Annotated in this window: 52 protein-coding genes (1 of these 52 only partly in view); 31 read left to right on the top strand and 21 right to left on the bottom strand. The window is 64.4% G+C overall.

The annotated features are described in order from the left end of the window. A protein-coding gene (gene dnaE, locus AX724_RS17580; protein WP_066768878.1) for a DNA polymerase III subunit alpha crosses the window boundary here: on the top strand, positions 1 to 124 show its final stretch. Its footprint begins 3,422 nt before the window's first position; 124 of the gene's 3,546 nt are visible here — the last part of the coding sequence; its start codon lies off the left edge, out of view; it ends in the stop codon at positions 122 to 124. Positions 125 to 133: 9 nt separating this feature from the next. On the opposite strand, the gene AX724_RS17575 is transcribed toward dnaE, so the two are convergent. From AX724_RS17575 to AX724_RS17560, 4 genes are all read right to left on the bottom strand, one after another. Next, positions 134 to 1,201 carry a PA0069 family radical SAM protein gene (locus AX724_RS17575; RefSeq protein WP_066768993.1) on the bottom strand — a complete coding sequence of 356 codons (1,068 nt, stop codon included), beginning with the start codon at positions 1,199 to 1,201 and terminating at the stop codon, positions 134 to 136. Between the two features lie 44 nt (positions 1,202 to 1,245). Next, positions 1,246 to 1,773, bottom strand: coding sequence for a molybdenum cofactor biosynthesis protein B (moaB, locus tag AX724_RS17570; protein WP_066768876.1), 528 nt, complete (start codon positions 1,771 to 1,773; stop codon positions 1,246 to 1,248). Then, positions 1,773 to 3,485 carry a lytic transglycosylase domain-containing protein gene (locus AX724_RS17565; protein ID WP_443018769.1) on the bottom strand — a complete coding sequence of 571 codons (1,713 nt, stop codon included), beginning with the start codon at positions 3,483 to 3,485 and terminating at the stop codon, positions 1,773 to 1,775. The genes moaB and AX724_RS17565 overlap by 1 nt, the downstream gene beginning before the upstream one ends. Before the next feature lie 68 nt (positions 3,486 to 3,553). Continuing rightward, positions 3,554 to 4,282, bottom strand: coding sequence for a uracil-DNA glycosylase family protein (locus AX724_RS17560; RefSeq protein ID WP_066768871.1), 729 nt, complete (start codon positions 4,280 to 4,282; stop codon positions 3,554 to 3,556). A gap of 129 nt (positions 4,283 to 4,411) precedes the next feature. Between AX724_RS17560 and AX724_RS17555 the strand changes: the two genes are divergently transcribed. The 7 genes from AX724_RS17555 (at position 4,412) to AX724_RS17525 (ending at position 12,233) form a co-directional block, all read left to right on the top strand. Next, entirely contained in the window at positions 4,412 to 6,064 is a 1,653-nt protein-coding gene (locus AX724_RS17555) for an electron transfer flavoprotein-ubiquinone oxidoreductase (RefSeq protein WP_066768867.1), read from the top strand. A 22-nt stretch (positions 6,065 to 6,086) separates the two neighbouring features. Further along, the gene (locus AX724_RS17550) at positions 6,087 to 7,709 is read left to right on the top strand and encodes a tetratricopeptide repeat protein (RefSeq protein WP_443018768.1); all 1,623 of its coding nucleotides are present in this window, start codon (positions 6,087 to 6,089) and stop codon (positions 7,707 to 7,709) included. Then, positions 7,696 to 8,568 carry a 4-(cytidine 5'-diphospho)-2-C-methyl-D-erythritol kinase gene (locus tag AX724_RS17545; protein ID WP_066768863.1) on the top strand — a complete coding sequence of 291 codons (873 nt, stop codon included), beginning with the start codon at positions 7,696 to 7,698 and terminating at the stop codon, positions 8,566 to 8,568. The genes AX724_RS17550 and AX724_RS17545 overlap by 14 nt, the downstream gene beginning before the upstream one ends. Continuing rightward, the gene (locus tag AX724_RS17540) at positions 8,565 to 9,281 is read left to right on the top strand and encodes an N-formylglutamate amidohydrolase (RefSeq protein WP_066768862.1); all 717 of its coding nucleotides are present in this window, start codon (positions 8,565 to 8,567) and stop codon (positions 9,279 to 9,281) included. Before AX724_RS17545 ends, AX724_RS17540 begins: the two co-directional genes overlap by 4 nt. Positions 9,282 to 9,460: 179 nt before the next feature. Further along, positions 9,461 to 9,646 carry a hypothetical protein gene (locus tag AX724_RS24865; RefSeq protein ID WP_331711457.1) on the top strand — a complete coding sequence of 62 codons (186 nt, stop codon included), beginning with the start codon at positions 9,461 to 9,463 and terminating at the stop codon, positions 9,644 to 9,646. Continuing rightward, complete coding sequence (locus AX724_RS17530; RefSeq protein ID WP_066768857.1) at positions 9,643 to 11,031, top strand: bifunctional ADP-dependent NAD(P)H-hydrate dehydratase/NAD(P)H-hydrate epimerase; 1,389 nt, start codon at positions 9,643 to 9,645, stop codon at positions 11,029 to 11,031. The genes AX724_RS24865 and AX724_RS17530 overlap by 4 nt, the downstream gene beginning before the upstream one ends. Further along, positions 11,028 to 12,233, top strand: a complete 1,206-nt coding sequence (locus AX724_RS17525; RefSeq protein ID WP_066768855.1) for a class I SAM-dependent RNA methyltransferase — start codon at positions 11,028 to 11,030, stop codon at positions 12,231 to 12,233. Before AX724_RS17530 ends, AX724_RS17525 begins: the two co-directional genes overlap by 4 nt. A 69-nt stretch (positions 12,234 to 12,302) precedes the next feature. Here AX724_RS17525 and AX724_RS17520 read toward each other — a convergent pair whose 3' ends face one another. The 3 genes from AX724_RS17520 to AX724_RS17510 form a co-directional block, all read right to left on the bottom strand. Next, positions 12,303 to 13,508: a type III PLP-dependent enzyme gene (locus AX724_RS17520; RefSeq protein WP_066768853.1), complete on the bottom strand. Its 1,206-nt coding sequence runs from the start codon at positions 13,506 to 13,508 to the stop codon at positions 12,303 to 12,305. A 148-nt stretch (positions 13,509 to 13,656) separates the two neighbouring features. Next, positions 13,657 to 14,829 (bottom strand): carboxynorspermidine decarboxylase, encoded by a 1,173-nt coding sequence (locus AX724_RS17515; protein ID WP_066768851.1) that lies wholly within the window; start codon positions 14,827 to 14,829, stop codon positions 13,657 to 13,659. 106 nt (positions 14,830 to 14,935) lie between these two features. Then, complete coding sequence (locus AX724_RS17510) at positions 14,936 to 16,141, bottom strand: saccharopine dehydrogenase family protein (RefSeq protein WP_066768848.1); 1,206 nt, start codon at positions 16,139 to 16,141, stop codon at positions 14,936 to 14,938. 194 nt (positions 16,142 to 16,335) lie between these two features. Between AX724_RS17510 and AX724_RS17505 the strand changes: the two genes are divergently transcribed. Next, positions 16,336 to 16,914 (top strand): fasciclin domain-containing protein, encoded by a 579-nt coding sequence (locus tag AX724_RS17505; protein ID WP_066768846.1) that lies wholly within the window; start codon positions 16,336 to 16,338, stop codon positions 16,912 to 16,914. Positions 16,915 to 16,984: 70 nt separating this feature from the next. Here the strand turns inward: AX724_RS17505 and AX724_RS17500 are convergent, their stop codons facing one another. Beyond that, positions 16,985 to 18,583: a cisplatin damage response ATP-dependent DNA ligase gene (locus tag AX724_RS17500; RefSeq protein WP_066768835.1), complete on the bottom strand. Its 1,599-nt coding sequence runs from the start codon at positions 18,581 to 18,583 to the stop codon at positions 16,985 to 16,987. A gap of 37 nt (positions 18,584 to 18,620) precedes the next feature. Then, on the bottom strand, positions 18,621 to 19,613 hold the full coding sequence (locus tag AX724_RS17495) for a ligase-associated DNA damage response exonuclease (protein ID WP_066768832.1): 993 nt from the start codon (positions 19,611 to 19,613) through the stop codon (positions 18,621 to 18,623). A gap of 146 nt (positions 19,614 to 19,759) precedes the next feature. Here AX724_RS17495 and AX724_RS17490 point away from each other — a divergent pair, with 146 nt between their 5' ends. From AX724_RS17490 to AX724_RS17480, 3 genes are all read left to right on the top strand, one after another. Further along, positions 19,760 to 21,004 carry a DUF3419 family protein gene (locus tag AX724_RS17490; protein ID WP_066768830.1) on the top strand — a complete coding sequence of 415 codons (1,245 nt, stop codon included), beginning with the start codon at positions 19,760 to 19,762 and terminating at the stop codon, positions 21,002 to 21,004. Continuing rightward, the gene (locus tag AX724_RS17485) at positions 21,001 to 21,660 is read left to right on the top strand and encodes a class I SAM-dependent methyltransferase (RefSeq protein ID WP_066768828.1); all 660 of its coding nucleotides are present in this window, start codon (positions 21,001 to 21,003) and stop codon (positions 21,658 to 21,660) included. The genes AX724_RS17490 and AX724_RS17485 overlap by 4 nt, the downstream gene beginning before the upstream one ends. A gap of 210 nt (positions 21,661 to 21,870) precedes the next feature. After that, a complete protein-coding gene (locus AX724_RS17480) occupies positions 21,871 to 22,722 on the top strand; it encodes a glucokinase (RefSeq protein WP_197421623.1) in 852 nt (283 codons plus the stop codon). Between the two features lie 8 nt (positions 22,723 to 22,730). On the opposite strand, the gene hemA is transcribed toward AX724_RS17480, so the two are convergent. The 3 genes from hemA to AX724_RS17465 form a co-directional block, all read right to left on the bottom strand. Then, on the bottom strand, positions 22,731 to 23,957 hold the full coding sequence (gene hemA, locus AX724_RS17475) for a 5-aminolevulinate synthase (RefSeq protein ID WP_066768822.1): 1,227 nt from the start codon (positions 23,955 to 23,957) through the stop codon (positions 22,731 to 22,733). A 266-nt stretch (positions 23,958 to 24,223) separates the two neighbouring features. Next, positions 24,224 to 25,027, bottom strand: coding sequence for a glutamate racemase (gene murI, locus AX724_RS17470; RefSeq protein WP_066768818.1), 804 nt, complete (start codon positions 25,025 to 25,027; stop codon positions 24,224 to 24,226). Between the two features lie 31 nt (positions 25,028 to 25,058). Beyond that, the gene (locus AX724_RS17465; RefSeq protein WP_066768816.1) at positions 25,059 to 25,517 is read right to left on the bottom strand and encodes a hypothetical protein; all 459 of its coding nucleotides are present in this window, start codon (positions 25,515 to 25,517) and stop codon (positions 25,059 to 25,061) included. A gap of 207 nt (positions 25,518 to 25,724) precedes the next feature. Here AX724_RS17465 and plsY point away from each other — a divergent pair, with 207 nt between their 5' ends. The 5 genes from plsY (at position 25,725) to AX724_RS24760 (ending at position 30,789) form a co-directional block, all read left to right on the top strand. Continuing rightward, positions 25,725 to 26,324 carry a glycerol-3-phosphate 1-O-acyltransferase PlsY gene (plsY, locus tag AX724_RS17460; RefSeq protein WP_066768991.1) on the top strand — a complete coding sequence of 200 codons (600 nt, stop codon included), beginning with the start codon at positions 25,725 to 25,727 and terminating at the stop codon, positions 26,322 to 26,324. Next, positions 26,321 to 27,211, top strand: a complete 891-nt coding sequence (locus tag AX724_RS17455; RefSeq protein ID WP_066768814.1) for a DNA-processing protein DprA — start codon at positions 26,321 to 26,323, stop codon at positions 27,209 to 27,211. The genes plsY and AX724_RS17455 overlap by 4 nt, the downstream gene beginning before the upstream one ends. 123 nt (positions 27,212 to 27,334) lie before the next feature. Continuing rightward, positions 27,335 to 27,976, top strand: a complete 642-nt coding sequence (locus AX724_RS17450) for a YoaK family protein (protein WP_066768811.1) — start codon at positions 27,335 to 27,337, stop codon at positions 27,974 to 27,976. A gap of 72 nt (positions 27,977 to 28,048) precedes the next feature. After that, positions 28,049 to 30,616, top strand: a complete 2,568-nt coding sequence (gene topA, locus AX724_RS17445; RefSeq protein WP_066768808.1) for a type I DNA topoisomerase — start codon at positions 28,049 to 28,051, stop codon at positions 30,614 to 30,616. 47 nt (positions 30,617 to 30,663) lie between these two features. Further along, complete coding sequence (locus AX724_RS24760; protein WP_269454167.1) at positions 30,664 to 30,789, top strand: hypothetical protein; 126 nt, start codon at positions 30,664 to 30,666, stop codon at positions 30,787 to 30,789. Positions 30,790 to 30,795: 6 nt separating this feature from the next. Here AX724_RS24760 and era read toward each other — a convergent pair whose 3' ends face one another. The 3 genes from era to lepB form a co-directional block, all read right to left on the bottom strand. Continuing rightward, positions 30,796 to 31,704, bottom strand: a complete 909-nt coding sequence (era, locus tag AX724_RS17440; protein ID WP_066768806.1) for a GTPase Era — start codon at positions 31,702 to 31,704, stop codon at positions 30,796 to 30,798. 68 nt (positions 31,705 to 31,772) lie between these two features. Further along, positions 31,773 to 32,444 carry a ribonuclease III gene (rnc, locus tag AX724_RS17435; RefSeq protein ID WP_082733587.1) on the bottom strand — a complete coding sequence of 224 codons (672 nt, stop codon included), beginning with the start codon at positions 32,442 to 32,444 and terminating at the stop codon, positions 31,773 to 31,775. Beyond that, the gene (lepB, locus tag AX724_RS17430; RefSeq protein ID WP_066768801.1) at positions 32,441 to 33,265 is read right to left on the bottom strand and encodes a signal peptidase I; all 825 of its coding nucleotides are present in this window, start codon (positions 33,263 to 33,265) and stop codon (positions 32,441 to 32,443) included. The genes rnc and lepB overlap by 4 nt, the downstream gene beginning before the upstream one ends. Before the next feature lie 179 nt (positions 33,266 to 33,444). Here lepB and pgi point away from each other — a divergent pair, with 179 nt between their 5' ends. Then, entirely contained in the window at positions 33,445 to 34,947 is a 1,503-nt protein-coding gene (gene pgi / locus AX724_RS17425) for a glucose-6-phosphate isomerase (protein ID WP_066768799.1), read from the top strand. 94 nt (positions 34,948 to 35,041) lie between these two features. Further along, on the top strand, positions 35,042 to 36,388 hold the full coding sequence (gor, locus tag AX724_RS17420; RefSeq protein WP_066768797.1) for a glutathione-disulfide reductase: 1,347 nt from the start codon (positions 35,042 to 35,044) through the stop codon (positions 36,386 to 36,388). Between the two features lie 3 nt (positions 36,389 to 36,391). Here gor and AX724_RS17415 read toward each other — a convergent pair whose 3' ends face one another. The 3 genes from AX724_RS17415 to AX724_RS17405 form a co-directional block, all read right to left on the bottom strand. Then, positions 36,392 to 36,862: a response regulator gene (locus AX724_RS17415; protein ID WP_066768795.1), complete on the bottom strand. Its 471-nt coding sequence runs from the start codon at positions 36,860 to 36,862 to the stop codon at positions 36,392 to 36,394. Between the two features lie 57 nt (positions 36,863 to 36,919). Beyond that, positions 36,920 to 37,633, bottom strand: a complete 714-nt coding sequence (locus AX724_RS17410; RefSeq protein ID WP_066768793.1) for a 2OG-Fe dioxygenase family protein — start codon at positions 37,631 to 37,633, stop codon at positions 36,920 to 36,922. 64 nt (positions 37,634 to 37,697) lie between these two features. Beyond that, entirely contained in the window at positions 37,698 to 39,113 is a 1,416-nt protein-coding gene (locus tag AX724_RS17405) for a helix-turn-helix domain-containing protein (RefSeq protein ID WP_066768787.1), read from the bottom strand. 170 nt (positions 39,114 to 39,283) lie between these two features. On the opposite strand from AX724_RS17405, the gene AX724_RS17400 reads away from it, so the two are divergent. The 10 genes from AX724_RS17400 to AX724_RS23105 all read left to right on the top strand — a co-directional run bounded on the left by AX724_RS17400 (position 39,284) and on the right by AX724_RS23105 (position 51,317). Further along, on the top strand, positions 39,284 to 40,816 hold the full coding sequence (locus tag AX724_RS17400) for an acyl-CoA carboxylase subunit beta (RefSeq protein ID WP_066768981.1): 1,533 nt from the start codon (positions 39,284 to 39,286) through the stop codon (positions 40,814 to 40,816). A gap of 29 nt (positions 40,817 to 40,845) precedes the next feature. Further along, positions 40,846 to 42,030, top strand: coding sequence for an acetyl-CoA C-acyltransferase family protein (locus AX724_RS17395; protein ID WP_066768778.1), 1,185 nt, complete (start codon positions 40,846 to 40,848; stop codon positions 42,028 to 42,030). Next, positions 42,027 to 42,464 (top strand): methylmalonyl-CoA epimerase, encoded by a 438-nt coding sequence (mce, locus tag AX724_RS17390; RefSeq protein WP_066768775.1) that lies wholly within the window; start codon positions 42,027 to 42,029, stop codon positions 42,462 to 42,464. The genes AX724_RS17395 and mce overlap by 4 nt, the downstream gene beginning before the upstream one ends. 51 nt (positions 42,465 to 42,515) lie before the next feature. Next, the gene (gene scpA, locus AX724_RS17385) at positions 42,516 to 44,669 is read left to right on the top strand and encodes a methylmalonyl-CoA mutase (RefSeq protein ID WP_066768773.1); all 2,154 of its coding nucleotides are present in this window, start codon (positions 42,516 to 42,518) and stop codon (positions 44,667 to 44,669) included. Then, positions 44,669 to 45,664: a biotin synthase BioB gene (gene bioB / locus AX724_RS17380; protein ID WP_066768771.1), complete on the top strand. Its 996-nt coding sequence runs from the start codon at positions 44,669 to 44,671 to the stop codon at positions 45,662 to 45,664. Before scpA ends, bioB begins: the two co-directional genes overlap by 1 nt. A 247-nt stretch (positions 45,665 to 45,911) precedes the next feature. Beyond that, positions 45,912 to 47,912, top strand: a complete 2,001-nt coding sequence (locus tag AX724_RS17375) for an acetyl-CoA carboxylase biotin carboxylase subunit (RefSeq protein WP_066768768.1) — start codon at positions 45,912 to 45,914, stop codon at positions 47,910 to 47,912. A 91-nt stretch (positions 47,913 to 48,003) separates the two neighbouring features. Continuing rightward, positions 48,004 to 48,375 (top strand): tRNA-binding protein, encoded by a 372-nt coding sequence (locus tag AX724_RS17370; protein ID WP_066768765.1) that lies wholly within the window; start codon positions 48,004 to 48,006, stop codon positions 48,373 to 48,375. A 140-nt stretch (positions 48,376 to 48,515) separates the two neighbouring features. Next, positions 48,516 to 50,105, top strand: coding sequence for an MFS transporter (locus AX724_RS17365; RefSeq protein ID WP_066768763.1), 1,590 nt, complete (start codon positions 48,516 to 48,518; stop codon positions 50,103 to 50,105). 25 nt (positions 50,106 to 50,130) lie between these two features. Beyond that, entirely contained in the window at positions 50,131 to 51,177 is a 1,047-nt protein-coding gene (gene alr, locus AX724_RS17360) for an alanine racemase (protein WP_066768972.1), read from the top strand. After that, complete coding sequence (locus AX724_RS23105; RefSeq protein ID WP_082733586.1) at positions 51,177 to 51,317, top strand: DUF2256 domain-containing protein; 141 nt, start codon at positions 51,177 to 51,179, stop codon at positions 51,315 to 51,317. Before alr ends, AX724_RS23105 begins: the two co-directional genes overlap by 1 nt. A gap of 60 nt (positions 51,318 to 51,377) precedes the next feature. On the opposite strand, the gene AX724_RS17355 is transcribed toward AX724_RS23105, so the two are convergent. Beyond that, entirely contained in the window at positions 51,378 to 52,550 is a 1,173-nt protein-coding gene (locus AX724_RS17355; protein ID WP_066768762.1) for an acetyl-CoA C-acetyltransferase, read from the bottom strand. Positions 52,551 to 52,599: 49 nt separating this feature from the next. Beyond that, positions 52,600 to 53,688, bottom strand: coding sequence for an alpha/beta fold hydrolase (locus tag AX724_RS17350; protein WP_156448147.1), 1,089 nt, complete (start codon positions 53,686 to 53,688; stop codon positions 52,600 to 52,602). Between AX724_RS17350 and phaR the strand changes: the two genes are divergently transcribed. Continuing rightward, complete coding sequence (phaR, locus tag AX724_RS17345; protein WP_066768757.1) at positions 53,687 to 54,259, top strand: polyhydroxyalkanoate synthesis repressor PhaR; 573 nt, start codon at positions 53,687 to 53,689, stop codon at positions 54,257 to 54,259. The two genes, AX724_RS17350 and phaR, sit on opposite strands and share 2 nt — an antisense overlap. Positions 54,260 to 54,348: 89 nt before the next feature. Beyond that, positions 54,349 to 55,860 (top strand): proline--tRNA ligase, encoded by a 1,512-nt coding sequence (gene proS, locus AX724_RS17340; RefSeq protein ID WP_066768966.1) that lies wholly within the window; start codon positions 54,349 to 54,351, stop codon positions 55,858 to 55,860. An 80-nt stretch (positions 55,861 to 55,940) separates the two neighbouring features. Here the strand turns inward: proS and hslU are convergent, their stop codons facing one another. Then, positions 55,941 to 57,242 carry an ATP-dependent protease ATPase subunit HslU gene (gene hslU / locus AX724_RS17335; RefSeq protein ID WP_066768960.1) on the bottom strand — a complete coding sequence of 434 codons (1,302 nt, stop codon included), beginning with the start codon at positions 57,240 to 57,242 and terminating at the stop codon, positions 55,941 to 55,943. Between the last annotated feature and the right edge of the window lie 58 nt (positions 57,243 to 57,300).

The raw sequence follows: 57,300 nt of genomic DNA, 5'->3' as shown, positions 1-57,300 counted from the left end.
GGATCAGGTGGACGCTATCGCCACGATCAAGGGCCTCACCATCCATCGGTTCGAGCGGATGGACGTGAAGGCGGATGGGTACAAGACCCGAACCCGCCGCACGGCGATGCGGCTGGTGGGCTAGAGCCGATCGTCACAACAGCCGCATCTGCGCACCTTCTGGTGGGCGGAAGAGGTCGGTTCGCAGGATCAGTTTCTCTCCGCCCAGACCCGCGCGTTTCCGGGCCTTGAGGAAGCGGGTGCGGATCAGGTCGGCCCACACGCCTTGTCCCTTCATCCGGGTGCCGAAATCCGGGTCATTGTCCCGGCCGCCGCGCAGATCGTTGATGATGGCCATGACCTTGGACGCTCGGTCGGGATAATGGGCGTGGAGCCACGCCCGGAACAGCGGCGCAACCTCATGGGGAAGGCGAACGGGAATATAGGTGACTTCGCGCGCGCCCGCCTCAGCCGCGCGGGCTATCAACGCTTCCATTTCATGATCGGTGATGGCCGGGATGACTGGCGATATGCTGCACGTCACGGGAACCCCACTGTCGGCCAGCCGGGCAATGGCATCGAGTCGGCGCCGGGGATGGGGCGCGCGGGGTTCAAGCGTCCGCGCCACAACCGGGTCGAGGCTGGTGACCGACAGCATCACCGCGGCCAGGCCATCGCGCGCCAGATCGGCGATCAGGTCTATGTCACGAAGAATTCTGTCTGACTTGGTAGTGATGAAGGTAGGATGCCGCGTCTCCACCAGCAGTTCCAGGATGGACCGGGTGATCCGCCAGTCCTTTTCGATCGGCTGGTAAGGGTCGGTGTTCGTCCCCATTGCAATCGTCGCGACCTGATAGTTGCGGCGGGACAGTTCCGCCCGCAGCAGCTTCGCCGCATCCGGCTTGGCGAACAGCTTGGTCTCGAAATCCAGGCCCGGCGACAAGTCGTGATAGGCATGGCTCGGCCGCGCGAAGCAATAGATGCAGCCATGCTCGCAGCCGCGATAGGCGTTGATCGACTGGTCGAAGCCGATATCCGGGCTAGTGTTGCGGGTTAGGATCGTGCGGGGATGTTCGACCGTCACTTCCGTCCGGCGACGAGGCACGGGACCGTCGAGCGTTTCAACCGCGTCCAGCCAGTCGCCGTCCGCCTCTCGCTCAGGCAGGTTGAAGCGACGGCTCTCGCCGTTGACTGTCGCACCCCTGCCTTTCTCGATCGCCATGACGAACAAGAACATACAGGGAACGATATGTCAATTCCTGCCTGTCATCTCTCGGTCAGGCGCGGCATCAACTCGACGAAGTTGCAAGGCCGGAAGCGACTGTCGAGCTGGGTGACCAGGATGCCGTCCCAAGCGTCCTTGACCGCCCCGGTCGACCCCGGCAGCGCGAAGATGTAGGTGCCCCGCGCGACGCAGGCGGTCGCGCGGGACTGGATGGTGGATGTGCCGATGTTCTGATAGCTGAGCCAGCGAAACAGTTCGCCGAAGCCCGGTATCTCCTTGTCCTGCACTTGGCGCAGCGCCTCGGGCGTCACGTCGCGTCCTGTAACACCGGTGCCGCCGGTGGTCAGGATGACGTCGATTTCCGGGTCGTCGATCCAGGCATGCAATCGCGCGACGATGGTGGCGCGGTCGTCCTTCTCGATATGGCGCGCAGCCAGTATATGCCCGGCGCTTTCCAGCCGCCCTACCAAAGTGTCGCCCGACCGATCCTCGGCCATCCCCCTCGTGTCCGACACCGTCAGGACTGCGATACGGACGGGGATGAAGGTCCGGCTGTCGTCGATGGGCATCAGTCCGTGCCGCCGCCCATCGCGCCGCGTCCGTCCGCCTTGCTCAGGCGCACCAGCTTCACGCCCTTCGCATTGGGGAAAGTGGGCCACATGCCCTGCGCCATGCCCGTCAGGCAATCAGCGCTGCCCTTCGCCTGGATCTGGTACATCCAGTAGTTGCGCATGACGATGTTCACATAGGCGCGGGTTTCATAATAGGGCAGCGATTCCATGAAGAGCAGCGGGTCGCCCTTGTCATGGACCTGGCTGTTCCACCGTTCCACGGGCAGGGGGCCGGCATTATAAGCGGCCATCACCTTGGGCAGCAGGCCTCCGGTGGCGCTCATGTCGCGGAGCGATTCCAGATAGCGCTGGCCATATTCCATATTGGTGGAGGGGACGAACAGTTGCGCTGCGTTCGCAAGTCCTACGTCGCCCGCCGTTCCCGGGCGCACCTGCATCAGGCCGCGTGCCCCGGCACTGCTGACCACGTCGGCCCGGAATCCGGATTCCTGAAGCGTATGGGCATAGATGAGCGCGGGATCGACGCGCCAGCCGCCGTCGGGCCGCCAATCGGGCGCAGGGAAACGGGCGAAGCTGGCGGGCTGCATCCCGGCCGGGCCGTTATGGGCGAGGTAGAGCTGCGTCGCCGGCAGGTTGAGCGCGCTCGCCAGGCGCAGCAGCGCGTCATATTGGTCCGTCCCGCCGATCTTCGCTTGATAGCGCAGAAGTTCGTCGGCACGGCCCGTTTCGCCGATGGCTGACAATGCAATGGCCGCCTGGGCGCCGGGGGTGGCCTTCAGCTTTTCCCATTCGACCGCGCCGAAGCGACTGCCCACGGGCGCAGCGCCAAGCGGCATTCCAAGCGATTCCCGCGCGAGCAGGCCGTAGAAAGTTTCGTCGGCGCGCGCCGCCTGCTTCAGATAATTCTCGACCTTTTCCGCTTCGCCACACACCATATAGGCGCGCGAAGCCCAATAGGCGCCGGCCGCACGCATGTCCGCGTCTCCCGCCAGCGCGGCGACGTTGGCAAAGGCCGGGGCGGCGGCGCGGCAGTCATTCTGCCGCCAGCTTGCCAGGCCCGTCGTCCAGTACGCCTGCACCGCCCAGTCGCCGCCCGTGCGGGTTTCGAGGGCCCGGGCCGCCACGCGCCGGGCGTTCGCATCGTCATTCTCGATATAATAGGCCCAGGCGACCCGCTGCCGCACCTCGGTCAATCCCTCCGGCGTTAGGCCGATCTCGCCGGCGGCGAGCAATGCTTCCGCCCCGGCCGGATCGTCATTCTTGACGAAGGTCTGGATCTGGCCGGCCAGCGCCTGCGCAGCGACATCCGTTTTCGTGGCAGCGACATATTGGCGGCGCGGCGCGGAGCCCAGCCATACCAGTTTCTGAACTTGCGGCAGAGCCGGCAGGATCGTCGCGCCGCGCTTCTGCGCCAGGCGGGACAGTTGGTCGGCCTTGGGCAGCCAGGGCGCCTTGTTGATAAGGTCGAGCAGGTCGAACAGCTCGACCTTGGGCGATCCCTTGGCAAGATACAGCTCCGAAAGCGCGACGGGCCGCACCGCGTCCTGCGCCGGCAGCGCGTCGATCATCGTCTTGGCGTCTGCCCATTGCTGCGCGCCGAGCGCTGCGTAAATCGCGCGGTAGCGTGCCTTGTCGCCGTCGGCCACCTCCAGCGGAGATGTGGAGGAGGGCGCGACCATGCCCGGCAGTTCGGGCGTGGAGTCGGCCATGGCCGGGGCGCAGACGGCAAGACCGCTGGCGATCAGGGCAAGGCGGGAAAAGCGGGGAGCAACGCGGATCACAAACGAACTTCCTCGATCAGGCTTTGCAGGGCGCGCCAGCACTCCGCCTTGGCCGCAGGCTGCCCGATCAGCAGGCGCGGGTGGAATGTGGAAACAGCAGGCACGATGCCGCCGTCATGCTTAAATTCCTGTAAACTATTGCCGGTCTGGGCTCCGTCCGTCGACATCAGGGCACGGATTGTCCTGTCGCCAAGCAGCAGCAGGCGATGAGGGCGGGCGAGATGGATGTGGGTCCGCATCCGCGCCGCCGCGATCGACAGGTCGGCTGCCTCCACCATGCCGCCGGGTGGCCGGGCAAAGAAGAGGGAGGCAAGATAGGTGTCGGATCGCTGGAGGCCGATGGCCCGCAACATCGCATCGAACAATGCCCCGGCCCGATCGGCGAGCAATGCGCCCGCTTCCACATCGGCTGGATCGGGCATGTCCGTCACAACCATCAGTCGGCTCTCGGGTTCGCCGCCGGGGTAGATCGGGCGAGACGGCCACCGTCGTTCGGGATGCGAAGATTCGTTTTCCAGCCAGCGGCGGAACGCCGTCAGGTCGCGAGGAGCGGCAGCCTGGACGGCAGCACCGGCATCCTTGCCCAGGCCCGAAGGCAGCGGGGCAGCCGGCCGCAACCAGTCCACCGGCGCTTCCGTCACGGCGTCTTCCACGCCGGCCAGTTGCCACCAAGCCAAATAGGCATGGGCGGCAAGCGCCGCATTGTCCTGTATTGAACCCCGCATCGTCTTTCCTTGGGCCAGAGGTTGACGAGGGGGTCAAGCTGCTTCATCGCCTGAGGTGGTAAATCGTTGGACTGGTGCGGCGATTGGATGGGCGGGGTGTAACCCGTTGTCGCCGCTATGGAGGGATGAATGAGCGAACGGGAATCAATGCCCTATGACATCGTCATCGTCGGCGGGGGACCGGCGGGCCTGTCGGCGGCGATCCGGCTGAAGCAGCTGGCGAACGATGCGGGGACGGAACTGGCGGTCTGCGTGCTGGAAAAGGGGTCGGAAATCGGCGCCCACATCCTGTCGGGCGCGGTGATTGATCCCAAGGCGCTTGACGAATTGCTGCCCGACTGGCGCGATATGGGCTGCTCTCTTGCGGAGGTTCCGGTGACGGACAACCGCCACTGGTTTCTCACCAAGGGCGGCAAGATGAGCATGCCGCACATCGCGACACCCGGCTGGATGCACAATAAGGGCACCTATACCGGATCGCTCGGCAACCTGTGCCGCTGGCTCGCCGAACAGGCCGAAGGGCTGGGCGTTGAAATCTTCCCGGGCTTCGCAGCCGCCGAAATCCTTTACAATGAGGATGGCAGCGTGAAGGGCGTCGCCACCGGCGACATGGGCATCGATCGCGAAGGCAACCGCAAGTCCGATTATCAGCCGGGGCTGGAACTGCATGCGCGCTACACCTTCTTCGCGGAAGGTGCGCGTGGGCACCTCACCAAGATATTGAAGCGCCAGTTCGCCCTGGATGCTGACAGCGAGCCGCAGGTCTATGGCCTGGGCATGAAGGAATTGTGGGACATCGATCCCGCAAAGCATCAGCCGGGGCTGGTCATCCACACGCAGGGCTGGCCTTTGACCGACGCCTATGGTGGCGGCTTCCTCTATCATCAGGCCAATGGGCAGGTGGCGCTGGGCTTTGTCGTAGGGTTGGGCTACCGCAACCCGCATCTCTACCCGTTCGAGGAATTCCAGCGCTGGAAGCAGCATCCGGCGATCCGCGACTATCTGGAGGGCGGCAGGCGCGTGTCCTACGGCGCGCGCGCGATCAACGAGGGCGGCTGGCAGTCGATCCCCAAGCTCGCCTTCCCCGGCGGCGCGCTGATCGGCTGTTCGGCAGGCTTCGTGAACGTTCCCCGGATCAAGGGCACGCATACGGCGATGAAGTCGGGGATGCTGGCGGCGGAGGCGGCTTTCGCGGCTGTGCAGGCGGATCGGACGGGCGATGTTCTGGACGATTATGAACCCACGCTGCGGTCGAGCTGGATCGCAAACGAACTCCAGCTGGTAAAGAATGCCGAGCCCTTGCTGTCGAAGTTCGGCAACACGCTGGGCACCGTGCTGGCGGGCATCGACATGTGGATGCGCACGCTGAAAATCGGCCTGCCCTTCACGATGAAGCACAAGCCCGACAATGAGAAAATATGGCGCAAGGAATCCTGCGCGAAGATCGCCTATCCCAAACCTGACGGCGTCGTCAGCTTCGATCGGCTGTCGTCCGTTTTCCTCAGCAACACCAATCATGAGGAGGATCAGCCGGTCCACCTTCAGCTGAAGGACCCGTCGATCCCGATCAGTTATAACCTTCCCCTTTATGATGAGCCGGCGCAGCGTTATTGTCCCGCGGGCGTCTATGAAGTGGTGGGCGAGGAAGAAGGCAATCCGCGCTTCCAGATCAATGCGCAGAATTGCGTCCATTGCAAGACGTGCGACATCAAGGACCCGACCCAGAACATCAACTGGGTCGTTCCCGAAGGCGGTGGAGGACCGAACTATCCCAATATGTAGGCGCCTTCCCCTATATTGCCTGCTGGCTGCGGTGGCGCCGTCGCTACCGGCCGCCGCGTCCATCGATCGCGGCGGCACCGGATTGCAAGCCTATGCGCGGGCGCGCCTCGCAGAGGGCGACAATGCCCTGGGCTTGGCCGTAGCGGGGTATCGGGCGGCCTTGAAGCAGGATCCCGACCGGGTGGAGATCGCTCGACGGTCCTATGTTCAGGCGTTGGAGAGCGGGGACGGGGCGTTGGCGCTGCAGTCAGCTGCGCTGCTCGACGGCTCCGGCATGCTGCCGCGCGACGGCACGCTGCTGCGCGTCGGCGATGCTCTAGCGAGGAAGGATTGGCAGGAAGCGGCCGGCTTGACCGACAGGATGACGCAGGAAGGCAATTTTTCCTTCCTGACGCCAATCGTCCGCAGCTGGATCGCCATCGGTCAGGGCCAATATGCGCTGCCCGCAATCGACGCGAAGGACCGCTTCGCATCGCTCGGGCAGCGCTATCTGGACGAACATATTGCCTATCAGGCGTTGAACCGTCGCGATGTCGCGGCGGCCGTTCCCGCGATCCGGCGCGCTTTGGTGGCGCGGGGGCGCGATGGCGCCGCGCTGCGCCTGACTTTCGCTGCGCAACTCGCGGGCATCGGCGCGAAGGACGAGGCGCTGATGCTGCTGCCCGCCGATCATGCCAATTTCGCCGTAGGCCGCGCGGCCATCCTGCGGGGCAGGGTGAAGGAACAACCCTTCACGCCGGCGCAGGGCTATGCCCGGCTGCTGGCGCGCCTGGCGTTCGACATATCGAGCGATCCGGCAGGACGTGCGCTCGGCCTGCGGCTGGCCCGCATGGCAACCTTCGCTGATCCCTTGGGCGCGGAGCCGCATATCGTGGCCGCCCGGCTGCTGGTGGAACAGAACCATGCCGGCGCAGCCGTGCAAGAGGCGGCGAAAGTGCCCGCGAAGAACTGGTTTGCCCCGCTGGCGCAGGCCGAGTTGATCGACGCGCTGGCTGCTTCCGGTGACCAGGACAGCGCGCTGGCTCTGGCGCGGCAACAAGCGTCCGTTCCCGATGCGGAACCGGAGCGGCAGGTCAGGCTCGGTCGCCTGCTGGCGGAGAGCGGCGACTTCGACGGCGCGGCAGCCGCTTTCCGCGCGGCGCAGGCGCGCTACGAGCCCGACAAGCTGCCCTGGACCCTCTTGCTGTTCGAGGGCAGCGCGCTGGAGCAGGGCAAGCGCTGGACGGAAGCGCGAGAGGTGCTCGAACGCGCCGCCAGGATCGCGCCTGACGAGCCGGCGATCCTCAACTATCTTGGCTACGCGCAGATCGAGCGACGCCAGAATGTCGAAGCCGCGCTGCAACTCATCAAGAAGGCGAGCGCCTTGAAACCGGACGACGCCGCCATCGCGGATTCCCTGGGCTGGGCGCAGTTCGTGACCGGCAACGTCGCGGCGGCCGTCCCCGCGCTCGAACGCGCGGCGCTGGGCGCGCCGACCGACGCGACCATCAACGAACATCTGGGGGACGCGCTCTGGACCGCCGGGCGGCGCTATGAGGCGCGCTATGCGTGGAGCGCGGCGGCGATCCATGCGCAGGGCGACGTCGCGGCGCGGCTCGCCGCCAAGACCGAAGAAGGACTAAAGCCTGAATATGCCGCTCCCTGACGCCGTGGTGGAGCCGCTGGCCGAAACCGCCCATGCCAAGATCAATGTCGCGCTGCATGTTCGGGGGCGACGCGACGACGGATATCATGCGTTGGAAAGCCTGTTCGCCTTTGCCGAGGATGGCGATCGGATCACGGGCGAGGTGACGGACGATGGTGCGATCGATCTGCTTGTCGACGGGCCTTTCGGCTCTGGCCTGGAGGCGGGGCCGGGCAATCTGGTCGTGAGGGCAGCGCGCGGCTTGCAGGCCTATCTTGGCGAGCAGCGCGGCGCCGCGATCAGATTGACGAAAAACCTGCCGGTTGCGTCGGGCATCGGCGGAGGATCAGCCGACGCAGCGGCGACGCTCCGTCTGTTGACGCGCCTGTGGGACGTCAGGATTGAGTCTGAAGAGCTTGCCGCACTGGCGCTCGATCTTGGATCGGACGTGCCGGCCTGCCTTGGAAGCGTGACCCAGTTCGTATCGGGCAGGGGCGAGCGTCTCGCGCGCCATGTCCTGGCCGATTTGGACGGCCGGCCGATACTGCTCGTCAATCCCGGCATTGCCGTATCGACTGCGCAGGTGTTCGCCGGATGGGACCGGGTGGATCGCGGTCCTCTCGACGCCGGCAGTCTTGAAGGATTGATAGCGGGCCGCAACGACCTGGAGCAGCCGGCCATCGCCGTCGCTCCCGCGATCGCCGATGTGCTGGCCGCGCTGGGGCAGCGGCGCGGCGTGTGTTTGCGCCGGATGTCTGGTTCGGGCGCGACTTGCTTTGCGCTGTTCGATACGCAGGGCGACTGCAGCGACGCCGCCAATGCCATTACGGCCGCCTATCCCGGCTGGTGGACGATGGAAACGCGGATCAGGAGCGCGTGAGCGAAGCCTACACCGAAATCGACGGTAGCGACCTCGACCTGCTGATCGTGGCGGATCATGCGTCCGCCCATGTTCCCGACGATATCGATCTCGGCATCGATGCGGCCTTGTTGAACGATCATATCGCCATCGACATCGGGGTGGCGGAAGTCGCCGGCGCACTGGCGGCGCAGCTGGGGTGCAAGGCCATTCTGGGCGGCGTGTCCCGGCTCGTCATCGACCTCAACCGGGAAGAGGATGCACCGGGACTGCTGCCGGTGACGAGTGACGGCCATGCGATAGCGGGCAACCGGGACGCGGACCTGAACGCGCGGCTCATGCGCTTCTATCATCCCTATCACCGGCGGGTGGCGGCCATTCTGGCGGAAATGACGTCGCCCTTCATCCTGTCGCTGCACAGTTTCACGCCCAGCCTGGCGAGCGACCCGGCGCAGGACCGTCCGTGGGAAGTGGGCGTACTCTACAATCGGGATGATCGCGCGGCCAGGATCGCCATTCCCCTTCTGCATGCCGCCGGGCTGGTCGTGGGTGACCAGCAGCCCTATTCCGGCGCGCTGCTCAACGCGACGATGAACCGTCATGCGGAGGCGGAGGGTCTCCCCTATCTCGGGATCGAGATGCGGCAGGACATTGCCGGCAGCCAGGAGGGGCAGGCGCGGTTCGCCAGGATATTGGGTCCGATCCTCCTCGAGTGCAAGGAGCGCCTGGCATGAGAGGGAGCGTCGGCGCAGTCCTGCTGTTAGCCCTCGCGGGTTGTGGCGGAGGAGGCAGCAAGGCCTCCGATGGCGCACAAGCGGCAGGAGGCCAAGCTGGCGACGCAAGCGGCATCGAATGCTTCACCGCGGGGATGGCGCAATGGGCACGCGACTGCACGGCCGAGCGAGATGGCGACATGTTGACCATCCGTCATCCCGACGGCGGTTTTCGGCGCTTCCGAATTCTGGGGGACGGCCACGGATTCGAAGCAGCGGACGGCGCGGAGCCGGCGAAGCTCACGATCATCGGCCAGGATCGCATTGAAGCCGTGGCGGGCAGCGACCGCTACCGCCTGCCGGTGCAGGTCGCTGCGGCGCAATGACCGGCGAGCCCATCCTGACGGCGACACAGATGCGTGAGGCCGAGCAGGCAACCTTCCGAGCCGGCACGGATGAATATGGGTTGATGGAGACCGCAGGCAGGGCGGCGGCGGAGATCATCTGGCGCGCCGGGCATCGGCGCGACGCGCTGGTCCTGTGCGGCCCCGGCAACAATGGCGGCGACGGGTTCGTGATCGCCCGCTCGCTGAAGGAGCGCGGCGTGCCGGTTCGGGTGGCGGCGCTGGGCGACAGTCGCACCGCGTCGGCGCAGCGCGCGCGGGCGATCTGGCGCGGGCCTGTCGAAGACATGATGGCCGCTGCGCCGGCATCCCAACTTGTGGATGCGCTGTTCGGCACGGGCTTGAGCCGGGGGCTGGACGACGCCGTCGCGGCGCGGCTTTGCGGGTTGGCGCAGGACGCCGCACTGACTCATGCGGTCGATCTGCCCAGTGGCGTGGAAACGGACAGTGGCGCGATCCTGTCCGCCGTGCCGCGTTACGACATATGCATCGCGCTGGGAGCCTATAAGCCCGCTCACCTGCTCCATCCGGCGGCCGGGCGGGTCGATCGGCTGGTGCTGGTCGATCTTGGCATCGAACTGCCAAGCCATATGCACCGACTTGCCCCGCCCGCGCTGAAGACGCCGGGTGCCGACGCGCATAAATATACGCGCGGCCTGGTGGCGGTGGTGGGCGGCGCAATGCCCGGCGCAAGCCTGCTGGGCAGCATCGCCGCAGCCCGTTCCGGCGCGGGATCGGTACGGCGCTTTGCCCACGACCTTCCGCCCTGCGAGCCACACGCCATCGTTCATCGGCAGGTCGAGCAGCCAGACGCTGTCGCGCGGCAACTTGGCGACGAACGGATCGGCGCTGTGCTTGTCGGGCCGGGACTGGGACTTGATGCAACGGCAGGCATGCTGTTGGAGGCTGCGCTGGCGTCGGGTCATCCCTTGGTGCTGGATGCCGATGCACTGACGCTGCTGGCGCGAGCGGAGCGACCCATACCGTCGCGCGCCGTCCTGACCCCGCATGAAGGCGAGTTTCGGCGGATGTTCGGCGACCTTCCGGGCAGCAAGATCGATCGGGCGCGTTCGGCGGCGCGCGCGTCCGGCGCAGTCGTCCTGTATAAGGGCGCGGACAGTGTAATTGCCGCGCCTGACGGCACGGTGACGGTTGCGAGCGGTGCGTCGCCATGGCTCTCCACCGCCGGGACGGGCGATGTGCTGGCCGGGCTGGTGGCGGGTCGTCTGGCGGTCTCGGGCGATCCCTTTCGCGCGGCTTGCGAGGCCGTGTGGCTGCACGGTGATGCGGCGCGGCGGTGCGGAGCGGCATTCGTGGCGGATGATTTGCTTGAAGCGTTGCTAGCCGCTATCGCCGCGCGATTGTGAGCGACAACGAAGTAGACAGCATCATCCGTGTTGCGGCCAGGGGCGACGGCGTCACCGCCGATGGCCGCCACTTTCCCCTGACCGCGCCGGGCGACCGGATCGGGGCCGATGGGACTGTCTACTTCGGTGTCCATCATGCCGTTCCGCCTTGCGCCCATTTTCCCGCCTGTGGCGGATGCCAGCTCCAGCATCTGGATGACGAAAGCTATGCCGAATTCGTGACGGCGCGGGTCACGGGTGCGCTGACGGGGCAGGGGGTGGTCCCCGCCGCCGTGCTGCCGCCCCATATCTCGCCGCCCATGACGCGCAGGCGAGCGGCGCTGCGGGCGGCGCGGGCGGGCAAGCGCATCACCATAGGTTTTGCAGAGGAAGGCAGCCATCGCCTCATCGATCTTCAGATGTGCGCAATCCTCGACCCGCGCCTGTTCGCTCTGGTGCAGCCGTTGCGTGCGTTGCTGGCATTGATCCTGCCGGACAAACGGGCGGCGCATGTGAAGATGTCGCTGATCGACCAGGGCGTGGATCTTTTGCTGGAAGGGGTGCGGGTCGAGGGGCTTGCGGCTGACGAGGCGCTGGGCGATTTTGCGCGGGCGCACGGTCTGGCGCGGCTGACGATCGACGAAGGAGAGGGGGCCCAGACGCGATGGGAGCCCGAGCCGGCCACAATCAGCTTTGGCGGTGTTCCGGTCGGCTTTCCGTCCTTCGCTTTCCTTCAGGCGACGCCGGATGGTGAGGCTGCACTGGTCGGAGCCGTTCGGCAGGCATTGCCGCCGGGTGGAGCGGTAGCGGATTTGTTCTGCGGTCTCGGGACTTTCGCGCTTGCGTTGGGCGACAATCGGCCCGTCTATGCGGCTGAAGGTGCTCGTGACGTTGTCCTGTCGCTGAAGATGGCGGCGGCGCGGGCGCAAAGGCGGCTGGCGGCGGACCATCGCGACCTGTTCCGTAGGCCGCTCGTGCCGGAGGAACTCAATCGCTTCGCCACGATCGTGCTGGACCCGCCCCGCGCAGGCGCGCGGGAACAGGTCATGCAACTGGCGCAGTCGAGCGTTCCGTTGATCGCCTATGTCTCCTGCAATCCGGCCAGCTTCGCGCGCGACGCTGCGCACCTGACCGCCGCAGGATACCAGCTGGATAGCGTGAAGCCGGTCGGACAATTCCGCTGGTCCACCCATGTCGAGCTGGTCGGCATTTTCCGGCGGTAAGGCGGACAAAGAAAAACCCCCGCCGCAAGCGGCGGGGGCAGGCACCCTCTCCAAAGGGGAGCTTGGGCCTTATTTGCCCAGCTTGATGACGTTCGCGCGCCGGCGGACCGGCAGCATCTCGGTGTAGAGGCTCGCCATCGGCTCGTCCTCCACCTCGATCGTCGCCTCCGACGTGAAGCCGTTGAAACCGGTACGCATCGCCGCGCCATAGGCGCCCAACATCCCGATCTCGATATAATCGCCAGCCTTCACATCTGCCGGCAGCAGAAAGGGGCCGACCATATGGTCCATGTCGTCACAGGTCGGGCCGTAGAAGGAGAAAGGCTCCATCGCTTCCTGGCTATCTTCCAGCCGCAGCAGCTCGACCGGGAAACGCCAGCCGATATGCGCCGCATCGAACAGCGCGCCGTAAGCCCCGTCGTTGATGTAGAGTTCCGAACCGCGGCGGCGCTCCACACGAACCAGTACGGAGCTATATTCCGCGCACAGTGCCCGGCCCGGCTCGCACCAGAGTTCCGACGAATAGCTGACCGGCAGGCTTTCGAAGCCACGATAGATCGCCTCGAAATAATGTTCGAGCGCGACCGGCTCCATGCCCGGATAGACCGAAGGGAAGCCGCCGCCGACATCGATGATGTCGACCGTGACCGCCGCGTCGACGATGGCCGCGCGGACCCGTTCGATCGCGTCGCTATAGGCCTGCGGGCTCATCGCCTGGCTGCCGACATGGAAGCAGATGCCAAGCGCATCGGCCGCCTGACGGGTGGCCATCAGCAATTCGCGCGTTTCGCCGAGTTCCGCGCCGAATTTCGACGCGAGGGAAAGCTCGCTATGTTCGGAGGACACGCGCAGGCGCACGCAGAGCTCCAGATCGGTCGCGTTGCCCGTAGCACGCATGATTTTCTCAAGCTCGTCCATCGAATCGAGCGAGAAAGTGCGCACGCCATAGACATGATAGGCTTCGGCGATCGCTTCCTCGGCCTTGACCGGGTGCATGAAGCACAATTTCGCCTGTGCGCCCATTTGCGCCAGCGCGTCGGCGACCAGGCGCACCTCGACGATCGAGGCCACGTCGAAATGCGTGATCCCGGCGGCGTAGAGCGTGCGGATCAGGTCAGGAGACGGGTTCGCCTTCACCGCATAGAGCGAGCGGCCCGGAAACTTCTCCACAAAGAAGCGGGCAGCCCGAGCCGCGGCGTCGGGACGAATCAGCGTTACCGGTGCTGCCGGTTTGAGGGCGGTCGCTACCCCCAGCGCGCTATGATGCTTGTGCAACTCAAGGGACCTCCAGTGTAGTCGTTGGCAATAAAGCTGCCTTGCGGTGGAAGTCCCATGGGGCAGCGGACGGCCGATATATGCTGAGGGGTCCCCCCTGTAAAGCGCACCGGTAAATTTTGTTGCGCGGCAGGCTATGAAACGTGCGTCAGGAGAGACGAGCCTTAAAGTCGCCATAGGAAAACGACTTTATTTCAGTGAGTTGATCCGTCTCGCTGTTCCATAGCCAGATGGCGGGAAGGGGCACGCCGTTGAAGGTGTTGGTCTTTACCATCGAATAATGCGCCTGATCGAGGAAGGCGATCCGCGCGCCCGGTTCGGCACCGCCGGGGACTCGATAGTCGCCGATGATGTCGCCGGCGAGGCAGGACGGTCCGCCGAGTCTGGTCACCGGACCGTCCGCCTGTTCGTGCAGCATGGCGGGCCGGTAGGGCGCCTCGATCACGTCGGGCATGTGGCAGGTGGCGCTGATGTCGGTGATAGCGACGGGCATGCCATTGTCGATCACGTCGAGTATCTCGCCCACGAGGATGCCGGCGTCGAGCGCCATCGCTTCGCCGGGTTCGATATAGAGTTCCAGACCTGTCTGCACCTTGATGCGGTGGAGAAAGGCGATGAGGTCGTCGATCTGATAGTCGGCACGGGTGACATGATGACCCCCGCCGAAATTGAGCCATTTGAGGTTGGCGACATGCGGCATCACGCGGGATTCGATCGCCGCCCAGGTGCGCTGAAGCGGCAGGAAATCCTGTTCGCACAGGTTATGGATGTGAAGGCCGGATACGCCGTCCAGATGCTCGGGCCTTAGCTGGTCGACCGGGAAGCCCAGGCGGCTGTGCGGCTGCGACGGGTCATATTTGGGGACTTCGCCTTCGGCATGGAGCGGGTTCAGGCGCAGGCCGATGTCGAAGTTCACACCGTTGTTGCGGGCGGCGTCGATGACGGGTTTGAGGCGTGCGATCTGGCCGGGGCTGTTGAAGATCACATGGTCGCTGATCTTCAGGATTTCGGCGAGGTCTTCGGGTTTGTAGGCGGCGCAGTAGGTGGCGACCTCACCGCCATATTCTTCCCGGCCAAGGCGGGCTTCATAGATGCCCGAGGCGCAGACGCCGTCGAGATATTCGGCGACCACGCCGCCGAGAGACCACATGGAAAAGGCCTTGAGCGCGCCCAGCACCTTGATCCCGGCGCGGTTGCCAATGTCGCGCAGGACGGCGAGGTTGCGGCGGATCGCGGCCTCGTCCACCACGAAGGCGGGCGAGGGGACGCGATAGAGATCGAAGCGGGCGAAGGCGGCGGGATCGCCGGCGCGGGTTTCCATGGTCGTATTTCTCCCGTCACCCCGGCGAAGGCGGGGGTCTCAGGCGATAGGGGCACGACCCAGCCGCACGAGACCCCAGCCTTCGCTGGGGTGACGACTAAGGTCGTCAGAAATCCAGCGGCGCGTCCAGTTCCTTCACCTGCCAGGGCAGGCCATGCCTGTTCAGCATGTCCATGAAGGGATCGGGATCGAACTGCTCGATGTTGAACACGCCTTCGCCCCGCCAAGCGCCGGTCAGCATCAGCGCCGCGCCGATCATTGCGGGGACGCCGGTGGTGTAGCTGACCGCCTGGTTGCCGGTTTCGGCATAGGCGTCCTCATGGTCGCAGACATTGTAGACATAGACAGTCTTTTGCGTCCCGTCTTTTTGGCCCGTGGCGATGTCGCCGATATTGGTCTTGCCCTTGGTGGTGGAGCCCAGGCTCGACGGCTCGGGCAGCACGGCCTTGAGGAACTGGAGCGGTATGATCTCCTGCCCATTGTAGATGACAGGATCGATCCGGGTCATTCCGACATTCTGCAGCACCTCCAGATGCTTCAGATAGGCGTCGCCGAACGTCATCCAGAAACGGATGCGCTTGATCTCGGGATAGTGCTTGGCGAGGCTTTCCAGTTCCTCATGATACATGAGGTACATATTCTTTTCGCCGACCTGATCGAAGTCGAAAACCTGCTTGTGGCTGAGCGCAGGCCCTTCGACCCACTGCCCATCGGCCCAGTGGCGGGAGGGCGCGGTCACTTCGCGGATATTGATTTCCGGGTTGAAGTTGGTCGCGAAATGCTGGCCATGGTCGCCGCCGTTGCAGTCGAGAATGTCGAGCGTGTCGATCCGGTCGAGCAGATGCTTCTTGATGTAGCTGGCGAACACGCTGGTGACGCCAGGGTCGAAGCCGGAGCCGAGCAGCGCCATGATGCCGGCCTCCTTGAAACGCTCCTGATAAGCCCATTGCCAGCTATATTCGAACTTGGCGGTGTCGCGCGGTTCGTAATTGGCGGTGTCGAGATAGTCGGTCCTGGTCGCGAGGCATGCGTCCATGATCGCCAGATCCTGATAGGGCAGGGCCAGGTTCACGACCAGCTTGGGCTGAACCTTCTGGATCAGGGCGATGGTTTCTTCCACATTGTCGGCATCGACCTGCGCAACGTCGATGGTGACGCCCGTGCGCGCCTTCACCGATTCGGCGACCTTCTCGCAACTGACGATCCGGCGGCTGGCGAGGGTGATATGGCTGAAGATATCGGGATTCATCGCCATCTTGTGAACCGCGACAGAGCCGACGCCGCCCGCGCCGATGACCAGAACCTTGCTCATTTCGTCTCCATATCCTGCCGCGCGACCCCGCGCGAAAGCGCCCATATAGGGACGGGAGGTGACAGCGCAAAGTCAGATGCGCGCAGGGGCCATCACCCCCCTGTCTTTTAGGGCAGGCATGCATCCCGGAGCTTCCCCAGACGTAGTAGCGCCGTCTCCGCGCGACGGGGACGGTTCGAGGAAGGATGCCTCTCATGAAAATCTCTTCTGTCTCGCTGGCTCTTGCGGGCGCTCTGCTGGTCGCTGGCGGAGGCGCCGTGGCACAGCCGCACAATGGCCATATGGCCGCAAAGCCCAACCCGATGGTGGGTGGCGCGGCGATGTACCCGACCAAGGACATCATCGACAACGCCGTGAATTCCAAGGATCACACGACGCTGGTCGCTGCGGTGAAGGCGGCCGGCCTGGTGGATACGCTGAAGGGGCCTGGACCGTTCACCGTCTTTGCGCCCACCAACCAGGCTTTCGCTAAACTGCCTGCCGGTACCGTGGACACGCTGCTGAAGCCCGAGAACAAGGCGCAGCTGACCAGCGTGCTGACCTATCATGTGGTGCCCGGCAAGCTGAGCGCCGCTGATCTGATGGCTCAGGCGAAGGCGAACGGTGGCAAGGTGACGCTGACGACCGTGCAGGGCGAGCCGCTGACCGCCTGGGTACAAGGGCCGCATGTCTGGTTGCAGGATGCCAAGGGCGGCAAGGCCAAGGTCACGATCGCTGACGTCAACCAGTCGAACGGCGTGATCCATGTCATCGACACGGTGCTGATGCCCTGACCGATGTGATGACGGGAGGAAGCGGCCGGTCCGGCTATATGCGGGCCGGCCGCTTCTTTGCGGGCGCGCGCTAAGTCACCAGCTTGCGTAACCCTTCGACCATATCCGCCTCCGCGGCCGGCTTGTCCTTGCGGATGCGGGCGATGCGGGGGAAACGCATGGCGAGGCCGGATTTATGGCGCTTGCTGTCGTGGATGGAGTCGAACGCGACTTCCAGCACCAGCGTTTTCTCGACCTCCCGCACCGGGCCGAAGCGGTTAACCGTGTTCTGGCGGACGAAGCGGTCGAGCCATTTCAGCTCTTCGTCGGTGAAGCCGCTATAGGCCTTCCCAACCGGGAGCAGTTCGCCCTCTTCGGTCCAGCAGCCGAAAGTATAGTCCGAATAGAAGGACGAGCGCTTGCCGTGCCCGCGTTGCGCATACATCATCACGCAATCGGCGGTCAGCGGATCGCGCTTCCACTTGTACCACAAGGCAGCCTTGCGACCCGCGACATAGGGACTGTCGCGGCGCTTGAGCATCACGCCCTCGATCGCCGCGTCGCGCGCACCGGCCCGGATGTCGGCCAGCGCCTGGAAACTGTCCGCCTCTATCACCTGGGACAGGTCGAAGCGGTCGGCGTCGAGTGACGGGATGAAGCCTTCCAGCCGGGCGCGGCGCTGTTCCCAGGGCAGGGCGCGCAGATCATCGTCGCCCTCGATCAGCAGGTCGTAGAGGCGGACGAAGGCGGGATAATCCTTCATCATCTTCGTCGTCACGGCCTTGCGCCCGAGCCGCTGCTGGAGCGCGTTGAAGCTGGCGGCGGCGCCACCATGTTCCTTGGCACCCTGAACCTCGCCCTTCACCAACAATTCGCCGTCCAGCACGGCGTGGCCGGAAAAAGCGGCGGCGATTTCGGGGAAGCTGCCGGAGATATCGTCTCCGGCACGGCTGTATAGGCGGGTTTCGGACCCCGTGCCGACAATCTGGATGCGAATGCCATCCCATTTCCATTCGGCCGCATAATCGGCAAGGTCCACGCTGTCCGCCTCCAGCGGATGGGCAAGCATGAAGGGGCGGAAATAGGGCGTGCCTCCCGGGTCGGGACGGCCGTTGCGCCCCTCCGCCCAGTCGAACAGCGCGGCGTAGGGCGGCGAAAGCGCGTGCCAGACCTGCTCCACATCGTCGACATCCAGGCCGAATGCCGAGGCGAAGCCGGTCTTGGCGAGGCGCGCCGAAATGCCGACGCGAAGGCCTCCGGTGGCGAGCTTGAGCAAGGCGAACCGGCCCGATGAATCGAGATGGTCCATCATCTGCGCGAGCGCTTGCGGCGCGGCGGCCCGGCTGACACTGTGCAGCCGATCGATGACGGCAGAAAGGCTGAGCGAGCCGTCGTCCACTTCGGCGGGCTGGTCCTCCCGCTTGGGCCAGAGGAGGGCGACCGTTTCGGCGAGATCGCCGACATAGTCGCGGCTCATCTCGAACAGGACCGGATCGACACGGGCCCGGATCATCTCGCCAATGGCGGAAGCCTTGACCGCCTTGAGGTCCAGATTGCCGGTAAGCGCCGCGAGCGCCCAGCCGCGATCAGGATCGGGTGCGTCGCGCATGTAGGCCGCGATCAGGTCCAGCTTGCCGTTGCGCGAGCGGGTGTAGACGAGGCCGTCAAGCAGTTGGGAAAACTGCCTCATGAGATGAGAGCACGCAGCGGATACAGGTTGGAGGCCGTCATCCCTCGTCCTCATCCTCGCGGCCGACGAGCGCGAGCGCGCGGGCACGGATCTGGTGGGTCATGCACCAATGGAGCAGGGCTTCCTCCCGACCGTGGGTTATCCAGGTTTCGACAGGCGCGACCTCCCGGATGGTGTCGGTCAGTTCGTCCCAGTCGGCATGATCGGAAATGACAAGCGGCAGTTCGACATTCTTCTGCCGCGCCCGCTGGCGCACGCGCATCCAACCCGATGCCATGGCGGTGATGGGATCGGGCAGGCGGCGGCTCCAGCGGTCGTTGAGCGCGGAAGGCGGCGACAGCACGACATGGCCGCGCATGTCCTTGGCCGGCACGCCGGTCGCCGGGCGCAGTTCGCCCAGGTCCACGCCAAAATCCTGATAGAGGGCGCACATCCGTTCCATTGCGCCATGGATATAGATGGCGTCATGATGGCCGCGCCTGCGCAGTTCGCTGATGACCCGCTGCGCCTTGCCCAGAGCATAGGCACCGACCAGCACGCAGCGATCGGGGTGGGCGTGGAGCGCGGCAAGCAGCCGGTCCATCTCGCTGCCGGTGTCGGGATGGCGGAAGACGGGCAGGCCGAACGTTGCCTCCGTCACGAATATGTCGCAGGGGATCGGCTCGAAGGGCAGACAGGTGGGGTCGGGTCGTCGCTTGTAATCGCCGGTCACCACGACCCGTTCGCCGGCATGTTCGAGCAGGATCTGTGCCGATCCCAGCACATGGCCGGCCGGGACGTAGCGGATGGCGACGCCGCCCATTGTTACATCTTCGCCATAATCCACCGCCGTGCCGCTGGCGGTGCCATAACGCAGCGCCATGATCGCCAGCGTCTCACGCGTCGCCCAGACATGGCCATGCCCGCCGCGCGCATGATCGGCATGGCCATGCGTCACCAGCGCCCGTTCCTGCGGCAGCGACGGATCGATCCACGCGTCGGCCGGGCGGACATATATGCCGGTGGGGTGGGGTTCGATCCAATGCGCCATCAATGCAAGAAGATGGGAGATGTCATTCCGGTTCCGCAAGGCCCCTGCCCAAAGGGGAGTCATCGGCCCGTCACCGGTCCGTCATGCCCATGACATGCCATTGCCCTATCGGCACCGCCAGCGACCCGGCAGCGAGGAGTGCGGACATGGCGGCGACCGTTCAGAACAAGGGCCATCGAAAGGTCACCAATGCGGTGCATCGGCACCGACATCTTTCGAAGCAGGGCTTGCTGGAGCGGGCCTTCACCTTTGCCTTTCGGGGTCTTGTCTACGCGCAGATCTGGGAAGATCCTGCCGTGGACATGGAAGCGCTGGCCATCGGCCCGGACCATCATGTCGTCACGATCGCGTCGGGGGGATGCAATGTGCTGTCCTATCTGACGGCCGATCCGGCGAGGATAACGGCGGTCGATCTCAACACCGCCCATATCGCGCTCAACCGGTTGAAGCTGGCGGCGGCGCGGACCCTGCCCGATCATGCCAGCTTTCACCGCTTCTTCGCCCGCGCTGACGACCGGGCGAACATCGCGGCCTATCACGACATTGTGGCGCCGCATCTGGACGAAGCGACGCGCCGCTATTGGGAAGGGCGCGATCTCATTGGCCGGCGGCGCATCGGCGGCTTCGCGCGGGGGATCTACAAACATGGCCTTCTGGGCCGCTTCATCGGTGCGGCGCATCTGCTGGCGCGATTGCATGGGGTCAATCCCACCCGGATGCTGGACGCGCAAAATCGCGAGCAGCAGCGCGAAATCTTCGATCGCGAACTTGCGCCGATCTTCGACAAGGGCTTTGTGCGCTGGCTGACGAACCAGCCGGCCTCGCTCTTTGGCCTTGGCATCCCGCCCGCTCAGTTCGAGGCGCTGGCCGGCGACGCGCGGATGGACAGTGTCCTCAAGGCGAGGCTGGAAAAGCTGGCCTGCGGCTTCGACCTCAAGGACAATTATTTCGCGGTTCAGGCATTCGGCCGGGGCTATGCCGCCAAGGGCGGACAGGGTGAAGGACCATTGCCGCCCTATCTGCAGGCCGCCAACCACGACGCGGTGCGGGAAAGGGCGGATCGCGTCGACGTTCGCCACATCAATTTCACGGACTTCCTTGCCGGCCAGCCGCCCGCGTCCTGCGATCGGTATATCCTGCTCGACGCGCAGGACTGGATGGACGACGTTCAACTGAACGCGCTCTGGGCGCAAATCACGCGGACGGCTAGGCCCGGCGCGCGCGTGCTGTTCCGTACCGCCGGGGAGCCGAGCATTCTTCCTGGCCGGGTCGTTGAAGGTGTGCTGGGCCGCTGGGAGTACCGGGCGGAGCAATCGCTGGATTATACCGCGCGCGACCGTTCCGCCATTTATGGCGGCGTCCACCTCTATGTGCTGAAGTCCGCGGCATGAGCGAGCATGGGCGGCTGATGGACGGGGTCTATCGCTATCAGCGGCACATCTATGACCTGACCCGCAAATATTATCTGCTTGGCCGCGACGGGATGATCAAAGATCTGGCCCCGCCGCCTGGCGGGACCGTGCTTGAAATCGGCTGCGGGACCGGGCGCAACCTGATTGCAGCGGGAAAGGCGTGGCCGGACGCCCAGTTGCATGGCGTGGACATCAGCGAGGCGATGCTGAACACTGCCCGCGCCTCCGTCACCAGGGCCGGCCTGTCGGATCGGGTGATGCTGGCAAAGGGCGATGCCTGTGCCTTCGATCCGCAGTCGCTGTTCGGGCGGGCGCGGTTCGACCGCATATTCATCAGCTACGCCCTGTCGATGATCCCGGGATGGGAAGCGGCACTGGCGCAGGCGGCGCGCTGCGTCGCCCCAGGCGGGCGGCTGGATATCGTCGATTTCGGTCAGCAGGAAGGATGGCCGCGCCTCTGGAAAACCCTGTTATTGAACTGGCTGGCGCAGTTCCACGTCTCGCCAAGGCCCGGCATCGCGAATGCAATCGAAGCAGCCGCGCGCCATTATGGCGGACATTCTCTCAACCTTTCGCTCTATCGCGGCTACTGCTTTCGCGGCACGATTATGGTCCCCGATACAGGCAGAAACTAAGGAAGATCTGGGATCAGTCCGACAAATTGCCGGATCCGATCAATTTCTCGGCAACAATTTATCCAGATATTGTCTTGTGTCGTAATATCGCTACGCTCTTCTTATTCGGCGACAAGGCCGACAACAGGGGAGGACGGCTGCGTGCAGCCAGCGATAATGCCCAGAGGGCAAAGTAATTCCGCCATTCTTGCGTGCGTCGGGTCCGATGGCGTGGATTTCGCCCTGCCTTCCTCCATTCCAGGCGATGTTCATGGCGTCGAGCATATCGCCGCCAGTGATTGTCCTACATTTACTGACGCATTGATGCGCTATGCCGCGCAAACCCGGCTGAGCCTGCGGGACACGAAGCTTTTCATGTCCATCGCCGGCGCGGTGAATGGAGCCACGGTTCGCACGACGAACGGGCGCTGGTTTATCTCTTTGTCCGGCCTATCTGCGGTGACGGGCGGAGAGCCGGTGATCGTGAACGATGTCGCCGCGACCGCATGGGCGACGGCTGACCATCCCCGGGCCGTGCCCTTCGGCGGCCCGTTGGACCGGACGCGTTCGCAAAAGGGCAGGCATGCCATTATTTCGGCTTGGCGCGGCGGGCTTGGCGCGGCTTGTGTCGACCGGCGTGATGGCTTCCTGAAGATCGTCGAAAGCGAGGCGGGCCACACGCCCTACGCCATTCACGACGAGGAGGACTGGGCCATGGCGAAGGCGAGCATCGTCCGGCATGGGACAGCATCCTACGAACATATTCTGTTCGACCTGATGGACGGCCTGACATTGCATCGCCCGGTCGTCGGGCCCGAACTCGACAAGAAATTCGCGGTGCTGCTTGGCCGCTACAGCGCCGAAGTGACGCTGACCTTCACGGCGTGGGACGGCATCTACCTGTGTGGGTCGGTGTTCGAAACCATCGCAAAGCGGAACCTGTCGGCAACATTTCGCGCCGCGTTCGAAGGAAAGGGCAAGCTGCGGCAATTGCTGCAACAAACCCCCAGCCAGCTTTTTCAACTGCGCAACGGATCGCTAAGCGGGCTGTCCATCCTCTACAGCCGCACCAGAAACGACTAGCGACCCGATCAGGCCGCTTGCCGTTCCATCAGTTCAAGATCGAGCCGGTCCCAGATTTCGACCAGCGCGTTCACAAGGTCGCGCATCATCGGTTCGTCATGCGCCGGCCCCGGCGTGAAGCGCAGCCGTTCGGTCCCCCGGGGTACCGTCGGATAGTTGATCGGCTGCACATAGGCGCCATATTCGGCCAGCAATATGTCGCTGATCCGCTTCGCCTTCACCGGATCGCCGACCATGAGCGGGACGATGTGGGTGACCGATGGCATGACCGGCAGCCCCGCGTCGCGCATCAGTTGCTTGAGGAGCGCTGACGACGCCTGCTGGCCCTCGCGCTCCTCGCTCGATGCTTTCAGGTGGCGCACGCTTGCCAGCACGCCCGCGACCAGCACGGGCGAGAGCGATGTGGTGAAGATGAAGCCGGGCGCATAGCTGCGGATCACGTCCACGATCATCTGGTCGGCCGCGATATAGCCGCCCATGACGCCGAACGCCTTGCCCAGCGTCCCTTCGATGATGGTCACGCGATCGGCGACATCATCCCGTTCCGAAATGCCGCCGCCGCGCGGGCCGTACATGCCGACCGCATGGACCTCGTCCAGATAGGTGAGGGCGTTATACTCGTCCGCAAGATCGCAGATCGCGGCGATGGGGGCGATGTCGCCGTCCATCGAATATACGCTTTCAAAGGCGATCAGCTTGGGTGCTTCAGGATCTTCGGCAGCGAGCAACTCGCGCAGGTGATCGACGTCATTATGGCGGAAGACGCGCTTTTCGCAACCCGAGTTGCGGATCCCCGCAATCATCGAGGCGTGGTTCAGTTCGTCGGAAAAGATGATGCAGCCCGGCAGCAGTTTTGCCAGCGTCGATAGCGTCGCTTCGTTCGACACATAGCCGGACGTGAAAAGCAGGGCCGCTTCCTTGCCATGCAGATCAGCCAGTTCCGACTCCAGATCGACATGATAATGGGTGTTGCCGCCAATGTTGCGGGTGCCGCCGGAGCCAGCGCCGACATCGTGCAGCGCCTCTTCCATCGCGGCGACCACTTTGGGGTGCTGGCCCATGGCAAGATAGTCGTTGGAGCACCATACGGTGATCGGCTTGGGCCCGTTATGACCGTGGAAGCAGCGGGCGTTGGGAAAAGCCCCCTTGTTGCGCAGAATATCGATGAACACGCGGTAGCGGCCTTCGCTATGAAGGCGGTCGATTGCCTGCGAAAAGATATGCTTGTAGTTCACTACGACTGTCTTCCCGTTCCCGCGCGCCGGTTATGCGTGTCGCGCCATCCTCTGCCTCGACGTCGCATTTACCCGCCCGACCGGCGTTTTGCCAGCGCTAAACGCTCGCAACTTAGCGGCAAAATGCGATCAAGGTGATTGGACCTTTTGTCTATGGCGCTGCTACCCATGATCCCTTCCACGCAATGCTCGCTCGAAAGCGGGAGCCCTGGGGCCAAGGGGGCGCACATCGACCCTCGGCTCCGGCTTTCACTGAAGCCCGCAATTTATAGGGCTTCTATCCGGTCAAGTCCGTAAGCGGCGAGGGCAGGGCGGAGCGGATCGGTACTCCGGTCGAGCCGGGTGAACACCGCAATGCCGGGCAAGGGCGCAGCGGGCCAGGGTTGGCCTTGCGTCAGATACTGGATGCGCCGGGCGATGCCGTCGCCGCCGTGCACGAACGTCATGGGATGGGGCGCGGCGGCGGCCAGTTCGGCCTCCACCAGCGGAAAGTGCGTGCAGGCAAGAACCACGACATCCATGGCGTCGCCGCCCGGCTGATCGATCAACCCGGCCAGCGCATCCCGCGCGACAGCAGGATCTAGCGGTTCTCCACGCAACTTCGCTTCGGCAAGTTGTACCAGCGCGGCCGACCCGTGTCGCAGCACCGTACAATCCGCGCCATGTTCCGCCGTCAGCCTGTCCACATAGGGCTGACGCACGGTCGCGTCGGTGCCCAGCACGCCGAAGACCCTGCTCTTCGACAAAAGCGCCGCAAGCTTGATCGCAGGCACGGTGCCGACCACGGGAATGTCGAGCGCCGCGCGCACATGCTGGAGCGCGATGGTGGATGCGGTGTTGCAGGCGATAACGGCGATACGGGGGCGATAGCGCTCGACCAGCCGGCCCAGCAACGCTGGCACCCGCGCCGCGATTTCCGCCTCGCTCTTGGTTCCGTAGGGAAAACCCGCGCTGTCGGCTGCATAGACGATGGGCGCGGTGGGCAAAGCGGCGCGCGCCGGAGCGAGGATGGACAGGCCGCCGACGCCGGAATCGAAGAAGAGGATGGGGGCGTTGGGAGCGACCGTCATCGCCGCTGTGTCGTCAGCTCAGACGTCGCTGTCAACCGCCTGCGGGCTTCGCCTTGCCCGCCATTTCGTCCAGCAGGCGGCGGAGCGCGTCGAGACAGGCGTCATAGCGGGCCGTGTCCGCCGGATCGTCCGACGCGCGCAGCGTCGCGAGATCGCCGCGCAACTGATCGATGCGGCGGACGGCCATATCGCGTTTCACGCCCTCGATCCGGGCCTTGAGCTTATCCACTTCGGCGAATGCTTCTGTATCCTCCCAGTCGGGCTCGCGCTTGATCAGCAGGTCGACGGCGTCCATCAGCTTCCCGATCTGCCGGCCATAGCTTTCCACCGCGACGATCGCCTGCTCGGTTTCGGGCGCGCTGCTGTTTTGGCTGCTGATCGTCACATTGCCGAACGACCAGCCATTGTTGAAGGATTGCCAGAGCTTCTGCGGGGCGAGCGCCATGCTGGTCCAGCCGTTGAGAAGCGTGTCCAAGGGGGTGTCGGTCATCGCGGGCTCCGGGTGCGGACACAGGGTAGGCACGGGGCTGTGGAATGCAAGCGCGATGACACATCGGGCGAGCGTGACCGGAGGTTTCCGGTGAGCGCCACACTCGACCAAGACGTCGAATAGGGATCATGATGCTATTTATGGCGTCGACCATTGCTCCGGCGCTCTGTCACGCTATGGTCGCGGGCACATTTTACCGGCGGATTCATGACACCTCCCTGGCTTCTTCCTGCTTTCGTGCTGCTGCTGGGCTATTTGCTTGGCTCCATTCCCTTCGGCATCATCCTGACGCGGATCGCGGGCGCGGGTGACCTGCGGCAGATCGGTTCCGGCAATATCGGCGCGACCAATGTTCTGCGAACGGGGCGCAAGGGACTGGCGGCGGCGACATTGCTGCTCGACCTGCTGAAGGGCGTTGCCGCCGTGCTGATCGGCGCGGCGCTGCTGGACGGGGGCGGGCCGATAGCGGGGGCGATGGCCTTCATCGGCCATTGTTATCCGGTCTGGTTGCGCTTCGCTGGCGGTAAGGGCGTGGCGACGATGATGGGCGTGGTGACGGCACTGCACTGGCCCGCCGGAATCCTGTTCGCGGTCGTGTGGCTGGGGATGTTGTTCGGAACGCGCTGGTCTTCGGTGGGCGGCATGTCGGCGGCGATAAGCGCTCCTATCGCAATGTGGGCATTCGGGCGGATCGACCTGATCCCCGTCAGCCTTGCCATGGCGCTGATCCTGCTGTGGCGGCACCGTGAAAATATCGGGCGGCTGATGAAGGGTGCTGAGCCCAAGATCGGGTCCAGCAAGGAGTGAGCGAGGGCGAGCGGCTCGACCGCCTCCGCCTCATCCGGTCGCCGCGCATCGGGCCCGTCAGCTATCGGCAGTTGCTGGCGCGCTTCGGGTCTGCTCAGGAGGCATTGCGCGCAATACCGATGCTGGCCGAGCGCGGCGGGGGGCGCGCGAGCGTGGCCGACGCCGGTGCGGTCGAGCGTGAGATCGCGGCATCACGCGCGCTGGGTGCACGTTACCTGCTGATGGGCGACGCCGATTATCCCGTGCTGCTCGACCAGATGGATGGGGCGCCGCCCGCGCTGATCGTCAAGGGTGATGCGACGCTCGCGGGGCGGCCCTGCGTCGCTATGGTCGGCGCGCGCAACGCATCGGCGGTGGCATGCCGGTTCGCGCGGACGCTGGCGCAGGATATCGGACAGCATGATGCGGTGGTCGTTTCGGGCCTTGCCCGCGGGATCGATACGGAGGCACATCGCGGATCGATCGACAGCGGGACGATCGCCGTCATCGCCTGCGGCATCGACGTCGTGTTTCCGCCGGAAAATGCCGTCCTGCAGGACCAGGTGGCCGACCGCGGGCTGCTTGTGACCGAACATCCGCCCGGCGTGCAGCCGCTTTCCCGGCATTTCCCGGCACGCAACCGGATCATCGCCGGGCTGGCGCTTGGCACGGTGGTAGTGGAGGCGGCCCCGAAATCCTTCGACTTCGTCGGCGAGCCGGTGTCGAGCGATGTGGCGGAGAGCGAACGGGCGGCGGTGGTGGCGCTGCTGGGCCATGCGGCGGTGCCGGTCGACGAACTGATCCGCTTGTCAGGGCTGTCGCCGGCGGTGGTGCAGACGGTGCTGCTGGAACTGGAATTGGGCGGACGGCTGGAGCGGCACGCGGGGGGCAGGGTGAGTCTGGCATGATATCCCGCCGTCATGCCCGCGAAAGCTGGCATCCCGCTTTCATTGATTTATCGCGCCGTTGAGAGAAGATGAGAGAGGCCAGCCCGCGCTGGCATGACGGGGTTGGGGACAGGTGTTTAGATCATGATCCGTTTCGCGCCCTCGTTGCGGGCGCTGGCCGTCTGTCTCGCTTTTCTGGCGGGCTATGTCGATGCGCTTGGCTTTCTGGCGACGTCCGGCTTTTTCGTGTCCTTCATGAGCGGCAATTCGACCCGGCTCGCGGTCGGCTTGGCGGGCGCGCGGGCCGAGGCGGTGGCGGCAGGGACGCTGATCCTCTGCTTCGTTGCGGGGGTCATTCTGGGAGCCGTCGTGGGGACCAAAGCGGGGCGGCGGCAAAGCGCGGCGGTGTTGCTCCTGGTTGCGCTGCTGCTGGGTTGCGCGGCGGCGGCGGGCAGTTGGCCGGGGCTCTGGACGCCGGGGCTGCTGGCGATCGCCATGGGGGCGGAGAATGCCGTGTTCGAGCGGGAGGGAGAGGCGCCGCTTGGCCTTACCTATATGACCGGCAGCCTGGTGCGACTTGGCTTTGGCCTGTCGGGGCTGCTCACCGGGCGGCGACATCCCGGCTGGACCGGCTATGCCTTGTTGTGGGTCGGGCTGGTAGCCGGCGCCTTGGCGGGGGCGTCTCTGTTCCCCATGTTGCGGCAGGACGCGATGCTGCTTGCGAGCGGTGGTGCGTGCGCTCTGGCGGCATGGGCGTGGATTGCGGCGGCGCGAGTGCCGTCCTAGACGCTTGACGCGCGCCGTCCTTTCTTTCCACCCTCGCGCGTGTACGTGAGAGATTACTTAACCGGGGCATCCATGCAGCTTGTTATCGTCGAATCGCCGGCCAAGGCGAAGACCATCGAAAAATATCTGGGCGGCGATTTCCACGTCCTTGCCAGCTACGGCCATATCCGCGACCTGCCGGCCAAGGACGGATCGGTCGATCCCGACAATGGCTTTGCGATGTCGTGGGAAAATTATGGCGACAAGGGCAAGCAGCTGAAAGCCATCGCCGACGAGGCGAAGAAGGCGGATCGCCTGATCCTGGCGACCGACCCCGATCGCGAGGGGGAAGCGATCAGCTGGCACGTGCAGGAGGTGCTGCGCGCCAAGAAAGCGCTGCCGCAGAAGGTGGATCGCGTTACGTTCAACGCCATCACCAAGCAGGCGGTGACCGAAGCGATGGCGCAGCCCCGCGCGCTGGACGAGGATCTGATCGATGCCTATCGGGCGCGTCGGGCCCTCGACTATCTGGTGGGTTTTACCCTGTCGCCGGTCCTGTGGCGCAAGCTGCCGGGCGCCAAGTCCGCCGGGCGGGTGCAGTCGGTCGCGCTGCGCCTTGTAGTCGAACGGGAGCGCGAGATCGAGAGTTTCGTCCCCCAGGAATATTGGTCCGTCGCGGCCGAAATGGAGCAGGACGGGCAAGCCTTCACCGCGCGGCTTGTTCGCTGGAAGGGGGAGAAGATCGAGCGGCTGACCATCGGCCGGGAGGGCGACGCAATGGCGGCCAAGGCCGATGTGGAAGCGGGTCGCTTCACGATCGACAAGGTCGAGACCAAGCCGGTGAGCCGCAACCCTCCCGCGCCCTTCACGACATCGACGTTGCAGCAGGAAGCCGCGCGCAAGCTCGGTTTTTCGGCAAGCCATACGATGCGGATCGCGCAGCAACTCTATGAGGATGGCGCGATCACCTATATGCGGACCGATGGCGTGCAGATGGACGGCAGCGCCATTTCGGCTGCGAGGCGGGCGATCGCGGAACGCTATGATGGTGGCTACCTGCCGGAAAAGCCGCGCCAGTATCAGACCAAGGCCAAGAATGCGCAGGAAGCGCACGAGGCGATCCGCCCGACCGAGTTCGGCCGTGACAAGGTAGGCAGCGGCGATCATGCGCGGCTCTACGACCTCATCTTCAAGCGCGCGCTGGCGAGCCAGATGGCGAGCGCACGGCTGGAGCGGACGACGGTCGATCTGGTGGACGGCACCGGGCAGCATGCCCTGCGCGCGACCGGGCAGGTGGTGATCTTCCCTGGCTTCCTCGCACTCTATGAGGAAGGGCGGGACGACAGCGAGGACGACGATTCCAAGCTGCTGCCGCGGATGAGCGAAGGCGATGCGCCGGCAAAGAAGAAGGTCACGGCCGAGCAGCATTTCACCCAGCCGCCGCCGCGTTATTCCGAAGCCTCGCTGGTCAAGAAGCTGGAGGAACTGGGCATCGGCCGGCCATCCACCTATGCGTCCACGCTTCAGGTGCTCAAGGACCGCGACTATGTGCGGATCGAGAAAAACCGCTTTTTCGCGGAGGAGAGCGGGCGGCTGGTGACGGCGTTCCTTGAACGCTTTTTCGAGCGCTATGTGTCCTACGACTTCACGGCGGGGCTGGAGGACGAGCTGGACGAGATTTCCGGCGGGCGCGCCCAGTGGCAGGCGGTGCTCGAAGCCTTCTGGCGCGACTTCAAGCCCAAGACTGCCGAGGTAATGGAGCAGAAACCGTCCGACATTACCGCCGCGCTCGACAAGTTTCTGGAACCGATGCTGTTTCCGCCCAAGGCGGACGGCAGCAATCCGCGCGCCTGCCCGCTGTGCGGCGACGGGCAATTGTCGCTGCGCGGTGGACGCTTCGGCGCATTCATCGCCTGCTCCAACTATCCGGAGTGCAAATATACCCGCAAGTTCGGCCAGCCAGGGGGCAAGGAAGGCGAGGATACGGGCCCCGAGGTGTTGGGGCAGCATCCCGAGACCGGGCAGGATATCGTGAAGAAATCCGGGCGCTTTGGTCCCTATATCGAGATGGGCGAGGGCAAGGAGGCGAAACGCGGCTCGATTCCGAAGGATTTGCCCGACGGCGAGATGACGCTGGACTGGGCGGTGAAGCTGCTCAGTCTTCCGCGCGAGGTGGGGCTGCACCCGGAGACCGGGCTCCCCATCGTCGCCAATATCGGCCGGTTCGGCCCCTATCTGCTGCACGACGGCAAATATGGAAAGCTGTCGGGTACGGCGGAGATTTTCGAGATCGGCATGAACAGCGCGGTGGTGCGTCTGGCCGAGGCGGCGAACCGGGGCGGACGGGGCGCGGCGCGCGAGCCGCTGAAGGTGCTGGGCAAGCATCCGCGCACCGAGGCGGAGATCAGGCTGATGGAGGGGCGCTACGGCGCCTATGTCACCGACGGCACGACCAATGCGACCCTGCCCAAGACCGTGGCGCAGGATCAGCTGACGCTGGAGGAGGCGGCGCAGTTGATCGACGCGCGCGCGGCGGCGGCGCCGGCGAAGAAGGGGAAAACGGCCCCGGCCAAGAAAGCGGCTTCGAAGAAGGCGCCGGCAAAGAAGCCGGCTGGGGCGAAGAAGCCGGCGACGAAAAAGCCGACGGCCAGCGTGGATTGACCGGGTTGCTTCGTCAGCCCCCTTTATCAAAGGAAGGGAGACGAAGCATGATCGCACGGTTGTTGGGATACGCCATCGTCGCGGCTGGCCTTGGCGCGAGCGCGCCCGTGCGGGCGCAGGATGCGGTGGCCAGCCCGCTGCGGTTCCTGCTACCTGAAGAGGCGAGGCCCTAAAGCCGGTCAGTCCACCCAGTCGAGGCCGATGTCGCGATAGATGAAGCGGTCGTCCTCCCAATCCTCCTTCACCTTGACATGCAGGTAAAGGTGGACCTTGACGCCGAGCAGGCTCGCCAGTTCGGCCCGCGCCTTCGACCCGATTTCCTTGAGGCGCTGGCCACCCTTGCCCAGCACGATGGCGCGCTGGGTCGGCCGGGCGACCAGGATCTGCTGGTGGATTTCTACCGATCCGTCCTCGCGCTCCTTATATTGCTCGGTGTCGACGGCAGCGGCGTACGGCAGTTCGGCGTGGAGCTGGTGGTAGAGCTGTTCGCGCGTGATCTCCGCCGCCAGCATCCGGTCCGTGGCGTCGGAGACCTGATCCTCGGGGAAATGCCACGGCCCTTCCGGCATGGCGTTCGCAAAGGCAGTCTTGAGTTCGCCAAGGCCGTCGCCGGTCTGGGCAGAGATGAAGAAGGTCTCCTCAAAGCCTATCCGCTCATACAGCTTCTGGGTGTGGACCAGCAGCTTTTCCTTGATGGCGATGTCGACCTTGTTGAGGATCAGCCATTTGCGTTCAGGACGATGGACCAGCGCCTCGACGATCGGCTCCATCTTGGGGCCAAGGCCTGCCTTGCCATCGACGATGAGGGTGATGAGGTCAGCGCCTTGCGCGCCACCCCAGGCCGCCTGCACCATGGCGCGGTCCAGCCGGCGCTTGGGCGCGAAGATGCCGGGCGTGTCGACCAGCACGATCTGCGCATCGCCCTCGATGGCGACGCCCATGACGCGGGTGCGGGTAGTCTGCGCCTTGGGGCTGGTGATTGCCACCTTCTGCCCCACCAGCGCATTGACCAGCGTCGACTTGCCCGCATTGGGCGCGCCGACGATGGCGACGACGCCGCAGCGTTGGGATTCGATTTCGGCCGTCAAATTCGTTCCATTCGTTCGATAACATCTGCTCCCGCGGAAGCAGGAGCATGGTTTAGCATGATCCGGGCTCAGCCCGCCAATTTCTCCAGCAGCGCCTTTGCCGCTGCCGTTTCCGCCTCCTGCTTCGACCCGCCGCTGGCGCTGGCTTCGCCCGCGCCCTTGATCGAGACGTTCACCGTGAAGCGCAGCGCATGTTGCGGGCCGGAACGGTCGACGAGCGCATATTCCGGGGGCTTGCGCTTGTTGGCCGCAGCCCATTCCTGCAGCGCGGACTTGGGATGGCGCGGTGCACTGGTCTGGGTATCGACGCGATCGCCCCAAAGGCGGCGGACGAGGATGCGGGCTTCATCCAGCCCGCCCTCCAGATAGAGCGCGCCGATCAGCGCCTCCATCACGTCGCCGAGCACATTGTCGCTGTCCGCCGCGCCATCGTCGCGGGCCTGCTTGCCGAGGATCAGATGTTCCGGCACCCCGGCGTCGCGGGCGATTTCCGCGCAGGTCTCGCCAGAGACGAGCGCGTTGTAGCGCCGGGAAAGCTTGCCTTCCGGTTCGTCGGAGAACCGTTCATAGACCCATTCGCCCACCAGCAGGCCAAGTACCCGGTCGCCAAGAAACTCGACCCGCTCATAATTGACTGCGCTGGCGCTGCCATGCGTCAACGCCTGGTCGAAGGCGGCGCGATTTTTCGGCGCGCGTCCGATAAGGTCTTTCAGCCAGGCATCGGTGTCCGGTTTGCTCAAAAGCCTTCCCCGATGCGGCTCCAGCGGGCGGCAGTGAACCAGGTCCAGGGGAGCAGCCAGTTCGCGCTACCGTCGGTCGAGAAGACCGAGATCAGCGCCTTGCCCACTAGATTCTTTTCGGGGACGAGGCCGATGCCGCCGCCTTCGACGGCCGGGAAGCGGCTGTCGGCGCTGCGGTCGCGATTGTCACCCATCATGAAAAGATGGCCTTCGGGCACCAGCACCGTGTCGCGGTCGTCCGCCGCGCCGTCCGGCATCAGGTCGAGGACATTGTAGCTTTTCCCGCCTGGCAGCGTCTCGCGGAACTGGGGATAGCGGCACTGGCGACCGCCGCCGGGCGCGGCTTCTTCGAAATTGGGGCGATAACAGGGGGAAGGCGCGCCTTCCTTGTCGGCGGCGTCGACCATGTTCGGCGTTACCGGGATGACGAAATCGGCAACCTTCTGCTTAGGTATCGCCTGACCGTTGAGGTAAACGGTGCCGCCACGCACGGCGACCATGTCGCCGGGAAGGCCGATCACGCGCTTGATATAGTCGTTCTTCTGGTTCGGCGGCGCCTTGAACACCACCACGTCGCCGCGCTGCGGCGTCGCGGCGAGGACGCGGCCCGGAATGAGCGGCACGCTGAACGGCAGGGAGTAGCGCGAATAGCCATAGGGCCATTTCGCAACCAGCAGATAATCGCCGATCAGCAGGCGCGGCTGCATGGATTCCGATGGAATGTTGAAGGGCGAGACGATGAAGCTGCGCAGGATGAAGACGAACAGCCCCAGCTTGACGAGAAACCAGAGGAAGTCCCGCGTTTCGGATTTGGCGGTCATGGAGGGTGCTTTTCGTCCTTCTTTCGGCCTGGAAAAGGCTCGTTGCGGCTTTTGAGGCGTCGTTCCGGTCGCGTCAAGCATGGCGGATGGTGCATTGCATGATCAATCTGTCTAGGAAGAGACAGAATCGACCGGTGCAGCGTCGATCTCGACCAACGTCACAAAGGATTCCTTTTCGCATGACCAGCCCTGCACTGGCGGCCATCGCCGCGCTTCCGCAAGCCGAACTTAAATCCATCTTCGACACCGATCCCGACCGGCTGGAAAAGCTGGTGCTGCGGCAGGGCCCGATCCGGTTCGATTGGTCGAAGACGCACCTGACCGACGACGTGATGGCCGGATTCCTCAAGCTGGCGGATGAGCAGGGCTTTGCCGGGCAGCGCGATGCGCTTTTCTCGGGCTTTGCCGTCAACAACACAGAGGGGCGCGCGGCCGAACATCCTGCTGAACGCGGCGAGGGCAATGCTGATAGCGTGGGGCGGGCCAAGGTGCTGCACGGGCGGATGCGCGCGCTGATCGACGCGATCGAAGCAGGCGCGCTGGGCGATGTGCGCCATATCCTGCACATCGGGATCGGCGGATCGGCGCTCGGCCCCAAGCTGATCGTGGACGCGCTGGACGGCGACGGCGTGCGCTATGACGTGGCGATTGTCTCGAATGTGGACGGCACCGCTTTGGAACGGGCCATCGAGGGGTTCGACCCCCATGCCACGCTGATCGCCGTCGCGTCCAAGACCTTCACGACGACCGAAACGATGCTGAACGCCGCCAGCGCGATCAACTGGCTGGTCGAGGCGGGCGTGGAAGATCCCTATGGCAAGGTGATCGCGCTGACAGCGGCGCCGGACAAGGCAATCGAATGGGGCGTGGACGAGACGCGCATTCTGCCCTTCGCGGAATCGGTGGGCGGCCGCTATTCGCTCTGGTCATCGATCGGCTTTCCGGCTGCGCTGGCGCTGGGGTGGGATGCGTTCGAAAGCCTGCTGGAGGGCGCGGCGGCGATGGATCGGCATTTCCGCCTGTCTCCCCCCGCCGAAAATGCGCCGCTGATCGCCGCCTTCGTCGATCAATATTATACCGGCGTCCTGGGTTGCCAGACGCGCGCTCTGTTCGCTTATGACGAGCGGCTGGCGCTGCTGCCCTCCTATCTTCAACAACTGGAGATGGAGAGTAACGGCAAAAGCGTGAAGCGCGACGGCACCCCGGTGGATGGTCCGACCGCGCCCATCACCTGGGGCGGCGTGGGCACGGACGCGCAGCACGCAGTGTTCCAGCTGCTGCATCAGGGCACGATCCTGACCCCCGTCGAGTTCATCGCGTCGATCGAACCCGGCAATACGCTGGATCCGGCGCACCACCGGGCGTTGCTGGTCAACTGCTTCGCGCAGGGCGCGGCGCTGATGCGCGGCAAGGACAATGCCGATGACCCGGCGCGCGCCTATCCAGGCAATCGGCCTTCCACGACCATCCTGCTGGATGATGTGACGCCCGAGGCGCTGGGCGCGCTGATCGCCTTCTACGAACATCGCGTTTTCGCGAACGCCGTGCTGATGGGCATCAACCCGTTCGACCAGTTCGGCGTGGAACTGGGCAAGGAGATCGCCAAGTCCATCGAGGCCGATGGCCCCAGCGGCTTCGACCCGTCGACCATGGCGCTGATCGGGCTGGCGCTGGGCGAATGACGTTGGCTTCTCGCCTTTAGGAAGAGGGGTGGGTTTCCATTTGTAACTCACTCCCTCACCCGCCATATCCGCCTCACACAAGCGGAGGCCTTTGATGAGCGACTTTGATTACGACCTTTTCGTCATTGGCGCTGGATCGGGCGGCGTGCGCGCGTCGCGCGTGGCGGCGGCGCATGGTGCGAAGGTCGCGGTGGCGGAGGAATATCGCGTTGGCGGCACCTGTGTCATCCGGGGCTGCGTTCCCAAGAAGCTGCTCATCTATGGCGCGCATTTTGCCGAGGATCTGAAGGATGCGCGCCGTTTCGGCTGGGACGTGCCCGAATGCGGTTTTGAATGGGCGACGCTGCGCGACAATGTGCTGGCGGAAGTGGACCGGCTGGAGGGTCTGTACGGCAACACGCTCGACAATCACAAGGTCGAGGTGATCCGCGAGCGCGCTACGATCACCGGGCCGCATGGCGTCAGGCTGGCGAGCGGACGCGACGTCAGCGCGAAGGTGATCCTGGTGGCGACCGGCGCCTGGCCGGTCTTGCCCGAGATCGACGGCGCCGAACTTGGCATCACCAGCAACGAAGTGTTCCATCTGCCCGAATGTCCGGGGCGCATCGTCATCGTCGGGGGCGGTTATATCGCCAATGAATTTGCCGGCATTTTCCACCAGCTCGGCAGCCATGTGACGATGGTGAACCGCGGCAGCGACCTGCTGCGCGGCTATGATGCGCAGATCCGTGACCGGCTGCTGCAAATTTCCATGACGAAGGGAATCAATTTCCGGTTCAACGCGAAGATGGAGCGGATCGAGAAGAATGAGGACGGAACGCTCTGCGTCCGGTTCGAAAGCGGCGATCCGGTGGCGGCGGATGTGGTGCTGTTCGCCACCGGGCGGCGGCCGCATAGCGAAGGGCTGGGCCTTGAACATGCCGGGGTCGAGCTGACCGACAAGGGCGCGATCAAGGTCGATGAACATAGCCGCACCAGTTGCGAGAGCATCTATGCGGTGGGCGACGTCACAGACCGCCTGCAACTGACCCCGGTCGCGATCCGCGAGGGCCATGCCTTTGCCGATACGGTGTTCGGCAATAATCCCCGCACGGTCGATTATCGCTGCGTACCGTCCGCCGTGTTCAGCCACCCGCCACTTGCCGGCGTGGGCATGACCGAGGCGGAGGCGCGCAACAAGCTGGGCACGGTGAAGATCTATACATCCGATTTCCGGCCGATGAAGAATGTGTTGGCCGGGCGGGATGAGCGGGCGCTCTACAAGATGGTTGTCGATGCAACCACCGACCGGGTCGTGGGGCTGCACATGATCGGCCCGGACGCGCCGGAGATCCTTCAGGCTGCGGCCATCGCTGTGAAGGCAGGACTCACCAAACAGGATTTCGACGACACAGTCGCGCTGCATCCAAGCATGGCGGAAGAACTGGTTCTGCTGAAATAGGCGCTATTTTTGCGCGGGGGATTCGGTCGTGGCGGGTGCGCGCGATGGCAGGGTGACCGCGTCTCCCTTGTGATTGCCGCGACGGAATCGCTCCTTGGCGACTTCTTCGATCAGGGCGGTAAGTTCCGAACTTGCCTGGACGATCCGTGCCTTGTTGAAGCAGGCTTCCGCACCATGGTCGAACGCTTCCCGACACCGGGGCGAGTTTTTCACGGCTGATGACGACACCACGATCACATGCATTTTGTGCCAATGGTCATGAACCGCATCGAGAAATTCGATGCCATTTATCCCCGGCAGGCCCAGGTCCAGGAGGATGACATCGGGCAGGGAACGATTGGCCATGGCCAACGCTTCATCGCCACTGGATGCCATGCCGCAAATCTCGAAATGCGCCTCACGCGCCAAGATTTCCTCCAGCATCGCGCGAATGGTAAGGGAATCATCGACTATGAGTATCTTGAGCGGTTCCATATCTTTGCTATCGCAGATCGGACCCACGCAATCGTTGCTGAATATGGTTAATTCCGTTTAGCTGACAGTCGTAAAAGTCACGACCAGTGCGTCGCGCCAGGCCGGTTGGGTGGCATCGACCGGGTGGATTTCCGTTACGCCGTGCAAGATTCTCCGGTCGTCGATCAGCATCGTGTCTGCCGGATCGATGAGGGTGAATTCTCCGAGCGGGCGGCCATCGGGCGCGCCTATGCGGGTCACGCCTTCGCGCACGTTACGCCGCTCGAGCAGCATCACCAGTACCCGGTCCACGCCATCGCGATGCATGCCTTCGGGCGTCGGCCGACCTCCCTCGCCCGCCTTCGCCTCGATGCGGAACTGGTGCAGTTCGACATGCCAGCGGCCCTGCTGCGCGATATCGAAGCTGTCAGCGGCAAAGCGCAATATCGCTTGCATCGCAGGTGAAGCCATCGTGGTTTCGGCGACTGGATCGAACCAGCGCTGCACGTCGCCATTGAGCGGATTATAGTCGCGGCTCTGATAATGGGGCTGGTGCGGCTTGCGGAGGAAATGGCCTTGTTCCAGCGCGAAGGCGGCGTGGCGGCGGCGGCGATATCGCCCGCCATCGGCCATGTAGAGGTCAGGCCCCAGATCGTTCCAGCTTTGCGCGAAGTCCGCCCAATCCGCGTCGCCTATGCCCAGAGCATCGCGCGCCCGTGCGCCGGGAATGCGCGCATAACCGTCGCGATCCAGCGCGTCTTCCCATGTCGTCAGGCAGTCCGTGTCGCTCATATCGTCACCCTAGGCGCATGAAGAGACGAGCGACAGGGCCGCTTTCCACAGGGTGGACCAAGCCTTAGCCGATCCAATAGGGCACGATCTGCCGATTGTCCGGGTCGACATGGATTGGCCGGTCCGCCGGCGGGAAGGCGCGCTGGTCGCAGCTTTGGCGGGGGCAAAGGCGGCAGGTGATGCCGATGGGCGTAGCAGCGCCTTCCACCTCCAGTTGCAGCCCGTCGGCATAAACGAAGTTCGCCGCATGGGCGATCTCGCAGCCCAGCACCACGGCGAAGCGGCGCGGGGTGCGCTTGTAGCTGCCGGACGGTTTGACGAGCCCTTTCGCCATAGAGACATAGCGGACGCCGTCGGGCGTTTCGCCTAGCTGTACATTGATGCGATCGGGGACGGCGACGGCTTCATGGACATTCCACAGGGGGCAGGCACCGCCGAAGCGGGCGAATTGCAGGCGGGTCGCGCTGTGACGCTTGGTGATGTTGCCGGCCATGTCGACGCGACAGAAGAAGAAGGGAATGCCGCGCAACCCCGGCCTTTGCAGCGTCGACAGGCGATGGCAGGCCTGCTCGAAACTGACGCCGAAGGTGCGGGCGAGACGATCTATATCGTGCCGCATGGCCCGCGCTGCCTCGCGAAAGGGGGCGTAGGGCATCAGCAGCGCGCCGGCCGCATAGTTGCCAAGGCCGATCGCCAGCAGCCGGTCCGCGCCGGGGACGGGCAGAGCGGCCTTGTCCACGACATCGGCGATCACCGCCTGCCCCTCCAGCATCATCAATTGATGCCCGAGCATGAACTTGCGGCTTTCGGTCGGCAGCGCCGCGTTGATGAAGAGTTGCCGTTCGGCGGCCCGATAGGCGCGCAGCGCGCTGTCAGGGGTTTCCGCGATCAGTGTCGCGATACCATGGCGGCGGGCGAGCGCCTCCACCAGCATGCCTTCGTCCAGCACCTGCCCATGCGTGATGCTCTCGGCCATCTCCTCGGCAAGGCAATCGAGCGTGTGGACATAGTTGCCCGCTTCGTGGAACCAGTCGCGCGCGGCTTCCCAGGGAAGGCGCGCCTGGACTTCATGATCGTTGGCGATCGCCTCCTCGATCATGTTGATCCGCTCATTCGCGCGCATATGGGCGTTGTAGAGGTCGACGTAGCGGGCGGCGAACTCGGGAAATTGCAGGTGCAATTTCTCGATGCGTTCGGGCTCCATCGGCGCGCCTGGCAGTTCGGGATGAGCGAGGGCGTAGGTGAAGGCCCCCAGCAATTGCTCCTCCTCCCGGCTGTCGAAGCTGGCCCAATCGGTTGGGAAGGCGCTGGCGACAGCGGCCTTCACCTTCGCCGTCAAAGGCCGGTCGTCATTTTCGAGTTGGGAGAGGTAGGAGACGGAGATACCGAGCGCGAGCGCCATCGTCGCCTGATCCATGCGATGGTCGAGCCGAAGCTGGCGCAAACGGGGGCCGGCGAAGATGCGGTTGCCGCGTGCCATGGTATGTTGTCCTCAAATTGCCGCCCCGGCCTTCGCCGGGATGGTCAGAATGGATGTTCTGCCTCTTCTATTTTGCGAAGTTGAGATTTGCAAATTGGCAAATTTGCATTTGCGAAAATTGTCGGGGACTGAAAGGAGCATCCACACAGTTTTTGGGAGACGCCGCGATCATGTCGAAGCTCGCCATCATCGAACAGCTTGAAACGAAGCGAGAAGCCGCGCGCATGGGCGGCGGCCAGCGGCGCATCGACGCGCAGCACGCCAAGGGCAAGCTGACCGCGCGCGAACGGTTGGACGTACTGCTGGACGAAGGCAGCTTCGAGGAGCTCGACATGTATGTCGAGCATAATTGCGTCGATTTCGGCATGGATGCCGAACATGTTCCCGGCGATGGCGTCGTTACCGGGTCTGGGACGATCAACGGACGGCTGGTGTTTGTGTTCAGCCAGGATTTCACCGTCTATGGCGGCGCGGTGTCGGAACGGCACGCGATGAAGATCTGCAAGATCATGGACATGGCGATGAAGGTCGGCGCGCCGGTGATCGGCCTCAACGACAGCGGCGGCGCGCGCATCCAGGAAGGCGTCGCATCGCTGGGCGGCTATGCCGAAATCTTCCAGCGCAACGTCCTGGCTTCAGGCGTCGTGCCGCAGATCAGCGTCATCATGGGGCCATGCGCGGGCGGCGCTGTCTATTCGCCGGCGATGACCGACTTCATCTTCATGGTGAAGGATTCGAGCTTCATGTTCGTGACCGGCCCGGATGTGGTCAAGACGGTCACCAACGAAGTCGTCACCCAGGAGGAACTGGGCGGTGCGGTGACGCACACGACCAAGTCGGGCGTTGCGGACGTCGCGTTCGAGAACGATATCGAGGCGCTGCTGGCGGTGCGCGATTTCGTCGATTTCCTTCCCGCTTCCAATCGCGAACCCGTACCCGAGCGGCCCACCGCCGACGCCTGGGACAGGCAGGAAGAAAGCCTGGACACGCTGATCCCGGCCAACGCCAACCAGCCCTATGACATGCATGAACTGATCCGCAAGGTCGTGGACGAGGGCGATTTTTTCGAGGTGCAGCCAGCCCATGCGGGCAATATCCTCTGCGGTTTCGGTCGGATCGAAGGCAAGACGGTGGGCATCATCGCCAACCAGCCCATGGTGCTGGCGGGCGTGCTTGACATTAATTCGTCCAAGAAGGCGGGGCGGTTCGTGCGCTTCTGCGATGCGTTCGAAATCCCCATCGTGACCTTCGTGGACGTGCCGGGCTTCCTGCCGGGGACGGCGCAGGAATTGAACGGCATCATCAAGCACGGCGCGAAGCTGCTCTTCGCCTATGCCGAAGCGACCGTGCCCAAGATCACGGTGATTACGCGCAAGGCCTATGGCGGCGCTTATGACGTGATGAGCTCCAAGCATCTACGCGGCGACCTCAACTATGCCTGGCCGACCGCCGAAATCGCGGTGATGGGGGCGAAGGGCGCGGTCGAGATCATCTTTCGCGGCAAGACGCCTGAAGAGATCGCGACGCGGACCAAGGAATATGAGGATCGTTTCGCCAACCCCTTCGTGGCGGCGAGCAAGGGCTTCATTGACGAGGTGATCCAGCCGCATTCGACGCGCAAGCGGATCGCACTGGGGCTGCGGAAGCTGCGGAACAAGGGCCTGGAAAACCCCTGGAAGAAGCATGACAATATTCCGCTGTGAGCGGGCATGAGCGGAGCGGCATGAGCATTATGAGCAATGACATCTTCATCGTCAGCGGGGCGCGGACCGCGATCGGCAGTTTCGGCGGATCGCTGGCTTCGCTGCGGCCGGCGGAGCTTGGCGCGATCGTCATCAAGGAAGCGATCGCGCGGGCGGGCATATCACCTGCCGACGTGCAGAATGTCGTGATCGGGACGGTGGTGCCGACCCAGCCCAAGGACGCCTATGTGAGCCGCGTCGCAGCGGTGAACGCGGGCATCCCGATCGATGCGCCGGCGATGAACGTCAATCGGCTGTGCGGATCGGGGCTCCAGGCGATCGTGTCGGCCGCGCAGGCGATTGCGCTGGGCGAAAACGATATTGCCGTGGCCGGCGGGGCGGAATCCATGTCCAATGCGCCGCATATGGTGCTCTCTGCGCGCAACGGGCAGAAGATGGGCAATATCGAGATGATCGACGCCATGCTCGGCGCGCTGCATGATCCGTTCGAGAATATCCATATGGGCGTGACGGCGGAAAATGTGGCCGAGCGTTGCGGCGTCAGTCGCGAAGAGCAGGACGCGGCGGCGGTCGAGAGCCACAGGCGCGCGGCGGCCGCGATCGCGGCGGGCTATTTCAAGGAGCAGATCGTCCCGGTCGAGATCAAGACGCGAAAGGGCGTCACCCTGTTCGACACCGACGAGCATGTCCGCGCCGACGCTTCGGCCGAGGGGATGGCGGCGCTGAAACCCGTGTTCAAAAAGGACGGTACGGTCACGGCCGGCAATGCGTCGGGCATCAATGATGGCGGTGGCGCCGTCGTGCTGGCGAGCGGCAAGGCCGTGGCGGAGAAGGGCCTGAAGCCGCTGGCTAAGATCATCGGCTGGGGCCATGCGGGGGTCGAGCCCAATGTCATGGGGCTCGGGCCGGTAAAGGCGGTGCCCGTGGCGCTGGCGCGCGCGGGGCTGAGCCTGGACCAGATGGACGTCATCGAAAGCAACGAGGCCTTTGCCGCGCAGGCGTGCGGGGTGGCCAAGGAACTGGGCTTCGATCCGGCAAAGACCAATCCCAACGGGTCGGGCATTTCGCTGGGACATCCCATCGGCGCGACGGGCGCGATCCTGACGATCAAGGCGGCCTATGAACTTAGACGGACCGGCGGGCGATATGCGCTCGTCACCATGTGCATCGGCGGCGGGCAGGGCATCGCCATGGTAATCGAGGCGGTCGCGTGAAGCTCGGGCGTCTCAATCACATCGGCGTCGCAACGCCATCGCTGGAGGCGAGCCTCGCCTATTATCGCGACGTGATGGGCGCGACGCTGGCGCACGAGCCGTTCGACCTTCCCGCGCAGGGGGTGAAGGTGTGCTTCGTCGACACGCCTGGCGAGGGCGGCACGGCGGGAACGCAGATCGAGCTGATCGAGCCACTTGGGGAGAGCAGCCCGATCCATGGCTTCCTCGCCAAGAACCCCGCGGGGGGGCAGCATCATATGTGCTATGAAGTACCCGACATCATGCAAGCCAAGGCCTGGTTCGAGGGGCTGGGTAAGAAGATACTGGGCGAACCGCGCATCGGCGCGCACGGTACGCCGATCTTCTTCGTCCACCCCAAGGACATGAACGGGGTGCTGACCGAGATCATGGAAACGCCCAAGGGCGCGCATTGAGACAGGATCCTCTCCCGCAGGCGGGAGAGGGGAAGTGGGTAAGGGACTTTGATGACCGAGAAGCCAACGCTGGACCAGTGGTCCGCCGCCGCCGCCAAGGAGGTGAAGGGCAAGGACCTGAACTGGCAGACCCCGGAAGGGATCACGGTGAAACCGCTCTACACGGCGGAGGACGTGACGGTCGATCCGGGCCTGCCCGGCTTCGCGCCCTTCACGCGCGGCGTCCGCGCGTCCATGTATGCCGGGCGTCCCTGGACCATTCGCCAATATGCGGGCTTTTCGACCGCCGAGGAATCCAATGCCTTCTACCGCCGCAACCTGGCCGCCGGTCAGAAGGGGCTATCGGTGGCCTTCGACCTTGCCACGCATCGCGGCTATGACAGCGACCATCCGCGCGTCGTCGGCGATGTCGGCAAGGCGGGCGTCGCGATCGACACGATCGAAGACATGAAGATCCTGTTCGACGGCATTCCGCTCGATCAGATGTCGGTTTCCATGACGATGAACGGCGCGGTGATCCCGATCCTGGCCTTCTTCATCGTCGCGGGCGAGGAGCAGGGGGTCGAGCGCAAGCTGCTCGACGGCACTATCCAGAACGACATCCTCAAGGAGTTCATGGTCCGCAACACCTATATCTATCCGCCCGAACCCTCGATGCGGATCATCAGCGATATTTTCGGCTACACGTCCCGCGAGATGCCCAAGTTCAACAGCATCTCCATTTCCGGCTATCATATGCAGGAAGCCGGCGCGACGCAGGTGCAGGAACTGGCCTTCACCATCGCTGACGGCGCGGAATATGTCCGCTATGGCGTGGCGAGCGGGCTGGACATCGATAAGTTCGCGGGGCGGCTGTCCTTCTTCTTCGCCATCGGCATGAACTTCTTCATGGAAATCGCCAAGCTGCGCGCCGCCCGCGTGCTGTGGCACCGCGTCATGACGAAGCTGGGCGCGCAGGACGAGCGGTCCAAGATGCTGCGCACCCATTGCCAGACCAGCGGCGTGTCGCTGACCGAGCAGGACCCCTATAACAACGTCATGCGCACCACGATCGAGGCGATGGCCGCGATGCTGGGCGGCACCCAGTCGCTGCACACCAATGCGCTCGACGAAGCCATTGCGCTCCCCACCGACTTTTCCGCCCGCATCGCGCGCAACACGCAGATCGTGATCCAGGAAGAAACCGGCATGTGCAATGTCGTCGATCCGCTGGGCGGCAGCTATTATGTCGAGGCGCTGACCCAACAACTGGTGGACGCCGCGCAGGAGATCATCGACCGGGTCGAGGCCGAAGGCGGCATGGCGAAGGCCGTGGCGGCGGGCTGGCCCAAGGCGATGATCGAGACGGCGGCGGCGGCGCGGCAGGCGCGCGTCGACCGGGGCGAGGACGTGATCGTCGGCGTCAACAAATATCGCCTGGCCAGCGAGGATCTGCTCGAGACGCTGGAGGTCGACAATACGAAGGTGCGCGAGGCGCAGATCGCGCGCATCAACCGGGTCAAGGCGGAACGCGACGAAGCGGCATGCCAGGCGGCACTGGAGGCGTTGCGCAAGGCGGCGGCGGGACCGCAGAGCGTCGAGAATAATCTTCTCGCCCACGCGGTCGAAGCGGCCCGCGCGCGCGCGACGCTTGGCGAAATCTCCTCCGCCATGGAAGACAGTTTCCAGCGCTACGGCACGCAGCCGACGCCGGTGAAGGGCGTCTACGCCGCGCCCTACCAGGATGACAGTCGCTGGAAACAGGTACTCGACGGCGTGCAGGCCGTCGAACGGCGCCTCGGTCGTAAGCCCAAGCTTCTTGTTGCGAAGATGGGGCAGGATGGACACGATCGAGGCGCCAACATCATCGCGTCCGCCTTTGGCGACATGGGGTTCGACGTGGTGTCGGGGCCGCTGTTCCAGACGCCGGAGGAAACGGTGGTGCTGGCGCTCGAAAGCGGCGTCGATGTGGTGGGCGCGTCCAGCCTGGCGGCGGGGCACAAGACGCTGATCCCCGAACTGATCCAGAAGCTGCGTGAACATGGCCGCAGCGACATCAAGGTTATCGCCGGCGGCGTGATCCCGCCGCAGGATTATGACTTCCTCCGTGACGCGGGCGTTCAGGGCATTTATGGACCGGGTTCCAATGTCGTGGAGTGCGCCGCCGGCGTGCTGCGCCTCCTCGGCCACAACATGCCCCCGGCGGGGCTGGAGGAAGCCGCTTGATGAATACCCCCCGCACCGACTGGACCCGCGAGGAAATCGCCGCACTGTTCGACCTGCCGTTCAATGACCTGATGTTCGAAGCGCAATCGATCCATCGCGCGAACTTTCCGCGCAATGAGGTGCAGCTTTCCACCCTGCTGTCGATCAAGACCGGCGGTTGCCCGGAGGATTGCGGATACTGCTCGCAATCGACCGAAGCGGACAGCGGCCTCAAGGCCACAAAGCTGATGGACGTGCAGGCCGTGCTGCAAGCGGCCGCGCAGGCGAAGGATCATGGCTCCGGCCGGTTCTGCATGGGCGCGGCCTGGCGCAACCCCAAGCAGCGCGACATGCCAAAGCTGGTCGCGATGGTGCAGGGCGTGCGCGCGATGGGCATGGAAACCTGCATGACGCTGGGGATGCTGGACGAAGGGCAGGCAAGGCAGCTCGCCGATGCCGGCCTCGATTATTACAACCACAATATCGACACGTCGCCGGAAAACTACGCCAACGTCATTACGACGCGCACGTTCGAGGACCGGATCGAGACCTTGGAGAATGTCCGTAACGCCGGCATCAACGTGTGCTGCGGCGGCATTGTCGGCATGGGCGAGACGCGCAGCGACCGCATCGGCTTCCTCCACGCGCTGGCCACCATGCCGCATCCCGAAAGCGTGCCGATCAACGCGCTGGTTCCGGTGGAGGGCACGGTGCTGGGTGACATGTTGAAAGACACCCCGCTCGCGAAGATCGACGAGGTGGAGTTCGTGCGGACCGTGGCGGTCGCGCGGATCGTGATGCCGCGGTCGATGGTGCGGCTGAGCGCGGGCCGCGAGAGCATGAGCGAGGCGTGTCAGGCGCTGTGCTTCATGGCAGGGGCGAACAGCATTTTCACTGGGGACAAGCTGCTGACGGCGGCCAATGCGGGGGATGACAAGGACGCGATGCTGCTCGGTAAGCTCGGCCTGACGCCGATGATGGCCCAGCCGCACGGGCATCTGGAGGCGGCTGATTGAGGTTCATCCTCTCCACTCGTCATGCTGAACCTGTTCAGCATCCATCGCGCTTCGCAAGCGACCGCGTGTGGGGAGGACTGGACCCTGAAACAAGTTCAGGGTGACCGTGGATTCAAGGTGTGAGGGAGTGGCCCGATACAAACTCGCAGCACTGGTTTTCGTTGTCGGCTTATTCGTGTTGGCGATCCTGATGTTCGCCAAATGGTACGAGTGGTCGATGGTAGATTTTGACTAAGTTGGGGTTCAAATGCCAATCACCAAGATCCTGATCGCGAACCGTGGCGAAATTGCGTGCCGTGTCATGCGCACGGCCAAGAAGATGGGCATCGCCACCGTCGCGGTCTATTCCGATGCCGACGCGCGCGCGCCGCATGTGCTAATGGCGGACGAGGCCGTGCATATCGGCCCGTCGCCCGCAGCCCAGTCCTACCTGATCGCCGACAAGATCATCGAAGCCTGCAAAAAAACGGGCGCCGACGCGGTGCATCCTGGCTACGGCTTCCTCTCCGAACGCGAATCCTTCCGCAAGGCGCTCGATGCCGAGGGGATCATCTTCGTCGGCCCTCCGGCCAACGCGATCGCCGCCATGGGCGACAAGATCGAGTCCAAGAAGCTCGCCAAGGAAGCCGGCGTCAACGTCGTGCCCGGCTATGTCGGCGTGATCGACGACACCGAACATGCCGTCAAAATCTCCAACGAGATCGGCTATCCGGTGATGATGAAGGCCTCGGCCGGCGGCGGCGGCAAGGGTATGCGCCTCGCCTATAGCGAGCAGGACGTCCGCGAAGGCTTCGAGGCGACCAAGCGCGAAGGGCTGGCCAGCTTCGGCGACGACCGCGTCTTCATCGAAAAGTTCATCGAAAGCCCGCGCCACATCGAAATCCAGATACTGGGCGACCAGCATGGCAATATCGTCTATTTGAACGAACGCGAATGTTCGATCCAGCGCCGCCACCAGAAGGTGGTCGAGGAAGCGCCGTCGCCATTCGTGTCCCCTGAAATGCGCCAGAAGATGGGCGAACAGTGCGTCGCCCTGGCCCGAGCGGTCGGCTATTTCAGCGCCGGCACGGTCGAACTGATCGTCAGCGGCGAGGACAAGACCGGCGACGGCTTCTACTTCCTGGAAATGAACACCCGGCTTCAGGTCGAGCATCCGGTGACCGAGGAGATCACCGGCGTCGATCTGGTCGAGCAGATGATCCGCGTCGCCAATGGCGAGAAGCTCGCCTTCACCCAGGACGATGTGAAGATCAACGGCTGGGCGATCGAGAACCGCGTCTATGCCGAAGATCCCTATCGCGGCTTCCTGCCCTCGACCGGCCGCCTCATCCGCTATAATCCGCCTGAAACGGGCACCGACGAGACCGGCGCAAAGGTGCGGGTGGACGATGGCGTCGCGGAGGGTGGCGAAGTTTCGATGTTCTACGATCCGATGATCGCCAAGCTGGTGACATGGGCGCCGACGCGTCTTCAGGCCATCGACAAGCAGATCGAGGCGCTGGACCGGTTCGAGATAGAGGGGCCAGGTCACAATATCGATTTCGTGTCCGCGCTGATGCAGCATGAGCGGTTCCGTTCCGGCAACATCACCACCGGCTTCATCGCGGAAGAATATCCCGAAGGATTCCACGGCGCGCCGGCTTCGGCCGAGCTGCTGAAACGCCTGTCCGCCATCGGCGCGTTCGCAGCCATGGCGCAGGCGGATCGGGCGCGGCGGATCGAGGGGCAGCTTGGCAAGCGGCTCGCTCCGCCGACCGGATGGCAGGTGAAAATCGGAGACGCGATCCACGATGTCGTGATCGACGGCGACGATGTGACCGTTGATGGCGACGCGATCGACATGGCGCTGGAATATACGCCGGGCGACCGGCTGATCGAGGCGGAGTTCGGCGATGACATCCTGGCGGTGCGGATCGCCCCCGTCCGCTCCGGCTTCGTCCTGACCGCGCATGGAGCGAGCCACAAGCTGCGTGTCCTGCCGGCCCATGCCGCGCCCTTTGCCGCGCACATGATCGACAAGGTGCCGCCCGACCTGTCGCGCTTTCTCATCTGCCCGATGCCCGGCCTGCTGGTCGCGCTCAACGTCAAGCAGGGCGACAAGGTCGAGGTCGGGCAGCCGCTGGCGGTGATCGAAGCGATGAAGATGGAGAATATCCTGCGCGCGGGGAAAGCCGGCATCGTCAAGAGCGTGTCTGCGGCGCAGGGCGAAAGCCTGGCCGTCGATGCGGTCATATTGGAGCTGGAATAAGCGGACGCCCAGTTCGCTTAGAGCGAAGTCGGGGCGCTCTTTGTGCGACTCCGCCTCGACTTCGCTCAACCTGATCGGCTAGGAAGGGATCATGCACCTGGCCCATGATCCTGCCGCGCCTGCGGCCGACACGATCAGCTTCGACGATTTCCTGAAGGTCGACATCCGGGTCGGCACGATTGTTTCCGCCGAACCTTACCCCGAAGCGCGCAAGCCCGCCTACAAGCTGCTGATCGACTTCGGTCCGGGCATTGGACACAAGAAATCCAGTGCCCAGATCACTGAAAATCATGCGCTGGCGGACCTGCCGGGGCGGCAGGTGGCAGCGGTGGTCAACTTCCCGCCGCGCCAGATCGGCAAGTTCCTGTCGGAAGTGCTGACGCTGGGGTTCGCGGACGAAACGGGCGCGGTGACGCTCTTCGCGCCGGACAAGCCCGTGCCCAACGGCGCGCGCCTCTTCTAGCCGCCTGTCCTATGGCCGGCCGCCCATGGCATCTTTGGTGCCGGACGATTATCGAAAACGGATCGATTGGATATTTTATTTCCAACACCCGCATCGAAATGTCAGAATTGGCGGGAAATATGCGAAGTTAAGAGGATGCAATGCGCGAAGCGGTGGGGGCAGGATATGTGATGGACGCGCGGCGCGACCGGTTGGTCATCACCGCGTCCGCGCTCGGCACAGTGTTCGAATGGTATGATTTCTACATCTACGGCGTACTCGCGCCGATCATCGGGCGGACCTTCTTTCCCACCGACAATCCTACTGTAGAGTTGCTCTACACGCTGGCGGGTTTCGCCATCGGCTTCGCCTTCCGGCCGCTCGGCGCCGTGCTGTTCGGCTATCTGGGCGATCGGCTGGGGCGCAAATATACATTCCTCGCCACCATCGTCCTGATGGGCGCGGCGACCGCCGGCGTCGGCCTGACGCCCTCCGCCGCCAGCATCGGCCTGGCGGCGCCGATCATCCTGATCCTCCTTCGGATCGCGCAGGGCCTTGCGCTGGGCGGCGAATATGGCGGCGCGGCCATCTATGTCGCGGAACATGCACCCACAGGGAAGCGCGGCTTCTATACCAGCTTCATCCAGGCCGGCGTGATCGGCGGCTTCATATTGTCGCTGATCGTGGTCGTGGCGACACAATGGATCGTCGGTCCGGCGATATGGGATGCCTGGGGATGGCGCATCCCGTTCATCGTATCGCTGGCGCTGCTCGCCATATCGCTCTGGATGCGGCTGATGCTGCGGGAAAGCCCCGTTTTCACTGCGATGAAGGCGGCGGGCGCGCAGGCGCAAAACCCGCTGAAGGAAGCCTTCACGCACCCGGGCAACGGCAAGCGCATGATCGTCGCGATGATCGGTATCGCGGCCGGCTTCACCGCCATCGCCTATACCGTCATGTTCCAGGCACTCTACTTCCTGCAAAGCGGTCTCCACGTCGCCCCCGGCATGGCGCAACTGCTGGTCGGCGGCAGCGCCTTCGTCGGCATGGGCAGTTTCATTTTCTTCGGCTGGCTGTCGGACAGGGTTGGACGAAAAAGGCCGATCGTCATCGGCTATGCGCTGGTGCTGCTGCTGGCGCTGCCGGTCTACCATTTCATGGGCAGCACCGCCAACCCGGCGCTGGAAGAGGCGGCAAGGCGCGCGCCGGTGGTGGTAAGCGGACCCGACTGCAGGTTCGACCCGTTCGCGAAGGTCCAGCCTACGGCTTGCGGCAAGCTGCTCGATCATTTCTCGAAGCGCGGCGTACCTTACGAAAAGCAGGTCGGCACCGCGCCATCTGTGGCGATTGGCGGCAGCGCGGTTACGGACCTCAGCCCGACAGGCCTGGACACGGCGCTGGCGGGGGCAGGCTATCCGACCGGCACGGTGACGCCGGACTGGCCCCGTGCCCTGATGATTTTCGGCGCGATGCTCCTGCTCTGGACACTTTCGGGCGCGACCTACGGCCCGGTGGCCGCGCTGCTGTCGGAATATTTCCCCGCACGCATCCGCTATTCGTCGCTGTCCATTCCCTATCATCTTGGCACAGGCTATTTCGGCGGCTTCCTTCCGCTCATCAGTCAATATCTGGTCGCGCGCACGGGCGATCCCTATGCCGGGCTCTGGTACACATTGGCGGTGGTGGCGCTCGCGCTCGTCACCTGCCTCGTCGCCTTGCCGGAAACGAAGGATCGCCCCCTCGACGCCTGAGGACGGGACCGCTATCGGGCGGATGATGCAAGACCATGTCGCTCCGCTGCGCCTGCGCCTGGATGGCGACGCGCTTGTTGCCAACTGGCGCTGGCTGGCCGGCAGGAGCGGCTCGGCCGCCTGCGGCGCGGCGATCAAGGCGAACGGTTACGGGCTGGGGGCTCGCGGCGTGATGGCGCGGTTGACGCGCGCGGGATGCCGCGACTTTTTCGTATCCAACTGGGGTGAGGCTGCGGCGTTGGAGCCGTCACTGGAACCGGGCGTGAACCTGTCTGTGCTGCACGGCGTGCGGCGCGAGGACATGGCACAAGCGCTTGCCTCCCGCGCGCGGCCGGTGCTCTGCACGCCGGAACAGATTGCCCGCTGGGGAGAGGCGGGTGGCGGCGCCTGCGACGTCATGATCGACACCGGCATGAACCGGCTGGGTCTTGACTGGCGAAGCGATTTCGCCGCGCAGCTTCAGGGCCTCGATATCCGGACGCTGATGAGCCATCTGGCCTCCGCGGACGAGGATGTCGATCTCAACCGCCTTCAGCGGGACAGGTTCGCAAGCATCCGCGACGCAGTGCCAGCGCAGCGGTACAGCCTCGCGAACAGCGCCGGCATCTGCCGGGGTGACGCCTATCATTTCGACCTGACCCGTCCGGGTCTTGCCCTTTATGGCGGCGTGCCTGTGGACGAGGCGGCGGACCATATCCGTCCGGTCGTGACGCCGCAGGCTCAGATCCTGCAGCGACGCCGCCTGATCGCCGGAGACAGTATCGGCTATAATGCGACCTTCACAGCGACGCGGGATCATGAGGTCGCGATCCTGAACCTTGGCTATGCGGACGGCTATCTTCGCGGTTTTTCCGGGCGCGGCGCTGCCATGGCGGGCGCCACCCGGCTGCCGGTGCTCGGTCGGGTGTCGATGGACCTGGTGGCTGTGGACGTCAACGATGCGCCGGACCTGGCGGAGGGCGACTGGCTCGACATCGCCTATGACTTGCGGGAAGCGTCCGCCGCGTCGGGCCTGTCGCAATATGAGCTGCTGACCGGACTTGGTCCGCGCTATGATCGGGTCTGGGCCTGATGCCCAACGGCGTGCCCAAGGGAGGATTGCCGACCAAAACCTGCCCGGCATGCCAGCGGCCCTTCACATGGCGAAAGAAATGGGCGCGGGACTGGGAGAATGTCGTCTATTGCTCGGAGCGATGCCGGCGCTCGAAATAGACATGGAAAAAGCCGCCAGTCGTTCGACTGACGGCTTTACGCACCTTATGTTTGCCGGGCTCAGCGCTCGATGCACATGGCGACGCCCATGCCGCCGCCGATGCAGAGGGTCGCGAGGCCCTTCTTCGCGTCGCGTTTGGCCATTTCATACAAGAGGGTGGTGAGCACCCGAGCGCCGGACGCGCCGATGGGATGGCCGATCGCGATTGCGCCGCCATTGACGTTGACCTTTTCAGAATCCCACCCCAGCTCCTGTCCCACCGACAGCGCCTGTGCGGCGAACGCCTCGTTGGCTTCGATAAGGTCGAGGTCGGCCACTGACCAGCCCGCCTTGGCCAGCGCCTTGCGGCTGGCGGGCGCCGGGCCGATGCCCATGATCGACGGATCGACGCCGCAGGTCGCGAAACCGGCGATGCGGCCCAGTACAGAAGCGCCGCGCTTGGCTGCGTCGTCGGCGGTCATCAGCACCAGCGCTGCCGCGCCATCATTCAGGCCGCTGGCATTGCCGGCGGTGACGGTGCCGTCCTTCTTGAAGGCGGGTTTCAGGCCCTGCATCGCCTCGATCGTTGCGCCGTCGCGAATATATTCGTCCGTATCGACGATCGTATCGCCCTTGCGCCCCTTCACCGTGACCGGGGCAATCTCATCCTTGAAGCGGCCCGAAGCGCGCGCGGCCGACGCCTTGTTCTGGCTGGCGACGGCGAATGCGTCCTGCGCCTCCCGGCTGATCTGATATTTCTCGGCCAGGTTTTCGGCGGTGATGCCCATATGATATGCGTTGAAAGCGTCGGTCAGCCCATCCACGATCATCGTGTCGACCAGGCTGACATTCCCCATCTTCTGCCCGCCGCGCAGGAATTGGGCGTGGGGGGCGAGCGACATATTCTCCTGCCCGCCTGCCACCATGATCCGCGCGTCGCCGGTCGCGATCGCCTGCGCCGCAAGCGCCACGGCGCGAAGGCCCGAGCCGCAGACCTGGTTGATCGCGAAGGCGGTGCGATCGACCGGAATGCCTGCGCCGACCGCCGACTGCCGCGCCGGGTTCTGGCCAAGGCCTGCGGTCAGGACATGGCCCAGGATCACTTCGTCCACTTCGTCAGCCGCCACGCCAGCCTGCTCCAGCGCCGCGACGATGGCGGTCTGCCCCAGCAGTTGAGCCGGAGTCGAAGCGAAAGCACCCAGGAAGCTGCCGACCGGTGTCCGCTTGGCGGCGGTGATGACGATATCTGACAAAGCCTTGATCCTCTTGATAATGGCCTATTCTTCGCAGGCGCACATAGCATCAGCCGCCATGGCTGGAAAGCCAAAGGGACAGCGGGTTCCACAACGCTTCGCAGGCTCGCCCTCCCACCATCATGCCCACATGGCCAAGGGACAGGCTATGCTCTTGCCCAAGGGCGGGGCCGGCGGCGGCTGGGACGATCCGGTCGCTGGTCGAGACGATGGAGAGGGTGGGGCATGACAGCCGCGACGGATCAACCGTCACCCCGCCGATGCGCCATACCGTCCTTCCGGTGACGTCGCTGCCGTAAAAGTCTTCGAACAAATCGCGCCCCGCGGCATAGGTCAGGGGCGCTCCGCCGTTGGCCCAATCCTCCACCGCCATGAACGCCCGCTCTGCGTCGGAACCGGCTTCCGCGTCGGCGAAAGCGGCATATTTGCGGATCGTGCGCTCGGGGTCCATGGCCCAGAAGCCCGACTGCAGCACTTCCATGGGTACATAGCCCAACCGTTCGCAAATGGGGCGCGCGTCTTTCCACAGCTTCGCGATCATGTCCCGATCGGCGGCCGAATAGGCACCGAACCGCCACGGTGCCGCGATCGTCGCCACCGCCGGACATGCGCGCAGCGCCGCCGCCCCGAGTACCAGGCTGCCACCCAGGCAATAGCCGACCAGGATAGGCGGGCGGGGCAGGGTGGCGAGCAACGGCATCAGGCGATCGGCAACATGGCCTGCCAGCCCCAACCCGGCGTCGGTCGGGTCCGGCGATCCCCAGTCGACGAGATACGCGTCATGTCCTGCTGCGGCGATATGGCGCAGCATGGATCGGCTTTCGGAGAGGTCGAGTACCGCAGGCGGGTTGATGAGCGAGGGAACGAAAACCACGGGCGCGCGATCGTTTCCCGACCCATAATGCAGCAGCCTCGCCCGTCCCGCCGCTGCAAAGCAAGGCGCTGGAGGAGGAGGCGTCGGGCGCCCGGCATCCTGATACCGGCGCAATCCGCCGAGGGCGCGGCGTCGAAGTTCGGGGTCGGACTCCGTTTCGCGCCACAAAATATTGAGAAAAAGGAGTAAAGGCCGTGGGCCATGTTGCGGTGCAGTAACACCCTGTGCTATTGCGGCATTTGCAGGTGTGGGAGAGGAATCCATGGCCAAATCCAAGACCGCCAATGAATCAGAACCGGTCGTTATCAAGAAATACGCCAACAGGCGGCTCTATAATACCGAAACATCGAGCTACATCACGCTGGACCTTCTGTCGCAAATGACTCGCGAGGGGCGCGAGTTCGTGGTCGTTGACGCCAAGACGGGCGAGGACATCACGCACAATGTCCTGACGCAGATCATCATGGAAGAGGAACAGCGGGGCAAGAACATGTTGCCGGTGAACTTCCTGCGCCAGTTGATCGCCATGTACGGCGATTCGATGCAATCGATGGTGCCGCAGTATCTGGAAGCGTCGATGGACGCCTTCCGCAAGAACCAGCAGCAGTTTCAGGAAGCGATGAAGGGCGCGTTCGGCGGCGGCCCACTGGCCGAGATCGCCAAGCGCAACATGCAGATGTTCGAGGCCGCGGCCAGCGCCTTCGGCAATGGCGTGCCGGGAATGCCCGGCATGACGCCACCCGCTGCGGCGGCCGAGGGCAGCAAGGACGACGAAATCAAGGATCTGAAGGCCCAACTCGCCGCGCTCAACGCGAAGATCGACAAGCTGAGCTGACCGCTCTCCCTTTCTAAGGGTCGACACAGGTGGCGCGTCTGTCCTATGGCGCGCCATCTTTTTTGTCTCAGGTTCAAGGTTTCCGTCCCGTGAAAAACGCGCTGCCCGTCACCCGTGCTCAGGACTTTGCCGCCTGGTACCAGGCCGTCATATCCGAAGCCGACATGGCTGAAGAAAGCGGCGTGCGCGGCTGCATGGTGATCCGTCCCTGGGGTTATGGCATCTGGGAACGCATCCAGAAGCTGCTGGACGATCGCATCAAGGCGACCGGCCATGAGAATTGCTACTTCCCGTTGTTCATCCCGCTCAGCTATTTCGAGAAGGAAGCCGAGCATGTCGACGGCTTTGCCAAGGAAATGGCGGTCGTCACGCATCACCGGCTGATCCAGAAGGACGGGCGGTTGGTGCCCGATCCCGATGCGAAGCTGGAAGAGCCGCTGGTCGTGCGACCCACGTCAGAAACCGTCATCGGCGCGGCGTTCAGCCGCTGGGTGCAGAGCTGGCGCGACCTGCCCGTGCTCATCAACCAGTGGGCGAACGTCGTTCGCTGGGAAATGCGCACGCGCATGTTCCTGCGCACCGCCGAATTCCTGTGGCAGGAAGGGCATACTGCCCATGCCACGGTGGACGAAGCGATGGACGAAACGCTCAAGATGCTGGAAGTCTATCGCAGCTTTGCCGAGGATTGCATCGCGCTGCCGGTGGTCGCGGGCGAGAAGCCGGAGAATGAGCGTTTCCCCGGCGCGGTTGCCACCTATTCTATCGAGGCGATGATGCAGGACGGCAAGGCTTTGCAGGCCGGCACGTCGCATTTCCTGGGAACGACATTCTCCTCCGCCCAGAATATCCGCTTCCAGAACGCGGAGGGTCAACAGGAGCTGGCGCAGACGACCAGCTGGGGCGTCTCGACCCGCATGATCGGCGGGCTCATCATGGTGCATGGTGACGATGACGGCCTGCGCGTGCCGCCGCGCGTCGCGCCTTACCAGATCGTCGTTGTGCCGATGCTGCGCGACACGGACGAAGATCAGGCAATCCTCGATTATTGCGGCGAACTGGTTGCCGCGTTGAATGAACTGGACGCCTTCCGCGAACCGGTTCGTGCGTTGCTGGACAAGCGGCCGGCCAAGGCGGCGAACAAGCGCTGGGGCTGGATCAAGAAGGGCGCGCCGATTGTGATCGAAGTCGGGGGACGCGACGTTTCGGTCATCCGCCGCGACCGCCTCTATCGCGAGGATGGCAAGCTCGACAGCCGGATCGTGGCGAAAGGCGAATTTGCAGAAGGCGCGGCGGCGATGCTGGCGGATATCCAGGCGGCTTTGTTTGCGGACGCCAAGGCGCGCCTTGACAGCAATATCGACGCGTCCATCACCGACATCGACGCGCTGAAGGCGCACTTCAAGGCGAGCGACAAGCCCGGCTGGGCGCTGGTCCAGTGGAGCAAGCCGACCGGCGAGGCATTGGACAAGGTCGTGCAGTGGCTGAAGGGCGAGAAGCTGACGCTGCGCAACGTACCGCTCGACGCGCCGGTGGCGGACGGGACTTGCGTGTTCACCGGCGCTCCAGCGGTCGAGCGGGTGCTGGTGGGGCGGAGCTACTGAATTAGCGTCGTTCGCATCGAGCCTAGTCGAAATATGTCCCGCAAGGGCTTCTCGACTACGCTCGATGCGAACGGATTTAGTTACAGCACATATTTGCTGAGGTCGGTATCCCGCGCCACCGCGCTCAGTTGCTTCTCGACATAAGCGGCGTCGATCGTCAGCGTCTCGCCGCGGCGGTCCTCCGCGTCGAAGCTCACATCCTCCAGCAGCTTTTCCATGACCGTCTGTAGGCGGCGCGCGCCGATATTCTCGATCTCGCTATTCACCTCCGCCGCGATCTTCGCGACTGCGCGGATGCCTTCGGGTGTCAGGTCGATCGTCACTTCCTCGGTCGCCAGCAATGCGCGATATTGCGCGACAAGGCTCGCCTTCGTGTCCGACAGGATCGCGACGAAATCCTCCTCGGTAAGCGCCTTCAGCTCCACCCGGATCGGCAAGCGGCCCTGAAGCTCGGGCAGCAGGTCGCTGGGCTTGGCAACATGGAATGCGCCTGACGCGATGAAGAGGATATGGTCGGTCTTGAGCGGGCCATATTTGGTGGCGACGGTGGTTCCTTCGATCAGCGGCAGCAGGTCGCGCTGCACCCCTTCGCGGCTTACAGATCCGCCGCGCACATCGCTGACGGCGATCTTGTCGATCTCGTCCAGAAAGACAATGCCGTTCTGTTCGGCACTGGTGATGGCGACGCGGGCGACATCATCCTGGTCCAGTCGCTTGTCCTGCTCTTCCTCGACCAGCTTGTCCCAGGCATCGGCAACCCGCATCTTGCGGCGCTTCTTCTGCTGCTGGCCGAACGCCTTGGACATCATGTCGGACAGGTTGATCATGCCGACCTGACCACCCATGCCGGGGATTTCCATCGGCGTGGAGGGGCTGTCGGCAACCTCCACCTCCACCTCGACATCGTTCATCTGGTTGCCCTCGATCCGCTGACGGAAGGAGAGGCGGGTCGCCTCACTCGCTTCCTTTCCGGTGAGAGCGTCGAGCAGACGGGACATTGCGGCTTCGGACGCGGCTTCGCGCACGGCTTCGCGGCGGCGGTCCTTCTCCAGCCGCACGGCTTCCTCAACCAGGTCGCGGACGATCTGCTCGACGTCGCGGCCGACATAGCCGACCTCGGTGAACTTGGTAGCTTCCACCTTCACGAAAGGCGCGTCGGCCAGTTTCGCGAGCCGGCGGCTGATCTCGGTCTTGCCGCAGCCGGTTGGGCCGATCATCAGGATATTCTTGGGCGTCACCTCATCACGCAGGTCAGCGGAAAGGTGCTGCCGGCGCCAGCGGTTGCGCAGCGCGACCGCGACGGCGCGCTTGGCGTCCTGCTGGCCGATGATATGCGCGTCGAGCGCAGCAACGATGGCTTTTGGGGTCAGGTTGTCGTTCATCATATGGCTCCCCCCTCCCTTTTAACGGGAGGGGCAGGGGGTGGGTGCGATCGCGTAG

It is taken from the genome of Sphingobium sp. CCH11-B1 (genome assembly GCF_001556865.1).
GTDB lineage: Bacteria > Pseudomonadota > Alphaproteobacteria > Sphingomonadales > Sphingomonadaceae > Sphingobium.
This window is presented reverse-complemented; position numbering and strand designations above follow the sequence as displayed.

Excerpts from the sequence above, each read along its gene's own strand:
- AX724_RS17575 (WP_066768993.1), bottom strand. The coding sequence starts at position 1,201 with ATGGCGATCGAGAAAGGCAGGGGTGCGACAGTCAACGGCGAGAGCCGT.
- moaB (WP_066768876.1), bottom strand. The coding sequence starts at position 1,773 with ATGCCCATCGACGACAGCCGGACCTTCATCCCCGTCCGTATCGCAGTC.
- AX724_RS17565 (WP_443018769.1), bottom strand. The coding sequence starts at position 3,485 with ATGGCCGACTCCACGCCCGAACTGCCGGGCATGGTCGCGCCCTCCTCC.
- AX724_RS17560 (WP_066768871.1), bottom strand. The coding sequence starts at position 4,282 with ATGCGGGGTTCAATACAGGACAATGCGGCGCTTGCCGCCCATGCCTAT.
- AX724_RS17555 (WP_066768867.1), top strand. The coding sequence starts at position 4,412 with ATGAGCGAACGGGAATCAATGCCCTATGACATCGTCATCGTCGGCGGG.
- AX724_RS17545 (WP_066768863.1), top strand. The coding sequence starts at position 7,696 with ATGCCGCTCCCTGACGCCGTGGTGGAGCCGCTGGCCGAAACCGCCCAT.
- AX724_RS24865 (WP_331711457.1), top strand. The coding sequence starts at position 9,461 with ATGTTGACCATCCGTCATCCCGACGGCGGTTTTCGGCGCTTCCGAATT.
- AX724_RS17530 (WP_066768857.1), top strand. The coding sequence starts at position 9,643 with ATGACCGGCGAGCCCATCCTGACGGCGACACAGATGCGTGAGGCCGAG.
- AX724_RS17515 (WP_066768851.1), bottom strand. The coding sequence starts at position 14,829 with ATGGAAACCCGCGCCGGCGATCCCGCCGCCTTCGCCCGCTTCGATCTC.
- AX724_RS17510 (WP_066768848.1), bottom strand. The coding sequence starts at position 16,141 with ATGAGCAAGGTTCTGGTCATCGGCGCGGGCGGCGTCGGCTCTGTCGCG.
- AX724_RS17505 (WP_066768846.1), top strand. The coding sequence starts at position 16,336 with ATGAAAATCTCTTCTGTCTCGCTGGCTCTTGCGGGCGCTCTGCTGGTC.
- AX724_RS17500 (WP_066768835.1), bottom strand. The coding sequence starts at position 18,583 with ATGAGGCAGTTTTCCCAACTGCTTGACGGCCTCGTCTACACCCGCTCG.
- AX724_RS17495 (WP_066768832.1), bottom strand. The coding sequence starts at position 19,613 with ATGGCGCATTGGATCGAACCCCACCCCACCGGCATATATGTCCGCCCG.
- AX724_RS17490 (WP_066768830.1), top strand. The coding sequence starts at position 19,760 with ATGGCGGCGACCGTTCAGAACAAGGGCCATCGAAAGGTCACCAATGCG.
- AX724_RS17485 (WP_066768828.1), top strand. The coding sequence starts at position 21,001 with ATGAGCGAGCATGGGCGGCTGATGGACGGGGTCTATCGCTATCAGCGG.
- murI (WP_066768818.1), bottom strand. The coding sequence starts at position 25,027 with ATGACGGTCGCTCCCAACGCCCCCATCCTCTTCTTCGATTCCGGCGTC.
- AX724_RS17465 (WP_066768816.1), bottom strand. The coding sequence starts at position 25,517 with ATGACCGACACCCCCTTGGACACGCTTCTCAACGGCTGGACCAGCATG.
- plsY (WP_066768991.1), top strand. The coding sequence starts at position 25,725 with ATGACACCTCCCTGGCTTCTTCCTGCTTTCGTGCTGCTGCTGGGCTAT.
- AX724_RS17450 (WP_066768811.1), top strand. The coding sequence starts at position 27,335 with ATGATCCGTTTCGCGCCCTCGTTGCGGGCGCTGGCCGTCTGTCTCGCT.
- topA (WP_066768808.1), top strand. The coding sequence starts at position 28,049 with ATGCAGCTTGTTATCGTCGAATCGCCGGCCAAGGCGAAGACCATCGAA.
- AX724_RS24760 (WP_269454167.1), top strand. The coding sequence starts at position 30,664 with ATGATCGCACGGTTGTTGGGATACGCCATCGTCGCGGCTGGCCTTGGC.
- lepB (WP_066768801.1), bottom strand. The coding sequence starts at position 33,265 with ATGACCGCCAAATCCGAAACGCGGGACTTCCTCTGGTTTCTCGTCAAG.
- pgi (WP_066768799.1), top strand. The coding sequence starts at position 33,445 with ATGACCAGCCCTGCACTGGCGGCCATCGCCGCGCTTCCGCAAGCCGAA.
- gor (WP_066768797.1), top strand. The coding sequence starts at position 35,042 with ATGAGCGACTTTGATTACGACCTTTTCGTCATTGGCGCTGGATCGGGC.
- AX724_RS17415 (WP_066768795.1), bottom strand. The coding sequence starts at position 36,862 with ATGGAACCGCTCAAGATACTCATAGTCGATGATTCCCTTACCATTCGC.
- AX724_RS17410 (WP_066768793.1), bottom strand. The coding sequence starts at position 37,633 with ATGAGCGACACGGACTGCCTGACGACATGGGAAGACGCGCTGGATCGC.
- AX724_RS17405 (WP_066768787.1), bottom strand. The coding sequence starts at position 39,113 with ATGGCACGCGGCAACCGCATCTTCGCCGGCCCCCGTTTGCGCCAGCTT.
- AX724_RS17400 (WP_066768981.1), top strand. The coding sequence starts at position 39,284 with ATGTCGAAGCTCGCCATCATCGAACAGCTTGAAACGAAGCGAGAAGCC.
- AX724_RS17395 (WP_066768778.1), top strand. The coding sequence starts at position 40,846 with ATGAGCAATGACATCTTCATCGTCAGCGGGGCGCGGACCGCGATCGGC.
- scpA (WP_066768773.1), top strand. The coding sequence starts at position 42,516 with ATGACCGAGAAGCCAACGCTGGACCAGTGGTCCGCCGCCGCCGCCAAG.
- bioB (WP_066768771.1), top strand. The coding sequence starts at position 44,669 with ATGAATACCCCCCGCACCGACTGGACCCGCGAGGAAATCGCCGCACTG.
- AX724_RS17375 (WP_066768768.1), top strand. The coding sequence starts at position 45,912 with ATGCCAATCACCAAGATCCTGATCGCGAACCGTGGCGAAATTGCGTGC.
- AX724_RS17370 (WP_066768765.1), top strand. The coding sequence starts at position 48,004 with ATGCACCTGGCCCATGATCCTGCCGCGCCTGCGGCCGACACGATCAGC.
- AX724_RS17365 (WP_066768763.1), top strand. The coding sequence starts at position 48,516 with ATGCGCGAAGCGGTGGGGGCAGGATATGTGATGGACGCGCGGCGCGAC.
- alr (WP_066768972.1), top strand. The coding sequence starts at position 50,131 with ATGCAAGACCATGTCGCTCCGCTGCGCCTGCGCCTGGATGGCGACGCG.
- AX724_RS23105 (WP_082733586.1), top strand. The coding sequence starts at position 51,177 with ATGCCCAACGGCGTGCCCAAGGGAGGATTGCCGACCAAAACCTGCCCG.
- phaR (WP_066768757.1), top strand. The coding sequence starts at position 53,687 with ATGGCCAAATCCAAGACCGCCAATGAATCAGAACCGGTCGTTATCAAG.
- AX724_RS17350 (WP_156448147.1), bottom strand. The coding sequence starts at position 53,688 with ATGGATTCCTCTCCCACACCTGCAAATGCCGCAATAGCACAGGGTGTT.
- hslU (WP_066768960.1), bottom strand. The coding sequence starts at position 57,242 with ATGAACGACAACCTGACCCCAAAAGCCATCGTTGCTGCGCTCGACGCG.